This window comes from Nocardia sp. NPDC058705 (assembly GCF_042749305.1).
GTDB lineage: Bacteria > Actinomycetota > Actinomycetes > Mycobacteriales > Mycobacteriaceae > Nocardia.
This window is the reverse complement of the sequence record NZ_JBHYRN010000038.1, coordinates 1-50,168: the sequence shown is the minus strand read 5'-3', so window position 1 is coordinate 50,168 and position 50,168 is coordinate 1. Positions and strand designations below refer to the sequence as shown.

38 protein-coding genes, 1 rRNA gene and 2 pseudogenes are annotated in these 50,168 nt (G+C 63.5%); 32 read left to right on the top strand and 9 right to left on the bottom strand.

What is annotated here, in order from left to right; all coding sequences use genetic code 11:
• Window positions 1-93 (top strand): 5S ribosomal RNA (rrf, locus tag ACFW6D_RS29435); the annotation flags it as partial.
• A 55-nt stretch (window positions 94-148) separates the two neighbouring features.
• On the opposite strand, the gene ACFW6D_RS29430 is transcribed toward rrf, so the two are convergent.
• Window positions 149-1,447 carry a dicarboxylate/amino acid:cation symporter gene (locus ACFW6D_RS29430; protein WP_379333470.1) on the bottom strand — a complete coding sequence of 433 codons (1,299 nt, stop codon included), beginning with the start codon at window positions 1,445-1,447 and terminating at the stop codon, window positions 149-151.
• Between the two features lie 246 nt (window positions 1,448-1,693).
• On the opposite strand from ACFW6D_RS29430, the gene ACFW6D_RS29425 reads away from it, so the two are divergent.
• The 4 genes from ACFW6D_RS29425 (at window position 1,694) to ACFW6D_RS29410 (ending at window position 4,846) form a co-directional block, all read left to right on the top strand.
• A complete protein-coding gene (locus ACFW6D_RS29425; RefSeq protein WP_379333468.1) occupies window positions 1,694-2,641 on the top strand; it encodes a thioredoxin family protein in 948 nt (315 codons plus the stop codon).
• Between the two features lie 76 nt (window positions 2,642-2,717).
• Window positions 2,718-3,128 (top strand): hypothetical protein, encoded by a 411-nt coding sequence (locus ACFW6D_RS29420; protein WP_379333466.1) that lies wholly within the window; start codon window positions 2,718-2,720, stop codon window positions 3,126-3,128.
• 122 nt (window positions 3,129-3,250) lie between these two features.
• Entirely contained in the window at window positions 3,251-4,375 is a 1,125-nt protein-coding gene (locus ACFW6D_RS29415; RefSeq protein WP_379333465.1) for a PASTA domain-containing protein, read from the top strand.
• Between the two features lie 63 nt (window positions 4,376-4,438).
• Complete coding sequence (locus ACFW6D_RS29410) at window positions 4,439-4,846, top strand: DUF2399 domain-containing protein (protein ID WP_379333463.1); 408 nt, start codon at window positions 4,439-4,441, stop codon at window positions 4,844-4,846.
• Here ACFW6D_RS29410 and ACFW6D_RS29405 read toward each other — a convergent pair whose 3' ends face one another.
• Genes ACFW6D_RS29405 through ACFW6D_RS29395 form a run of 3 tightly spaced genes read right to left on the bottom strand, consistent with a single transcriptional unit; the run spans window position 4,847 to window position 8,009 of the window.
• The gene (locus tag ACFW6D_RS29405) at window positions 4,847-6,583 is read right to left on the bottom strand and encodes a protein kinase (protein WP_379333461.1); all 1,737 of its coding nucleotides are present in this window, start codon (window positions 6,581-6,583) and stop codon (window positions 4,847-4,849) included.
• A gap of 51 nt (window positions 6,584-6,634) precedes the next feature.
• On the bottom strand, window positions 6,635-6,907 hold the full coding sequence (locus tag ACFW6D_RS29400) for a MoaD/ThiS family protein (RefSeq protein ID WP_379239467.1): 273 nt from the start codon (window positions 6,905-6,907) through the stop codon (window positions 6,635-6,637).
• Between the two features lie 4 nt (window positions 6,908-6,911).
• Window positions 6,912-8,009 carry a WD40/YVTN/BNR-like repeat-containing protein gene (locus ACFW6D_RS29395; RefSeq protein WP_379333459.1) on the bottom strand — a complete coding sequence of 366 codons (1,098 nt, stop codon included), beginning with the start codon at window positions 8,007-8,009 and terminating at the stop codon, window positions 6,912-6,914.
• 183 nt (window positions 8,010-8,192) lie between these two features.
• On the opposite strand from ACFW6D_RS29395, the gene ACFW6D_RS29390 reads away from it, so the two are divergent.
• On the top strand, window positions 8,193-9,527 hold the full coding sequence (locus tag ACFW6D_RS29390) for a hypothetical protein (protein WP_379333457.1): 1,335 nt from the start codon (window positions 8,193-8,195) through the stop codon (window positions 9,525-9,527).
• 68 nt (window positions 9,528-9,595) lie between these two features.
• Complete coding sequence (locus tag ACFW6D_RS29385) at window positions 9,596-10,399, top strand: EamA family transporter (protein ID WP_379333455.1); 804 nt, start codon at window positions 9,596-9,598, stop codon at window positions 10,397-10,399.
• Here the strand turns inward: ACFW6D_RS29385 and ACFW6D_RS29380 are convergent.
• On the bottom strand, window positions 10,389-11,168 hold the full coding sequence (locus tag ACFW6D_RS29380; protein WP_379333453.1) for a phosphoribosylanthranilate isomerase: 780 nt from the start codon (window positions 11,166-11,168) through the stop codon (window positions 10,389-10,391). The two genes, ACFW6D_RS29385 and ACFW6D_RS29380, sit on opposite strands and share 11 nt — an antisense overlap.
• Window positions 11,169-11,300: 132 nt before the next feature.
• Between ACFW6D_RS29380 and ACFW6D_RS29375 the strand changes: the two genes are divergently transcribed.
• The 12 genes from ACFW6D_RS29375 to ACFW6D_RS29320 all read left to right on the top strand — a co-directional run bounded on the left by ACFW6D_RS29375 (window position 11,301) and on the right by ACFW6D_RS29320 (window position 26,740).
• Window positions 11,301-11,933 carry a 4Fe-4S single cluster domain-containing protein gene (locus ACFW6D_RS29375; protein ID WP_379333451.1) on the top strand — a complete coding sequence of 211 codons (633 nt, stop codon included), beginning with the start codon at window positions 11,301-11,303 and terminating at the stop codon, window positions 11,931-11,933.
• Window positions 11,934-12,252: 319 nt separating this feature from the next.
• Entirely contained in the window at window positions 12,253-13,485 is a 1,233-nt protein-coding gene (locus tag ACFW6D_RS29370) for a hypothetical protein (protein ID WP_379333449.1), read from the top strand.
• A 71-nt stretch (window positions 13,486-13,556) separates the two neighbouring features.
• Window positions 13,557-16,097 (top strand): AAA family ATPase, encoded by a 2,541-nt coding sequence (locus ACFW6D_RS29365; protein WP_379333447.1) that lies wholly within the window; start codon window positions 13,557-13,559, stop codon window positions 16,095-16,097.
• Window positions 16,098-16,099: 2 nt separating this feature from the next.
• Window positions 16,100-17,908: a hypothetical protein gene (locus tag ACFW6D_RS29360; protein WP_379333445.1), complete on the top strand. Its 1,809-nt coding sequence runs from the start codon at window positions 16,100-16,102 to the stop codon at window positions 17,906-17,908.
• Between the two features lie 20 nt (window positions 17,909-17,928).
• A complete protein-coding gene (locus ACFW6D_RS29355) occupies window positions 17,929-19,014 on the top strand; it encodes a hypothetical protein (protein WP_379333443.1) in 1,086 nt (361 codons plus the stop codon).
• Complete coding sequence (locus tag ACFW6D_RS29350) at window positions 19,011-21,488, top strand: hypothetical protein (protein WP_379333441.1); 2,478 nt, start codon at window positions 19,011-19,013, stop codon at window positions 21,486-21,488. Before ACFW6D_RS29355 ends, ACFW6D_RS29350 begins: the two co-directional genes overlap by 4 nt.
• Window positions 21,475-22,716 carry a hypothetical protein gene (locus tag ACFW6D_RS29345; RefSeq protein ID WP_379333439.1) on the top strand — a complete coding sequence of 414 codons (1,242 nt, stop codon included), beginning with the start codon at window positions 21,475-21,477 and terminating at the stop codon, window positions 22,714-22,716. The genes ACFW6D_RS29350 and ACFW6D_RS29345 overlap by 14 nt, the downstream gene beginning before the upstream one ends.
• Window positions 22,713-23,594 carry a hypothetical protein gene (locus ACFW6D_RS29340; RefSeq protein WP_379333437.1) on the top strand — a complete coding sequence of 294 codons (882 nt, stop codon included), beginning with the start codon at window positions 22,713-22,715 and terminating at the stop codon, window positions 23,592-23,594. Before ACFW6D_RS29345 ends, ACFW6D_RS29340 begins: the two co-directional genes overlap by 4 nt.
• Before the next feature lie 28 nt (window positions 23,595-23,622).
• The gene (locus ACFW6D_RS29335; RefSeq protein WP_379333435.1) at window positions 23,623-24,999 is read left to right on the top strand and encodes a DUF4407 domain-containing protein; all 1,377 of its coding nucleotides are present in this window, start codon (window positions 23,623-23,625) and stop codon (window positions 24,997-24,999) included.
• A 78-nt stretch (window positions 25,000-25,077) separates the two neighbouring features.
• Entirely contained in the window at window positions 25,078-25,395 is a 318-nt protein-coding gene (locus ACFW6D_RS29330; RefSeq protein WP_379333433.1) for a hypothetical protein, read from the top strand.
• Window position 25,396: 1 nt separating this feature from the next.
• Window positions 25,397-25,918: a hypothetical protein gene (locus ACFW6D_RS29325; RefSeq protein ID WP_379333431.1), complete on the top strand. Its 522-nt coding sequence runs from the start codon at window positions 25,397-25,399 to the stop codon at window positions 25,916-25,918.
• 252 nt (window positions 25,919-26,170) lie between these two features.
• Window positions 26,171-26,740, top strand: coding sequence for a hypothetical protein (locus ACFW6D_RS29320; RefSeq protein WP_379333429.1), 570 nt, complete (start codon window positions 26,171-26,173; stop codon window positions 26,738-26,740).
• A 164-nt stretch (window positions 26,741-26,904) separates the two neighbouring features.
• Here the strand turns inward: ACFW6D_RS29320 and ACFW6D_RS29315 are convergent, their stop codons facing one another.
• From ACFW6D_RS29315 to ACFW6D_RS29305, 3 genes are all read right to left on the bottom strand, one after another.
• Window positions 26,905-27,297, bottom strand: coding sequence for a hypothetical protein (locus ACFW6D_RS29315; RefSeq protein WP_379333427.1), 393 nt, complete (start codon window positions 27,295-27,297; stop codon window positions 26,905-26,907).
• 124 nt (window positions 27,298-27,421) lie between these two features.
• Entirely contained in the window at window positions 27,422-27,997 is a 576-nt protein-coding gene (locus tag ACFW6D_RS29310) for a Uma2 family endonuclease (RefSeq protein ID WP_379333426.1), read from the bottom strand.
• 74 nt (window positions 27,998-28,071) lie between these two features.
• A complete protein-coding gene (locus tag ACFW6D_RS29305; protein ID WP_379333473.1) occupies window positions 28,072-28,434 on the bottom strand; it encodes a macro domain-containing protein in 363 nt (120 codons plus the stop codon).
• A 457-nt stretch (window positions 28,435-28,891) separates the two neighbouring features.
• Here ACFW6D_RS29305 and ACFW6D_RS29300 point away from each other — a divergent pair.
• The 13 genes and pseudogenes from ACFW6D_RS29300 to ACFW6D_RS29240 all read left to right on the top strand — a co-directional run.
• Window positions 28,892-29,062 (top strand): annotated as a pseudogene (locus tag ACFW6D_RS29300) (helix-turn-helix domain-containing protein); the annotation flags it as partial.
• Between the two features lie 402 nt (window positions 29,063-29,464).
• Window positions 29,465-30,322 carry a hypothetical protein gene (locus tag ACFW6D_RS29295; RefSeq protein WP_379333478.1) on the top strand — a complete coding sequence of 286 codons (858 nt, stop codon included), beginning with the start codon at window positions 29,465-29,467 and terminating at the stop codon, window positions 30,320-30,322.
• A gap of 16 nt (window positions 30,323-30,338) precedes the next feature.
• Window positions 30,339-31,448 carry a hypothetical protein gene (locus tag ACFW6D_RS29290; RefSeq protein ID WP_379333424.1) on the top strand — a complete coding sequence of 370 codons (1,110 nt, stop codon included), beginning with the start codon at window positions 30,339-30,341 and terminating at the stop codon, window positions 31,446-31,448.
• Window positions 31,449-31,520: 72 nt separating this feature from the next.
• Window positions 31,521-33,014: a pyridoxal phosphate-dependent decarboxylase family protein gene (locus ACFW6D_RS29285; RefSeq protein WP_379333422.1), complete on the top strand. Its 1,494-nt coding sequence runs from the start codon at window positions 31,521-31,523 to the stop codon at window positions 33,012-33,014.
• Window positions 33,011-33,376: pseudogene (locus ACFW6D_RS29280) on the top strand (methyltransferase); the annotation flags it as partial. The gene ACFW6D_RS29285 and the pseudogene ACFW6D_RS29280, both read left to right, overlap by 4 nt.
• A gap of 356 nt (window positions 33,377-33,732) precedes the next feature.
• Complete coding sequence (locus ACFW6D_RS29275; RefSeq protein WP_379333477.1) at window positions 33,733-33,918, top strand: hypothetical protein; 186 nt, start codon at window positions 33,733-33,735, stop codon at window positions 33,916-33,918.
• On the top strand, window positions 33,915-34,640 hold the full coding sequence (locus ACFW6D_RS29270; RefSeq protein ID WP_379333475.1) for a hypothetical protein: 726 nt from the start codon (window positions 33,915-33,917) through the stop codon (window positions 34,638-34,640). Before ACFW6D_RS29275 ends, ACFW6D_RS29270 begins: the two co-directional genes overlap by 4 nt.
• 47 nt (window positions 34,641-34,687) lie before the next feature.
• Window positions 34,688-36,454, top strand: a complete 1,767-nt coding sequence (argS, locus tag ACFW6D_RS29265; RefSeq protein WP_379333420.1) for an arginine--tRNA ligase — start codon at window positions 34,688-34,690, stop codon at window positions 36,452-36,454.
• Window positions 36,455-36,732: 278 nt separating this feature from the next.
• Window positions 36,733-40,143, top strand: a complete 3,411-nt coding sequence (locus ACFW6D_RS29260; RefSeq protein ID WP_379333471.1) for a helicase-related protein — start codon at window positions 36,733-36,735, stop codon at window positions 40,141-40,143.
• Window positions 40,144-40,271: 128 nt separating this feature from the next.
• On the top strand, window positions 40,272-43,019 hold the full coding sequence (locus ACFW6D_RS29255; protein ID WP_379333418.1) for a DUF1156 domain-containing protein: 2,748 nt from the start codon (window positions 40,272-40,274) through the stop codon (window positions 43,017-43,019).
• Window positions 43,019-43,438: an HNH endonuclease family protein gene (locus tag ACFW6D_RS29250; protein WP_379333416.1), complete on the top strand. Its 420-nt coding sequence runs from the start codon at window positions 43,019-43,021 to the stop codon at window positions 43,436-43,438. Before ACFW6D_RS29255 ends, ACFW6D_RS29250 begins: the two co-directional genes overlap by 1 nt.
• A 1-nt stretch (window position 43,439) precedes the next feature.
• On the top strand, window positions 43,440-46,811 hold the full coding sequence (locus tag ACFW6D_RS29245) for a DUF499 domain-containing protein (protein ID WP_379333414.1): 3,372 nt from the start codon (window positions 43,440-43,442) through the stop codon (window positions 46,809-46,811).
• Between the two features lie 296 nt (window positions 46,812-47,107).
• Window positions 47,108-49,771 (top strand): DEAD/DEAH box helicase, encoded by a 2,664-nt coding sequence (locus tag ACFW6D_RS29240; RefSeq protein WP_379333412.1) that lies wholly within the window; start codon window positions 47,108-47,110, stop codon window positions 49,769-49,771.
• A gap of 136 nt (window positions 49,772-49,907) precedes the next feature.
• On the opposite strand, the gene ACFW6D_RS29235 is transcribed toward ACFW6D_RS29240, so the two are convergent.
• The coding region (locus ACFW6D_RS29235; protein WP_379333410.1) for a hypothetical protein at window positions 49,908-50,168 on the bottom strand (261 nt) is incomplete at its 5' end.

Here is a 50,168-nt window from a genome sequence, read left to right as displayed (position 1 = left end):
ACGCCCGGTCCCATTCCGAACCCGGAAGCTAAGGCCACCTGCGCCGATGGTACTGCACTCGACAGGGTGTGGGAGAGTAGGACACTGCCGGAACAGCATTGCGAAAGGCCCTCCAACTTCGGTTGGAGGGCCTTTTTGCGTTCTGCGATCAATCCGCCTGATCAGCCCGCGCCATCATGTCGGTGTATTCCTCGAGGTCGATCTCCTCGGCCGTGACGGTCTTGGTCCCGTTGTAGACGTCCCGGTCGATCTCGTCATCGGCATTGGCCACCAGCATCGCGACGAACGTATCGCCGTTCACATTCAGGAACGTGCGGAAGATGCCCGCGAACCAGTCGACGGCGATCAGCAGACCGACAGCCTCGAACGGCAGGTCGAGCGAGGTGGCGAGGAACATGGCCACGACCGGGAACCCGCCGGGAACGGTGATCGTGCCCATGTTCAGCAGAATCGCCAACCCGATGCCGAGCACGATCTGCCCGATACTCAGGTCGACGCCGCCCGCCTGCGCCAGGAACATCACGACGATCATGTAGTTGAGTACGGCCCCGTACGAGCCCATCGTCAACCCGATCGAGAGGGTGAAGTTCGCGATCTTCTGGCTGACGCCGACCTTCTCGACGGTGTTCTTCAGCACCGCCGGAAACGTCACCGCCGAGCTCGTCGTGGTGACCGCGATCGTCGTCTGCTCGGCGAGCTTCTCGGGCAGCTTCAGCGGATCCAGGCGGGTGCGCGCCGTCACCACCGCGACGAACAGTGCGAACAGCAGAACCACGCCCAGCAGCGTTGTACCCAGGTACTTCAGCGTGGTGGTGACCACCGCGAACCCCACGTCACCGGCGAGCGCGGCGAGCAGGCAGAAGACACCGATCGGCGCGAGTGTCATGACCAGCCGGATCATGGTGAGCACGATCTGCTGGACCTGGTCGATGAAGGTGAGCACCGAGGTGTCGCCGGTCTTGTTGATCTGCTTGCGCAGCGCTATGCCGAACAACAGCGAGAAGATGATGATCGGCACCATCGTCGCCGTCGACATCGCGTTGAACACGTTGGTGGACACGAAGTTCAGCAACGTCTCCTGCCACCCCAGCGCCTTGTCCGCGGACGCCTTCAACGAGGAATCCAGCTCCCCGGCGAACACCATCCCCGCCCCCGGCCGGATCACCACGCTCAGCCCCCACGCCAACACCGCCGCGACGAACGAGAACCCGAGCATCCACTTGAACGTCCGGAACGCCACCTTCCCGGTGCCGGCCCCCGCCATCGACCCGGTGGCCACGATCACCGACGCCATCACCAACGGCACGATCGACATCTGGATCAACCGAATGAAGATGTCCCCGATGAACTTCAGATTCGCGGCCCACTCACCGACTACGAGCCCGAACACGAGCCCCCCGACGGCTCCCACTCCGATCTGGAGCGCGGGATTGGACAGAGTTTTCATCGGATCCTCCTGACCTGCCACCGGCAGCGTGGATGCCGACCTACCCGCCGACACCGCTATCTCGCCAGTGTGTGCCGGGTGAGCTGCGCGGCGATGGCACAGGGGTTTCCGGTGCGTATCGTCGGCGGTATATCGATTCGCCCAGATCGTGAATCAGCCATCGGTGCAGTGAAACTGCGTTCAGCTTCCGGGAGGTCGTCGAGCTGGTATTTTTGCGCTATCGCTCGAGAGCACTTGGAGGGGGCCATGGAGCGTGGTTACGAGTTCGCTGTCGTCCTGCCCGGTCACGGCACCTATCGCGTCACGTTGCTCGAAGGTGTCGAGATCGACGATCAGGCGGGCGAGACTGTCGGTCGCTGGTCGGCATTCGACCTGCACGCGCGAGGTGACAGCGAGGGGGCTGTCTATCAGGAGCTACTCGGTGGGCTGCAGCAGCGGATCGCCGCTGGTCCCGGCTCACCTGAGTTCGAGGCGTTCGCGGTCTACGTTCGTGAGCGTGGTTCCCGACTGTCCGACGAGGAAATAGCCGCTCGGGAGCTGACACAGGTCCACGAGACGAGTGTGCGGTGGCGAATCACCGACGATGAGCAGTACGTCGTAAACCTCTGGCGCGACGCCGAATTGCGACGAGACGGCGACACCGTCACCGTGCGCGCGTTCGAGCTCGAGGCCAGCGGCGAACACCTCGGCCAGGCCTTGCAGACACTGAACGAAGCTGTCTCGCAGGCGGCCGGCAAGCACGACGCGCCAGGACCCCGCTTCGACGAATTCACGACCTGGGTCCGCGCCAACGGCGACCGCATCTCTGCGGAAGCTCTCGCACAAGAAGCGAAAGACCTGCGGGACTACCTCGCCGCCCGCGATCAACTGGCCCCCATCACCCCCGACGACATCGACGTGCAGAGTTCGACAGGAATCCCGCTGCTGGTCGACTTCTGGGCCGCCTGGTGCGGACCTTGCCGTCAAGTGACGCCCGTCCTGGCGAGCTTGGCCGAACAGTGGGCCGGGCGCGTCCTGGTCCGAAAGATCGACGTCGACCAGTTCGAGGGCATCTGGGAGAAGTTCGAGTTCCGCGGTATCCCGGCCATGCTGATGTTCAAGGACGGCGAGGAGATTCACCGCGTCATCGGCTTCGGCGGCAAGGAGAGCTTGATCGCCGAGTTCGAACCACACCTTGCCCCGGTCGATCGATAGTCAGGTGGCGACGCAACACGGATTCGGCAGGGGGGACATGAGAGCGCGCGAATTCGCTTGTGCAGCAGTCTTGTTCGTGGCAGCCACCCTGACAGGCTGTGCGGATACGTCGGTCGGCACCGCTGTCGCCGCCGACCGACCCGGCCTTCTCGACGACCTGCGATCACTCGCGGGAACGTGGATCGGCTCCTACCAGTGCGCCCAGGGCGCGACCGGCCTCACCCTTACCGTGCAACCGAAGACCAAGGCGGAGTTCGCATTCTACCCACTACCGGAGAATCCCACAGTCGCCTCGGGCACCTTCACGATGAACTGGCAAGCCGAATCGGACCGGATCGTCTTCCGCAAGTCTTCCTGGATCGACCGACCGGGCTCCTATGTCATGGTCGATCTCATCGCCGACCACACGGGGAGCACCACGACACTGACCGGCACGGTGGTCGGCGCCGGTTGCACGACATTCTGGCTGCAGCGGGACGTGACCTGACCGGCGATTGTGTGCTCGGGGTTCATGCGGAACGACGGACACGATGTGGGCACCCGATGTGACCTGATCGCGCATCTCAGCGATCCCGGCGGAAATCAGTTGGTTGGGCGTATTGTCCACCGATGATCAGGTCTCTGTTCGTCCGACTCCAGACAGTCGCCGGCGTCCTGCCGACGTGGAAGTTCATTCTGGCGGTCGGGTTCTTCTGCTTCGCGCTGTTCTGCGTTGTCGTCCTACCGTTCTCGGATATCGGCTTTCCCGCCGCGGTCACCTATTCCGGGTTGGCGCTCGTGCCGGTGCTGTACCTGGCCGGTGTCGAACGCAAGCACAACAGGAGGGCCGCAGGGGGCTTCGCGAAGCTCGGCTTCAACTGGATTCCGGTCGGGATCGTTGTGTCGGTCGTCCTCATCTTCGGCGGCGCGGCGCTGTCGGAGAGTTCGAAGCCAGGACGTGACCCGAGCGCAGCGATGCCCCAGCTCGTCGGAATGACATTGGCTGACGCGAAGGACGCCTTGAAGGGCCTCGAGCTGGAAGCCAGGACGCACGACGACACCGCTGACGATCGTCAGGTATTGGTCGCGAGCAACTGGACAGTGACCAGTCAGCACCCGCCTGCTGGAACAGTGCTCGGCGACCTCGCCGAAGTGGGTCTCGGCGTCGTGAAACACGGTGAAATGGCCGAGTCGGCCGCGCCGTCGGAAGGTCCCGCCCCCGTGTCCAGCTCGACGGCCGCCCCCGACCCGACTTCCACTGACCGGCGTGAACCCGAGCCGCACAACGCGTGCCTGCTGATCGACCCCGGCGCACTCGGATCGGCGCGGATGTCACCGACACTCCAGGCGCCCCTGCACAGTGCGGCCACCTCGGACAGCGAAGCGATCTTCGCCTGCGCCAACGACCTCGGTGAGGTCACGCTGGAAGTTACGGCACACGCGTCCGACAGTGCCGCGCGGACGGCCGCGGACTACGCCACCCGTTCGGAAATCCTCACCAGTCCCTTCACACCGTTTCCGAACGCGCTCCGGGTCCCGTTCGATCCCGACACCGCGGGCGCGAAGGTGATCGCCACACAAACCGGTGTTTCCCGGATCAGCTGGTCACTGGGCTCGTACTCCCTTCTCCTCGAGATCAATTCGGACCCTGTCGTGCAAGGACTCACACCGCGCCACCCGGTCGCCACACTCGACCGCCTCATCGACGACATCGTCGACCGATCACGTGTGGTGATCGCCAATGGATCGTGGTGACTGCGCCACACCAATATTCGGCTGGTGCGCTCGGCTTGTCGTGGGGCGAGAAGGGCGCGGACAGTGAGCGGCATCGAGGGGCAGCTGTTCGTCTGTGAGCACCCGACGGTCGTGGAAGCGGCCGCAGACGAACTCGGTACCCGGTGTCCGCCCCTGGTCTGCACCGATGGCGTTCCAGCCCTCGCCGCACTCGACCTCATCGCAGGAGTCGACGAGTCCAGGACCGCGGTTCGGGTTCGTGCCGATTTCGATCCGACAGGGTTCATGATCGTGTCAATGGTCAAATCGGCCGCCCCGTACGCCGAGGCATGGCGATTCGATACCTCCACCTACACAACATATTTCGGCATTGACGTCGAACCCGGAGCGAGCGCCGTCGAAGTCAGGAAGTCCTTCGGTAAAGACCTCCACGAAGAGGTTCTACTGCCGCTGCTGCTGGCTGACCTGTGTGATGCGGCCGATCAGCAATGATCAGCGGGGAATTTTGTCGACAACCGTGCCGTCGGCGTCGGCGGCGAGATAGCCACCGCCGTAGTCATCGCTGACGTAGACCAGCAGGGTCGGGCGCCCCTCGTTGAACGTCCAGGCCGGGTCGATGATCAGGTAGCGGGAGGTCGGTTGGGGTACGCCGAGATCACGTTCGGCGACGCGGAACAGTTCAGGGACGGCATCCCAGTTGAAGATGCTGAGCGCCACGGTGGGTTCGGACAGGTCGCCGCCGGGGCCGGTGCGGGTTGCCCGGCCGTCGCGGAAGGTGAACTCGTCGTAGACGCTCGGGCGGGTGGGCACGGGCGCGCCGGTGGAGATGAAGGTCGGATAGATCGTGGTTCTGGTGAATTCGGTGCCGCCTGCGGCTGATTCGAGTGCGGTGAGCGCGGCCCGCAGATTCTCGGGATCGTGCAGATTCGCATTCGGTGCCGCCGAAGGTCCCGAACCGGGGGTCGTGCCGAGTTGGATCGTTGGCACGATGGTCAGGGTGGGGGAGGTCCCGATCGCTGACGCCGCGCTGTCCGGGCGCTGAAGCAGTACCACGGTCAGTGTGATGACCGCGGCGATCGAACCCGCCGCGGCGAGGATGCCCCATCGGCGGGCGGGAGGTGCGTGTTTGCGGGGCATCGCCCCACCTGTCGAGGCAGGCAGGGGTGAGGCGGGTTGCCGCCACCCCGTCGCCGGTTGCGGCGAGAACGCATTCGCGGCAGATTCCGGCCAAGCCGTGGGATGGCTCGAGCCCGGCCAGGATGTAGCGAATGCCGGTGTCGGGGTGGGGAATTGGGGATCGAAATGTGTCGGTGGGGGTACGGCGAGCTGCGGTCCGGACTGAGTTGAGGGCGGCGCAGTGGGCTGTTGTCCCGAGGCAGGAGGATGCGCCGCGAAGTACGGCCCGAGCGCGGTCCGCCCGGCGGCCTCGGACAGCATGAAGTCGAGGTGTGCGGGGTCGGGTCGTCGGGCCGGATCCGTGACGAGCAACGCGCCCAACACACCCGACAGAGCACCGGCCCGTTGAGGCGCGGGCACGTGACCGCCGATCACGGCGGCCAGTGTCGCGACCGAGGACTCCCGGCGCATCGGCTGATGCCCCTCCACCGCGAAATACAGCACCAGCCCGAGCGACCAGAGATCCGACGCCGGATCGCCCTCGACTCCCTGAAGCCGTTCCGGTGCGACATAGTCCAGCGACCCGACCACACTGCCCGTGGAGGTGAGCGCGGTCATCCCGTGGATGGCGGCGATCCCGAAGTCGGTGAGGACCGGCGAGCCGTCGTCGCGCACGATCACATTGGCCGGCTTCACGTCGCGATGCAGCACGCCGACCGCGTGCGCGGCCCGCAGCGCTCCCAGAATTCCCCGTCCCAGCTCAGCGACCTGCGCCGGGGGCAACGACCCGGCCGCCAGCACGTCCGACAGCGCGCGGCCCCGCACCAGCTCCATCACGATCCACGGATGGTCGTACTGGTCGGAGTCGACGATATGGTGCACGGCAACCACATTCGGATGTGCGATCCGCGCCAAGGCCCGCGCCTCCCGCAACACCCGCTCGCGGTGAACGCCGGGGTCGGTGCCCGACTCGTCGAGGTCGCGAACTTCCTTGAGCGCCACCTCGCGATGCAACGCGACGTCATAGGCCCGCCACACGGTGCCCATCCCGCCCTTACCCAGCGGTTCGATCAATTCGAAACGCTGGTCGATCACTACTCGACCCGAACTCACCGGCTGAGTCTATGGGCCCGACGGCGCTCGCGTTGTCTCGCTATCGGTGGCTCATCCGCCGGCGACCGACGGAATGATCATCACCTCGGTGCCTGCGTCGACTGCTGTCTCGAGGCCGTCGAGTAGACGGCACTCGTCACCGTCGATATAGAAGTTCACGTACCGCCGCAGAACGCCACGCTCATCCCGGAGTCGACGTTCCAACCCGGGCGACCGTTCGCGCAACGCATCGAGCACCTGCCGCAGGGTCGCACCGTCGACGTCGAGCTCCTTGGCGCCGTCGACGTAGATGCGCAGCATCGAGGGCAGGCAGACACGAGCCATCGCGCTACCCGATGACCGCGGCGCGCACGCACAGCACGTCCGGCAGCTTGTCGGCCACGAGCTGCCAATGGTCGCCTTCGTCGGCGCTGCAATACACTTCGCCGTTGCGGGTGCCGAAGTAGATGCCGGTCGGGTCGGCGTCGTCGGCGTACATCGCATCGCGCATGACCGCGGCCCAGAACGGGACCTTCGGGAGTCCGTCGGTGAGTTGTGACCAGGTCTCGCCACCGTCCTCGCTGCGATACACCGCGCAGGTCGCGTCGGGCGGAAAGCGGAAGCGGTCCATGTCCGCTACCAGCGGGAACGTGTAGATCACGCCTGGCTTGCGCGGATGCGCGACGATTGGGAAGCCGAAGTTCGACGGCGGCAACCCACCGTCGATCGACTGCCAGGTCTCACCAGCGTCGGTACTTCGGAACACCCCACCGTGGTTCTGCAGATACATGGTGCTCGGCGATTCGGCATCAAGAGCGACTTTGTGCACGCACTGACCCCATTCCGGCAACTCACCAGGCATGAAATCCGCGGTGACACCCTTGTTCGTCGGCGTCCACGATTCCCCACCGTCCGCAGTCTGATACACCCCGCCCGTCGACATGGCCACCGCCATCCGCTGCGTGTCGACCGGATGCGGCAGCACAGTATGCAGCGCCAACCCGCCTCCGCCTGGCGCCCACTGCGGGCGATGCGGATGCTCCCACAGTCCCCTGACCAGCTCGAAAGTTCGCCCCCGATCTTCCGACCGGAACAGCGCCGACGGTTCGACGCCCGCATAGACCACATCCGGCTCCGCCTCGGTAGCCGGCGCGATCTGCCAAACCCCTTGTAGCGCAGCCTCGGTGTCGTCGGGAAACGCGAGCGGCGCATCATCCGGCTCGCTCCACGTCTGCCCGAGATCATCACTGACCACCAACGTCGGCCCGAAATGACTGTTCAACACCCCCGCGAGCACCCGCGGCGTCCCCCGCCGAGTTTCGATCGCCAACGCCTTCACATCAGCCACCGGAAAGTGCGGCGGCGACACCGTCCAACTCGCCCGCCCATCCCGACTACGAGCCAAGAACAAACCCTTACGAGTCCCGATCCCGAGCAGCACGTCCATCGCGAACCTCCGGTTGGTCCCCCCAACGCCGACCCGCGTGACACTACGCCGCAGCACCGACAGCCTCTGGGGGTCACTGTGAATTCGTTACCGAACCAGTGAACTCCTCGGCGGTGCGGGAGCATCTAGGTAAGTGTAAGAACCTGGGCGGGAACAGGTTCGACACAGAACGGTAGGTGGGACATGTCGAATCTCGATGAGCGAATGAGGTTGGCGGTCGAGTGGTTCGAGCGTTACCAGTTCTCTGATGGTGCGGGTGGAGCAGGCTGGGGCTGGGTCCACGATGTACCACCGAATCCCCAGAACACCGCGGAGGTCGTGTGCGCGCTGACCGCGGCGGGGATCCCTATTCCTCGGGCAGAGGAGGTGTTGCACCTGGTGCGTCGGCAGATGATCGTGCCGCCGACCGCGGGTGCGGGGGAGTTCACCGGGCCGATCGACATCGCGTGGCAACTGCGCGCAATGCATTGTCTAGGCGTGGCGAACGACGATCCTGACGTCCGAGAATGCATCAGAACGCTGATCCGGGAACAAGACAGCGAGTCGGGTGGGTACCGAATGTCGGGGCCGGTCGGCCCGGTGTCGTTGACCGCGACTTCCGCTGCGATGCACGCACTCGCGCCCTACGCGGCCGATGACGTGGAGGTGGCGCGGGCGACGCTGCGCGGCGTGACGTTCCTGGCGCTGACGATGCTGTCCGATGACGTGCGCGCCGAACCGCTGTACTCGGCCGCCCACATCGTCACGGTGCTGGCCCGTCCCGAGTACGCGTCGGTGGGTGGCAGGAGGGCGCGCCGCGCATCCGAGCTGGCGATCGAAAGGATGCTCGACGGCCTCGCTGAAGGCGCCAACTGTAATGGGGACGAACACTTTCTGCGCGGCGATGTCGCCCACATCTGGACGCACCTCGGACTGCACGCGGCCGTCGGCGCCGTGCTGGTCGCCGACGGCAGCTTGATCTTTCATCCGGCGGTCCGAGCGTCGTTGACCGCGTTGTTCGACCTGCAGGTGATGACCCAGCAGTTGCCGAGTCGTGGTGGTTTCCGGACGTCGCGCGAGGGGTTCATCACCGCGTACTCGACCGCGTTGGCTGTCGAGACGATGGTGCATGCTCGAACCGCTGTCACCGAAACTGTCAATCCCGGACGGGTTTTCGACCTGATCTGTCAGGTTGACGGTGCGCACCACAGCGATGGGCGGGTGGTGTCGGAATGGGGATCCCGTCGGCTGGTGATGAACAGCCACACAGGCTTCGCGATGTTCGTGTTGGCGTTGGCCGCCGGGCTGACGATCGTGGGGTTCGGAGCCTGGTTGAAGGCGGACTTGGGCGACGCGGCCTCGCTCCCCAAGCGCGCTGCCGCGGGTGGCTTGATCGTGTGGGGAACCTTCGTCCTCGCGTTCGGCACCCTTGCCTGGCTGACCAGTCGGTTCCCCAATTTCTCCTCGCGGGCTATTGCGGCGGGCGTCTTCGGCGGGTTCACTGCTGTTGTGCTGCCTATCGTGACCTACATTTTTTGACCGCTGTCCGGTCAACACTCACGCGATCGTCGCCGTGGATCATGCTCGCGGCGACTTTTGTCTGGGGCATGTCCAGCGCCGCGTTGGCTGCGCTCGACGGCGCCCTGGCTTCTTCCGCGCTGGTCGCTGCCGGCGGTGGGGTGACGCTGTTGCTCATCGCGAGTGCCCGGGGCCAAGGGCCGATCCGAACGTTGCGGGAATCGCCGGGCCTGTATATCCGGTTGGGCGCACTAGAGGCGGCCAATCTGTTGCTGTTTGTCGCGGCGTTGAAATGTGGGCCGCTGCCCGTGGTGGTGGCGCTGCACCTGATCGCGCCGTTGCTGTTGCTCGCCGCCGAAATCGTTCGCGGCCGCCGACAACCGACGTTGATCGTCGGCATCGAGTTCGTGCTCGTCGGTGCCGCGGTGGCAGTCGCCGTTCCGGGCAGCTCGGCCGAAATTGGAATGGGCAGAGCACTATTGGGCTGTGCTCTGGCAGTCGGTAGTGCTGTATGCGTCGCGCTGTTGGTGAGTCTCATCGCCCGCGAGTCGGCCCAACGACCGACAATCGCGTCGGCCGGCTGGCAGTTGGTGGTCGCCAGTGTGCTCGGCGGCGGGTTGATCCTGACCGATCCACCGGACGCTCGGACGGCCGGGTCACTCGTGCTGGTAGGGGCGCTGCTGCTCGGTCCGGGTTTCTGTCTCTACTGGTTGGGTCTGCGGGGCCTTGACGCCACGACCGCGAGCATCATCGGGCTCAACGAGGCAGTCTTCGCGGCGGTGGTGAGCGCGATTTTCACTCACACGCCGATCACGACAGGGGCGGTAATCGGCGGCGCGTTGGTGCTGAGTGCTGTTGTGCTGGACGACAAGTCGAGGCGGACTAGGGATTGACGGGCTCGCCGGGGTTGGCGGCTTCGACGAATGCGGCACACAATGTGGCGGATTTGTTGCCGTTCTCGTCGTCGACGCCGGTGTTCACATCCACTCCGTACGGCTGCACCAGCGTGATCGCTTTGTCGATATTGGTGTGTGCGAGCCCGCCGGCCAAGGTCACCTTTTTGCCCCGGGTCGCCTGCGTTTCGACAATCTTCTTGCTGATGTCCCAGTTGTGGGTTCGCCCGGTCCCACCGAGTCGGCGGGGTGTTCGCGAGTCCAACAGGATCACGTCACAGTAGTCGACGACATCCTCGACATCAGCGAAAACACTCTCATCGGTGACATGGACAGCTCGTAGAACTTCACGATTGTCCTTGCCCGCGTATACCTTTCGGAGATTGTCCCGGTCGACCAAGCCATGGACCTGGATTGCGTCGACTTCAACGAACGCCGCGAGCTTCAAGATCGCCTCAGCGTCCTCGAGATGAGTCACCAGTACTCGCGTGACAGCGCGGGTCGTCAGCAGCGCGACCTTTGCGGAGAGGTCCTTCGCTGCCGCCGGTGTGAGTGCGTCCTCGCTGAGGTGGGTGATGCCGCAGATGAACCCCACGGCATCAGGGCCGGCATCCACTGCGACCCTGAGGTCGCGTTCAGACCTGATACCACAGATCTTCACCTGGACGCGTTTTTCCATACGGCCGAGCCTAGTATCACCGCACTCCGTGGGTGCGACAGGGACGCGCAGGTCACAGCGGTCGCGGTCTTGCCGACGTACGGCAGGCATAAGTCTCCTTCGGGTACGAGCGTCTCGTAGCGACGGTATGTTGTTCGATATCTACGGGTGATGCGGGCGGGACGGACGGCGCAGGATGGGCAGCGAGAATCTCCTCGATGAAGGGTCATCGTATTGACGGGCGTGGATGTTCCAGTCTTGAACATCGCCGCGACCTCGACGGCCACCGAGTCGCTCGGACCGGGCTTTCGGGCAGTGGTCTGGGTTCAGGGATGTCCGTTGAACTGCCGTGGTTGTGTAGCCCCGGAATGGATTCCGATCCAGCCCCGGCGGCTGGTGCCGCCTGCTGAGCTGGCCGCAGACCTGTTGGCGGGCCCGGCATTCGACGGGCTGACCCTCAGTGGTGGTGAACCGATGCTGCAGGCCCAGGCATTGGCCGAGCTCGTACGTCGGATTCGAGCTGAGAACGAGATCACGGTCATCTGTTTCACGGGCTTCACCCTGGCCCGGCTGCGCGCCACGCCACCGGGGCCGGGCGTGGCCGAATTGCTATCTCAGATAGACATTTTGGTCGACGGTCCGTATGTGGCGGCACGTGATGACGGCCGAGGACTGCGCGGTAGCACGAACCAGGTCGTGCATCATCTGACCGACCGGCTTCGAGACTGTGGTTACGACTTCGAGCATCGAGTTCGGACGGCTGAACTGCATGTCGACGAGCGCTCGGTGACGTTGGTGGGGATTCCACCACACGGACTGTTGGCGACCCTGGATTCGGTGCTGGCCGACGGTCCGGTGGTGCGTGGCGATAGTTAGCAGAAGTGAATCACTTTGCCACGCAGTATAATTCGGTCAATCGACCGACTTTGTTTGTCGAGACAACGTGGCGTCGATCCGTATACTTGCCTACGCAGTTGGCGTCCAGCAGGGCGTCGATGATCGCACGGGGTGGGTCGACGATCGTGAACGGGGCTCTGCGGTGAGTGGTAGAAAACAGATCTATGTCGATGAAGCGGCATGGAATCGGTTGCAGGCCGACGCAGGCAAGCTCGCTCAGGTAAACCGCGACCTCCCTCGCTTGCTACAGCAGGTTCGTGATCAGACCGAGCGCAGTATCGCCAGTTCGGTCGCGACGATGAACGCCAGGCATGCGGGTTTCGAAGCGGCGCTGGCGAATCTGAGCGAGGGCGCGAGGCAGGCTGAGGCGCGAGCGGAGGAACGCCTTCACACGACGTCGCAGCAGATCATGGGTGAATTGCATGCCCAGCAGACTCGCCTGCGATCGGAGAGTGCCAAAGCCCTACAGGCGCAGCGCGAACAGATGGAGCGCGCGCTTGATGCCGAGCGCGCCGAGCGCATGTCCCAGTACGCGGATCTCGACGGCAGGGTCGGGCGACTGCAGGACGATCACGTCAGGGCTGCGGAGCTGGTGAAGGCGCATCTTTCGGATGCGGCGGTGCTGCGGACCGAGGTACTGAAGTTTCCGCATGAACGCTACTGCCCTGGCCGGTTGGCGGTGCTCGACAGCGAAACCGCTACGTTCCAGGCAGAGCTGCGTGCCGGCGCCCCCGCGGCGTTCTACTTGGACTCCGCGCGTCGGGCCAGCCGCGAGATGAGCTCGCTGCGAACGCAGCTGGTCGCGCTCGACGCACAGTGGCGAGCCTGCCGTTACGTGGCCGAACGCGGTCTCGTGCAGCTGCAACAGGTGATCGGCGCGAACAAGTCCATCGATGTGGGGGAGTCGTTCGGCGCCGTGGCGCCGGGCGAGGCTCCCGATGTCGATTTCTGGTCCGCAGGTGCGCTCGCCCAGCTCAGCGCCGAGGTAGACGCGCTGCTCGTCCGGGTGCGGGACAGCGACGACCCGCTCGGCACCGATGAGCTGGAATTGATTGTGTCGCAGAAGATCCCTGAGCTGGACGGACAGTTGGACGATACTGTCGCGCGTGCCGTGTCTGCTTTGCGCGGCTCCCAGTTGCGGGCGAATCTGGCAAGCCTGATCTCCCAGGCCCTCGAAGACCAATTCCAGTACCAGGTCATCGACGATTCGAGCGTGGGTTACGTCGCGGGCGACCAGCGCGGGACGTTCATGGCCAAGACGGTCAACGGCGTCGGTTCCAGCGAGATCGTCATCGAGATCGCCCCGGGCCCGCTGCCTGATTCGGCGCCGACGGTGGAATTGCACACCTTCGATGGTGACCTGGCGGTGGAGGAGCATCGAGCCCGCATCGAATTGATCAACAGCAGCGTGAACGACATGACGGGCATCGACATGCACTCGGAAACCATCGCGGCTGAACCGAATTCGGGCAGGCGAGACGTCGCGGAGCTGGTGAAGCGTCAGCGACGCGCCGAAGCAGGACCGGCCTGAGTCGCCGGCGCGTGTCCACGAGCAAGCGAGCTTCCGCGGCAGACAGGAACGGGCAGGGCCTTCCTACGCCCATGGCTGTGTCCGAACGCATGACCGGTGCACAACGACCGCTACCGGGCGAACCGTTCTGGATCGTGCACGGTCCCGGTGTCGATGACTTTGTCGTCGGCGCCGACCTGTGCCCGCGTCAGATCGAGGAAATGCTGTGGGAAATCCTGTCGGCCGCCGGGTTCGAACAAATCGTCTTCAGCGACTTTCGCAAAACCGTCTATTTTCGAGATGCGGTGTCACGGGCGCTCACACGCAAGGAGCCGATCGAGACCGCGATGCCGAGACCGCGGGCGACCAGCGGATTCGCGGGACCCCTCGGTAACACGATGTTGTTGGAGCGCCCGGCCACGACCCCACAGCGGCCGACCGGCTCCGCCCGGCAGCGAACTGTCGCCGACGACGCTCACCAACTGATGATGTTGGACGGGCTGATGAAGGAATCGACACCGCGCACCGCAGTGGTGATCCCAGGTGCGGGGACCTGGCTGCCGAATATCGCGCCGAATACGCAGCGGGCGGCAGCGGAGACATTTCGTCGCTGGAGCAGTGCGAACCATCCCGCGCACGGAAATGTCTGTGTCCTGTTGTTCGCCCAAAGTGACTTCACCACGATCGTCGACATGGTCCGTCGCACCGGATACCTGGACCAGTTGGCACATCGGTTCGAAGAGTCGTACGCGCACCGCCGAGCGTCGGTGATCAGCACCATCGGATTCGCGGACGAGCGCGAACTGGGGCGTCTTGTCCAGTATCTGAGATTGACCGCGGGCCTGGAGATCGCGGATTGGACCACTCTCGGACAGACCCTGCGGGTGATGGCCGCCCAGCGCCACACCGTTCGAACCTGGCAGGTGAAGCTGAGTCAATTGGCGCAGGAGGGGACCGAATTGACCAGCGAGGCACTCGATGTGGACGCGAGTCGAGTTCCGGCTGCGCGCGATATCTGGCAGACCCTCGACGGCATGGTGGGAATGCGTTCGGTCAAGAACTACTTGGAGGGGCATCGCGCAGCCCTCGACAGCGGAGTCGTCCTCAGAGACGCGGGTCGCGGTGACGGTGATGAACCCATGGTGCTGCACCTGGTCTTCAGCGGGGGACCAGGCACCGGAAAGACAGTGGTCGCCCGCTTGATCGGTGAGTTGTATCGCGACATGGGACTGCTCAGTCGCGGCCATATCGTGGAAGTCGCTGTCGAGGAATTGGTTTCGCCCTACATCAACGACTCGGCTGAGCGTACGGGGGCCGCAGTGCGCAGAGCTCTCGGCGGAGTGCTGTTCATCGATGAGGCATATCAGCTGCGCGGCGAGCACGGCACCCAGGCCATCGACCGGTTGGTCGCCGAGTTGGAGAACCATCGCGACGACCTGGCCGTGATCATCGCGGGATACCCGGACCGCATGACCGAGCTCCTCGCGACCAATCTCGGCCTGGCCAGCCGGTTCCCGGACGACAACCGCATCGCTTTCCCCGACTTCGCGCCCGAGGAATTGCACACGATTCTCCTACAGCGGTTGGAGACCGGGATCGGTCTGACCTGTACACCGGAATTGGTCGACGCGCTGGAGACCCTGACCTTCAACCTCCACCGCACACGGAGCGAGTCCTTCGGCAACGCCCGCGATATGCGTGAACTCGCCGCGTCGATCCGCCGAAACTGGGCGCAACGAAACAATCCGATCGATCCAGCGGACATCCCACCGGCCACGATCGAGGACATCCCCGCCGACAAGCACCGGTACCTGGCCGCAGCCGCTCCGCTCGAGCAGGTGCTCGCTGAATTGACGCCGATGATCGGGTTGGCGAGCGTCAAAACCGCCCTCCGAGAACTGGCTTCGGTGCTGCAGTTGCGTCGGGACCAACCGCATCGCACATCGCCTGTCATTGCGCCACACATGCTGTTCCTCGGGTCACCTGGCACCGGCAAGACGACGGTGGCCACCCTGGTCGGCCGGGCTCTGGTCGCGCTCGGGTTGCTGGTCAAGGGCGATGTGGTGTCGGTGACCGCGACCGATCTGATCGCCGGGTATGTCGGACAGACCGGGACGAAAACCCGCGAAGTCATCGAGTCGGCACTGGACGGAGTGCTGTTCATCGATGAGGCGTACGCACTCGTCGGGCATGGTTCGAATGATTTCGGCCGACAGTCGGTGGCCGAATTGATCAAATGGATGGAGGCCTACCGTGGCAGGCTGGTCGTGATCGCCGCGGGCTATCAAGGGCCGATGGAGGAGTTCCTCAGCACGAATCCCGGATTGCGCTCACGGTTCAGCGAGCGTCTCGAGTTCGCTGACTACTCGCGCTCGGAGCTGGAACAGATCTTCGAATCGATCGTGCGCGACGAGGGCTACGACATCGCCGACGGTGTGCTGTCGCGGGCGGGCGACTGGCTCGAAGTTCGTCGCATCACCGAAGGGGCGCATTTCGGCAATGGTCGAACGGTGCGGAATCTGTTCGACAAGGTCGAACGCCGAGTGGCGAGTCGGGTCGCGGCATTGCCGACCGAACAGCGTGCCGCGCACAGCACCTTGATCCTGCCCGTCGACCTCGCGGAACTGCGGTAGCGGTGACGAATACGATGAAGTCCGCGATGGCGGCTTGTCCGGTGTGTCAGGTGCCGGTCGCGGAAAGTCCTACCTGTCAGGAGTGTGGCTGGCTGCTCTCGGCAGGCCCGTGGTTGGGCGGTATCACCGAGGATCGACGACGTCGGTTCGACGACGATCTGGCAACGGCCGCTCGCCGTTTCGATCTGGCTGCCGCCGCACGTGCGGCCGGGTTCCCGATCGACGGTAACGACGTGTTGCTGGCCGAGCTGGCCGGCTTCGTCCGTGGTGGTACGCCGACGAGCGACGAAATGTATGCCGCGCGAACACGTCCGAGGCCCGCTGCGACGACGCCGATCTGGGATGTCCTCGCCTCCGCGCTCGAATGGCTCGCCGAGACACCGAGCCATTCGCGCACCCTCACCGTGGTCGACGTGTCTGCCGCCGGTATTCACGTTGTCGCAGTGCGGACCGACCGAGTCGGCGCGCTCGTCCGCGCGGAGCCATCGCGCCAGATCCCCTGGGCCACCTTCTTTCCGACGCTTCCGTCATCGTCTGCTGAGGCCTTGTTCCTGTTGGCCGGCGGTATCGGCAGCGGGCCGATCTCGTTGGACCTCGATCGCGGCGCGGCGCGTCGGTTGCTGCCGCAGGCGAGCGGTAGCGCGACACGAGTTGTGGTGCTGCAACACCTGTTCGAGTGGCCGGCCGTGGACGTCGTGACCGCACTGCTGCCGACCGCCTACCTGGTTCACGGCCATCCGATCGGCGATGATTTCCTCCGTCGAGCATCGGCGCATGTGCCACTGCCGATCGCCTATCGACTGTTTCTCGTTGAGGTCGATGGTGCGGGCGACACGGGCTATTTCCTGCGTCGAGTGTTTTCCGCGGGGGCGGTTGCCGCGACGGCACGTCCGGTCACGCAGTCGTTCAGCATTCCTGTCGGTGCGAGCGACGTGGTCGTCGCCGTTGTCACCGACGAACTCGAAGCACCGCTCGGGCAACCCGGATTGATCAGTATCAGTCGCTGCAGATTCCAGCGGACCACCGAGTTGACAGTCGAGTTCACGCTCGAGGGGCCTGGTGTTGTAACGCTGAACGTCCCTCCGACGGTGAGCCGGGAAGACGTTGCGGCGAGCGAGTGGCCGGCGTTGCTCGCGGCGATTCCGGCGAAGTATCAACCGTCGACGGTATCGGCCGACATCGCGTTCGCGGTCGAATTGGCGGGTAGTGAATCGACCGTCGATCGCCGCTGTGCGCTGATCGAGGAGGTTATCGCGGAAACCGTGGAACGGCACCCGAATCCGGCGGGGGTCAGGGTCGCGGTGATCGGCTATTCGGAGCATCGAAGTCGCCGACCGGAGAAGGTCGTTCATCGGCGAGGTTTTACCGCACTGCACGATGCGGCGGACATCGCGAAGGGGCTGCCGAGGTCGAAGGTGATCGAGCCGGATGTCGCGCCGTTGGAGGATGCGTTGGCGTCGGCAACCAAGCTCGAGTGGGCGCCGAACACCGATCGAGCGTTGCTCGTCATCGGGAGTCGGGCGCCCTACGTCGACCCGCTGGGCCGCTGTCCGAACGGCCTCGAGTGGGACGACTGTTTCAGGGCGTTGGGGAAAACCGCCGTGCGGGTGCACGCCGTGTGGGACCCACCCGGTTCGCTCGCGCTCAACAGTCGATTCGGAATCATGGTCGAACGGGTGTGGAAGAAGCTCGGTCGACCGCGGGGGCCCCGCAGGCTCGACGCGGTGACGGGGCGCGACATCGTCGGCGACTTCTTCCCACGAATCTCTGAAAATGTTGTCCCACTGAACTTTCCGATCAAGGCTACGTAGAAGATGCAGGAGATCGACCGATGACAGGTCCCGACCCGTATACGCCGCCGCCGCCTTCACAGATGCGACTCGGTCTCTGGGGTCCGCCCGGTAGCGGCAAGACGACCTATCTGGCCGCGCTGAAGCTGGCCGCGTTGCGGAGCACGCTGCCTGGAAACTGGACGATGAACGGTGCTGACCCGGCGGCGATCGAGTTCATCACCGAGTCGATGAAGCAGCTGGCAGAGCTGAAGTCCTTCCCAGCGGCGACCGAACGGCACCGCAGCATGATGTTCAAGTTCACCGGTGAGCGGTCGGTCGCCGCGCCGCCACCGCAGAAACTGGGGTGGCGGTTTCGGGGTGGTCCACCGCAAGCTCCAGCCCCGTCGATCGAGCGCGATCAGTTCTACCTCGATGTTCTCGACGTACCCGGAGCCGACTACGAGCACGAATCACGGACCGACCGGCTCGACAGCGACTTGCTCGACCTGGAGTTCCCCGACGACGAACCGACGAACTCGACCGACGTCGCCGATGATTTCGACGGGCCGGGCGGAAACCGGGAGAAGTTGCTCGATCATCTCCAGCAATGTCAGGGCATCGTCTACCTCTTCGACCCCGATCGCGATGCACGACAGGGTGATTCGTTCTCCTACTTCCACCCGGTGCTCGAGCAGTTGACAGCGAGGGTGATGGAGAGCACCCACACCGGATCGCGACTGCCCCATCGGATCGCGGTCTGCGTCACCAAGTTCGACAACCCGACCGTGTACAAGGCGGCCTACGTCGGTGGGTATGCCGCCCGCGACGCGAACCCGCCGTTCGCACCGGTAATTCGCAATGGTCAAGCGCGGGAATTCTTTCATCGGCTGTGCCGCAGCGACCAGACCAACTCCGACCTCATCTACGAAGGACTGACGCAGTACTTCCACCCGGAGAACATCGAGTTCTTCGTGACATCGGCGGTCGGGTTCCATTCCCCCGATGGTTTGTTCCGCGCGCAGGACCCCTTCAACGTGCAACGTGACCCGGTTGAAGGGGGTGTGCGAATCAGGGGCAAGATTCATCCGATCAACGTCCTGGAGCCGCTGCTCTGGCTGCATGAGGGTTTGCGAGCCCCGCGATGACGACGATCCTGTCTGCGGGCTGGGCGGTGGTGAGTAAGCAGCCGGGTGCGCACAGCGACTATGCGATTCTCGAGTCGAGTCGCGGACCGTGTCCGCCTGCCCATGTGAAGCAGCACGTCCTGGCACGCAGCCCTGGCAACTCCCCGCTGGCAGGCGAAGGCGGGGCCGCAGGGCTGCCCTGGGTGTGGTTCATGCCGGTGAAGGGCGACGACGGCGGCCGATACCTCGGGGCGGTGATCCGGACGTGGACCCAAGAGGTGGATGCGACCAACCGGCCCATAGCGACCAACCGTTTCGTCTGTGTTCCGGTCGAGGAGATGCTCGCCGGCGGCTGCGGGTTGGCCGACTTGTACAACGCAGTTCGTGAAGCGTCACTACCGACCGACGCCGCTGACCCGTGTGCGAGCAGTCGACTCGAACTCCGAGTGCGACCATCGCACGCAACCAGCCCCGATTACGAGCCGGCGGCCCTGCTCGCCGCAGCTGCCGCAGTTCTCGACGGTCCGGTGAAGTTGCGCGGCGGCCCATCGGACCTGCTCGCGAGACTGGCGGTGTTGGACTCCGTCGCACAGTTGTTGCCCGCGGGGGCCCGGGTCTGGCTGTCGGCTGCGGCGTGGTCGGACGCCACTGCCGACCCCACGCCGCGGCTGGCGTTCGCCAAGGGCGGCAGGTCCGGCGACGCAGTGATCGACCTGCGCACCGGCACGCTGGAGGGGCGTGCGTTGAGTGAAACCGCGTCGGACTATCGCAGGATTCTGATCGGCTTGCGCGACTCGCGTGGTGCCGACGCGGTGGCACTGCATCTGAGCAAGCAGACAGCGGCCAGAGAACGATCCGCGAACGCCGCGCTGGTCGCGTTGAACGACATGGATCTCAAGCGCATTGTGCTCGACAGTTCGCGAGCGGGCACCGTGCGCGTCACCGACATCCGCAGGTTCGGTTCCGTCGGCTTGAACGAATACAACCATGACGAACTGGCGGCCGTGGTCGGCGCTTACGCGCGCATCGCGACGCTTGCTGATCTGGCCGCCGATACGCCGATGCTCGGCGAAGTGTGGACCTTCGCCGCGGACGAGATCGTCGCGGCGATGACGCGGGGGTTGCGCGCAATGCCGACCGCCGAGTCGGTTCGGCAGCTGGCAGCCCTGGCTATGCACTGCGAATGCCCGCGACTACTCGGCGACGCTCTTTCGGCGACCGAGAGAACTGATTCCGTTGTGTTCACCCACGCCGACGTGGTGACCGAGATTGTCGAATTGTCCGGCGAACCGGCGTGGACGCCGGCACTCGCGCCGTTCATCGCCGAGTCGACCTTGCCTGCGATCGAGGTCGCGCGGTCGGTGTTCGTCGTTGCCGGCGGTCATGCCTCCGCTCTGTCGACGCAGCTGGATTCACTCGCGGCGGCGGAATCTGTCTGGATCCGCGTCAGCAACGCCCTGCGTCGAATGTTGTTCGGCGAGGAGGCGACGCCTGCCGACGTCGACACGTTGTGGCACTATCGCCGAGACCTGGTCGGTGAGGTCCTCGACATCGTGAGTCGAACATATCCGGCGCGACTGCCGCGAGTATTGGACATGGTCTTGCCTGCGCTGCGCCGGGGCGCGACGGCAGAGCTGCCGTCGAAACTGTTTGCGGTGCTGCGGGATCTGGAGATCTCGGACCCGGGACAACAAGCTGCGGTGGACTTCGTCGTCTATCTGCAAGGTCAATCACCACCGCGTGCGCTGTCCACGGGCAAGGACTACCGGCACGCGTTGGTCGACCTCTCCGATCGCGCCCAGATGACAGAGAACCAGCGGGAGAATTTCCTCTACTGGGTGACCGCCCGGCTCGATCCCGGGTGGACCGTCGCGGGCCCGGCGCCGGTGCTGGAGACGCTGTGGATGCTCACTCATCCGGCGGGGGCGCCGACGCCGGTGGGCGTCGACCGCGTCGCACGGGCCATCGTCGACGATATCCATCGCAATGGCTACCACGTGCTCGCAGACCCCGCGATCAAACCATGGTCCGACATTCTGGAGCAGGACAAAGAGATCGGCGGCCAGGTACTGATGCAGAAGATACGGGCGAAGAACTCGGTGACAGAGTCAGCGCGAGCGCTCGCGGAACTCGCCCGCCGGGGAACGCGTATCCAAGAGTTGATGTCGAGTGTGCGGACCTCGGGCTGGTTTCAACAGCCGCCTGCGGTGATACTCGACTTGGCGACCCAGGTGACCGCGGAATTGGCGGGCCGGGTGGATGATCCGCACTCCGTGGGAGCGGCGCTCATCGGCGAATGGATCGGTCCGAATGGCCGACCGGTGGACCGCGACAGCATGGCGGAAATGGTGGTCAGGGCACAGGCGCAACTGGAGCTGGCCAAGCAGGTGGCGAAGCTGATCGAACCGCATACGAAAGGCCCGTCCTGGTTCTCTCGGGGCTCCGGCGCGATTTTCTCGATACGGAGCGACAAGGACGAGCGTGGCCGACGCTGAACTCGTCGCGCCGGTCGGCGTCGATATCGGAACGGTGCGCACGAAAGTCGCGGTCGGCAACAGCATGGCTCGGGATGTTCCGACGCCGCCGGCGCTGTGGCACAACGATCGCATCGACGGCTCTGCGCTACGCGCTCTTGTCACTGCGGCTCGATCAGCGGTGGCACACCGATCCGGGCGATCCGAGCTCGTAGTCGCGGTGCCGGACCAGTGGATGGTCGGTCCGGACGCGGAGCCGCTCGCCGCTGTCGAAGCCTCGCCGCAGGCCGAGCGGTTGGTCGCTGCTCTCCGGACTGAATTCGATGTGGTGCAGCCGGTCTCGCGATCTGCTTGTCTCGCCGCGTTCGTCGAGGACTTCGCCGATGGTGTCGGGTTGGTGTGCGATGTCGGGGCACGAACGGTCGCCGCTGCCGCTTTTGTTCGTGACGGCGACACTGTTCGGGTATTCGACGTCGAGTCGACGGTGATCGGCGATGTCGAGCCGACGGCCTTGATGCTGACCGTGCCGAGTAGTCGACAAGTCACCGCGCTCCATGCCGAGCGGGTCGAAAGACATTGGCGTGCAACGCGAGTGCTCGCTCGAGCTGTCGCGTCGCCGGCCTATCGGAGCACCCCGATCTATCTGGCGGGTGCGCACGGCGGTTCCATCGATGCGGCAACGGTCGCCGCCGCTTTACAGCCGGTCGCGGCGGCGGCGGCCGACGTGGTTGCTCGTCTGCTCGACCGGATTTCGGTACCGCGATCGGTCGAGTTGATCTTGACCGGTGGAAACGCTCTCGGCCCGGTCGTTGCCGCGGTGCGCTCGGTGGTTGCCGATGTCCGGCAGGTGGTTCCGGGGGCGGTCGCACTCGGTGCCGCGCGGATCGCGTCGGGTGCCGTGCGCGTCATCGGCGCGTACCCACACGCGGTCGGCGTGGTGACCCATCGTGTCACCCACGGATTGCTCGAACAGCTGGTTCTCACCGCGCCGGTTTCCGAGCGAACCGCGATCGCCTTGGAATGCATCGAGGCATATGAGGTGTCGTCTGTGGTTCGGGTGCGACCCGGGCAACAGGGGCCGTGGCTCGAATCCGCGACCGAGACCCCGATCTCGGTGGCGCCCGGCCGTTATGCGGTGTTCGTCGAGACGCGCTGTTCACCGTATGGCGCATTACGATTGCGCGACAACGATTCTGGAGACGTGATGACCGTGCTGGTCGACCCGACGCGAAGGCTGCAACCACGATGACCGACTACGCAGCCTTGCGGGCGTTGGGGGAGGCGATCGCGGGGTCAGTGGCAACGGTGGCCGCCGCAGCCGTTCCCTCGATGCCGGGAAGTGACCCATCGACACTCGAACTCTTGATCGCGCTCGACGACGCGCTGTCGCGAGTGGACGAACTCGTCGCGCAGGTCCCGGTAGTGGTCGATGCGGCATTGGCGGGCCCCGCGGTGGCACGCACGCTCGACCGGAAGTCCGCGGCGCTGGCGGTGGCTGCCGAACAGGTTGCCTGCGCTCGGCGAACATACGACAACCTGCGCGCGACCGAGGAGGAGTTGGTGGCGCTGGGTGCCGAGCACGAGCAGATCACCCGCAGGCTCGCCGAGCTGGACCGATTGCGTGCGTTGTCGGCCGAGCTGCCCGCGCTACGCGAACAGCAGCGAGAACTGCTCGGCAGGAACGCGGCGTTGATCGCCGCCACCGAGCAGGCGGAACAGGCGATGTTCGAGGCCGCCGAGAGTGTCGTGGTGCTCAGCACACAGTGCCAAGAGCTGCTCGCCGAAAAGACCTGTGCGGCAGTCGATGAGCTGCGCGTGCTCGAGGCACGGTGGTCGGATCTGAATCGCGACTACCTCGAAGCGGAGAAGAAGGTCGACGTCCTGCGTGACGAACACCGGGTGCGCACCGCCGCCTTGGCCGCGCACTGCGAAGTCGACCAGGATCTGCTCGCCCGACTCTCGCGCGTCGCACTGTCCGGTAGCGCCGATAGCGGCGTGCTGTCCGGGGTCGGCGAGACATTGGCCGACGCGCAGTCTCTCCTCGAGTCCGTCGACCAGGGTCTGGGCCGGGCTCTGGTCCGCTACGACGAGATCCGCACCAGTGCTCGAGCCGAGTTGGCATGGTAAACAATAACTTTCATCGAAGGGTGTCATAGTGTTCAGCCGTTGGCTGCTAGCGCTGGTCGGTGTACGCGAGGACCTCCTCGCGCGCGCGCCGTCGGATCGATTCCGGTATCTGTCGATGGCCGGGGTCCTCCTGACCACCGCGGCCGTCGCAGCTGTGTCGGCGGCCTTCGCGCTGCAGATGGCAGTGCACGCACCGTTGTGGGCCGCGATTCTGCTCGGCATCGGTTGGGGCGTGGTCATCCTCAACCTCGACCGCCTGCTCGTCGTCGGGATGCACCGGCACAAGTCGTTTCGGCACAACCTCTACGCGGCGATACCCCGGGTGTTGCTCGCCTTGTTGCTCGGGGCGGTGATCTCGACACCCTTGGTGCTTCGCATCTTCGAGTCGGAGATTCTCACCGAGGTCAAAGTTCAGCAACAGCAGAAGGAAAAGGACTACAAGGTATCCATCGACGACCAGTATTCGAAGATCCAGCTGCTCCAGACGCAGTTGGACGGGCTGAATACGAAGGCGCGGGTAGATCTGGGGGTGATCGCCAACAACCCTGCGGTGCAGAAGGCACAGCAGCGACTCGATGCCGCATCGGCTGAGGTCAAGGTCAAATTGGACGAAGAGACCTGCGAGATCGCGGGCACCTGCGGAAGCATGGTCGAAGGCGCGAACGGTCCCGCCGCGGTTGCTGCGACGGCCAGACGGGTCGCGGCCCAGCAGGAATACGCTGCCGCCGATGCGGCCTTGAAGTCCGCACAGGAGCAGGCGACGGCTACCGCGGGCATTGACGCGACAGCCGCACAGGCCGAAATCAGGCGTCTTCAGCCAGAACTCGACCTGCTCGTCGCCAATCGCGAGGCCGACATGGCCAACTATCGTAAAGTGTCGTCGAACAGTGACGGACTGCTCGCCAGGATCGAAGCACTCGACTCGCTCAGCGAATCCAGGCCCAGTCTCGGCCGAGCCCAGCTCATGCTGTTCCTGCTCTTCCTCGCGCTGGAAGTGCTTCCGGTGCTGGTGAAACTGATGCAGCTGAACGGCCCGCCGACGCTGTACGAGAAGCTGAGCGCCGAAGCCGACGCGGACGCCGAAGCCGAGGCTCGCCGCGAGTTCGCCCAAGCCTCCAATACCAAGGGACTCGCCGCGGAACGTGCCGCGGCAGCCGAATTGGAAGGGGCCCTGACGGGAAGGGCGTCGCCGATGCCACCGTGGACCGCGCCCGGTCCCCCTGCATCGCCGAATCGCGTTCCGCCGCACGCCTCCGTGCCCAGCGGCGACCAAGATACCGGGCATCGACCCGACCCGCGGGTTTCGAGGCAGATGTATCGGCAACCGGAGCCGGCGGCCGATTACGCGGACAACACCATGACTCAGCCGATTCCGCGTCCGCCCAGGATTCGCAAAGACGACTGAATCTTCCTCGATACCACCAGGTTTCGAGAGACGCATCAATGCCCACCAGCTCGGGCATCATGGATTTCGGAGGTCGAAATGGCAGCATTCGGGCGACGACTGGTCGGTGCCGCCGCGACGGTCGCGGTGGCGGCGGTGGTCAACATCGCCGCGTCGATTCTCACCGACAACCGAACGGCGGGGTGGGCTGCCTTCGGTGTAGTTCTCCTGGTGCTCGGGATCATCGTGCAGATCTGGCTCACTGCTCCGCCCAGCGAACCCACTCGAAGTGAGCAACACCTGCGAAACGCCGACATCGGCGGCTCCGCCGAGATCGGCAGTAGCCACGCGGTTTCGCAGGTCGTCACGGATGTGAAGATCACGGGCGATCTCAACATGAATCAGGGTGGCAATTGACATGACGTACCCGCACGAACCTCGTCTGCCGGGTATGGAAGTCTCGCACACCCATATCGGTGGTGATTTCAACGCGCGGCTGGAAAACCACCACTACTACCCGACCGCGCAACCTGCCCGGCGAAACCGCGGTCGCACATTCTCGTGGTGGCTGCTGATCACTTCCGCAGTATCGAGCGGGCTGCATATCTGGCTGGCTCCTCAGCTGGACCCCACCTCCTCGTATTACATGATCACCCACTTTCCCGACCCGCTCGCGCAACAGATCCTGCTCGTCGTCTGCGCGCTGGCACTCATCGTCGACGCGGTCATCACCAGGGGATTCCATCGGTTCGACCAGGTGCCGGTGATCCTTCATCGGATCATCCTCGGCGTTTCGCTGATCGCCATCGCACCCGTCGTCGCAGCCGCGTCGATCCTGGTGCTGACGCTGGCTCTGATGGTGTTCATGATCTACTTCAGTTTTCGAATCATGGGCATGGGTAACTCGCCGACGAATCGAAGAGGGTCTTTCTTCAGGTAGCCGATCATCCACCGCCAACCGCCTCGCCGGGCGTTCGTCAGCGCTGCGCTGCCGTGGACACGCCTGTCTCAGCAAGTTGGATCAACTGCAAATGAGTCTGATGCCTTGTGTGCGGTCTCGCCGGACTCATCGTGATGTCGAGGTGGAAGCAGGTTAGTGAAGGCTAACATAGTTACTCGAACCGTAAACTGGTTGACGATGTTTTCACTGACGACTAGGGTGGTGAAGCTATCGAGGCGAAAGGAGTGACTGATGAACTTCCGGATCGGGCGCGTGTCCGCCGCTCTCGGTTTCGGTGCGGTTCTCTGGTTGGCCGGATGTGCCACTCCAGCTGAGCAGCCTGCCGTCGAAACCTCTCGTACCTCGCTGTCGGCATCTTCGACGGTTCCGCTGGAAACTCCCGAAATATCCTCTGCGCCTGCACCTTCCGTACCGTCGCCCGAGAAACCTGCCCCGGTGACACCGGCGGCACCGGCCACACAACCCGCTCCGACGACTGCGCCCGAGGCCTACCTTGTCGAGTGCTTGGAAGGAACCCCAGGGCCGGCGATCTGGAGCGACGGCACCACCCGCTACTCCCAGTGGTGCTTCGACACCCGGGGCGGTCAGCAATATCTCGAGGAGGAATCCCAGTCCGGCGCACCTTCGAACAACCGGGGATACGAATGCGGCGCAAACGGCTGCTTCTGGCCGGACGGAACCCCGGTAATCGGCGCCGATCGCTGCGGCCGCCTTTGCGGCGAACCTCCGACTTCCGGTGATATTCAGGGTGAATGGGCGCAATTGTGTCGCGGTGAAAACTACCGAGCAGTGTCGAGCTGAGCTGAATGGCGGTTGACGTTCAGGGGCAGGGCCAGAAGCGGCCCGATTCTCCGTGGCCGGTACGCAGGGGAAGTTCGCGCTCGCTGATATCGGTGGCGAGTGGTATTGGGTCGAACACCACGGTGCCGTCGACGCACAACGTCAAGCCGGTGCGGGTCCCTGTGTCATCGGAAGTCCAGAATCGGGACTGATCCGCCGGACAAGAGTCGAATGCGCGACATCAGATCGAGCACGAACTCATCCTCGTTGAACGGTGTGTATCCGCCACTGTGTCTGTGCGACCTGACCTCGTAGAACAGGCAGCGGCGCAGCATCAGCACGTCATCGGGCAGTGTGCCTGCCTCTTCCCATTCGCTACGAATCGCCCGTACCGATTCGTCGAGACCCTCCGGCCCGCCGAACTCCCCATAACCCGAGCACGTATGCGCGAAGTCGATGTGCGCCTGCTCGTCGGAGTTCTCTGGCGGCACCGCACAGTGCTCAGGCATACCGTACTTCTCCTTCGGCTCCTGACCGCCACTGCTGGTGGCTGCGCAGTCGACGAGCGGCGCCCTCATCGATTGACACTATCGACCTGCGGCATTCCTGAATTCTGGTGCGGCACAGACTGATCAACGTGCCGCAGGCGCAGGTCTGACTGATCTCAGCGGGCAGTCGTGCCGCGTCGGCGGCGTGCCGAGCTCAGGGCAGGAGGGTCGAAGGCGTGATAGTGACCGGGAACGGCGTCCGGAGGTCGGCGGTATCGCCCGCGGCCACCCGGTGGGTTTGTTCGTATCCGCCGTCGGGACCGAGCCGGTAGGCGAACAGGACCGGGAGATCTTCACCGGGGAACTGACCCGCGAAAGGGTTGATCTCGAATCGCCAGTAGGAGGCGATGCCGGCTGTGCTGTACATGATCGGCTTCACGACCCGGTCGGTCATAGTCGTCGATTTCGAAACGACTTCGACGACCAGGTCGACCTGTGCGACCGGAACGCCCCGGGCGTCCAAGTCGACTGCTCCAGTGGCGACCATGGCATCCGGGATCGGCTCGTCGTCTCCGATGATCACGCCGACTCCGTCGAGCACCAGCGAGTCAACGGGTGCCGCATCGACCAAAACGCGAACCAAACGCTGGATAAGCAATTGGTGGCGTGGTTTCGGGGCGGCATTCACAACGAGCTGGCCATTCAGCACCTCGTATCGCAGTCCATCTTCGGGCAGAGCATCGAGATCGGCGGCGGTCCAATAGTCGTGGTGAGGCACCGGCATCGCCATGTGGGCCACCTCCTCCCTCGGTCTCGGGCCCGAGCAGTTGAACCAATACTAGCGGGTTCCTGCTGGGTAGCGCCTCATGCCGGTGGTGGATAGAGTCGAACATCGACCACCGCGGACAACGGCCCCAGCGTCTGGCGGATCAGCGGCTCCACGCTTGCCCAGTCGAGGCCGCCATGCCCGCAGCCGAGGGCCGGGATAGCCACGGACCGGATCTGGTTGTCTTCGATGGTCTCTGCGAGGGCAGGTAGGCCTGCGGCTACGTCGGTCAGGCGGCTGGGGGAGCGCCAGTGCCGTTTGGTCGGGTAGTTGATGATGAACCGCGGACCGCTCGTGGCGCCGGTGGCCCACACGTGCATCGCGCCGATCTGAATCCCGCCTGCCCGTGCGGCGCGGGCGTAGGCCCGAAACATCTCCGGGTACGTCTGCTTGAACTGCAGCGCATCCCTTTGCCCATCACGCCGACAGTGTTGACGGCGTTGACGAGCACTTCGACGTCGGCGTTGAGCAGGTCGTCGGCTTGCTCACGGATCATGTCGTCACCGTGAGATTCCATACCGAAGCATGTTCTTGCACAGGGCCTCTCAGGATCGAAGATGACGGGTATCGCGGCTTACTGCTTGGCTGGCATGGTCATCGCCTCGCCCCGCAGTTCTAGAAGTTGCGTTGCCTCGCTCACGACAGTCCTCTCCGCGTTGGTGCTGGCTGATGAGCAAGCTACAGATCGGCACCGACAAGAAACGGAATCGGTACGAACGGAACTGCGCTGCCCTGCAGAACGAACGAGTACTCAGCATCGAAAAGCGGTGACAGGAAACCTTTTATCTGCTCGAATGGTCACCGACCGCGAATCTCAACGGTTACGAACTGGCTGGGTAGGAGCCGATCGTGGATGGGATGCAAACGTCCGGGTGGTTGCGGCGCGACGGGGACGGCGTTGCCGCGCCGACGATCGGCCAGGTTGTTCGTGAGTACCGGCTTGCGGGCGGGGCCAATCAGGCTGCGGTTGCTGATGCGTTGGGGATCACGCAGCAGTTCCTGAGCCAGGTCGAGAAGGGAACGCGCAAGGCCACGCTGGAGCAACGGCAGCGATTCGCTCGGGTTCTGGGGATCCCTCCCGAGGAACTTGGGATCGCGGGCCGCGCTCACCGCCGCGCGGGCACCGATGGCACTCCGGCGGTAGCTACCAGTCGAGGCCGATGGCGAGTTCAGCGTATCTGGTTGAACCACCACCGCGACGACCTGGCGAGACTGGCGACCGCATGGTATCCGGACAAGTGCCGGGTGCCGAGGACGTCGCTGATTACTCGCGACGGCTGGATACCAACTGCACCCGTAGATTTGGATTCGATTCGTCTTGATCTCGACGAAGGGCCGCAACTCGCCGAGATCAGCGGAGCCGAGTGTGAGACTTTACCCGTGCGCCCGCTGCGCGTTCCTGGGCTGGCCTTCGAGACGTATTCCGCGTCGGTGAAACATCTTGACCCACCGCAACTATTCGAGTCGAGACCGAGTTACCGGTATCTCGGTGGCACCGTCACATCCGGGCTATTGGACTTCGGGCTGGCCAGCTACTTCGACAAACTCGATGTCAGCGAGGCGCTCGCGCACGAGTTGGCCGCGGTTTGTATGGCTCATCCGACCACTGACGTCTCAGACTTGAAGGGCTGCCTACCTTTCCGTGAGATCATCGGAGATCCATTCGATCCCGCACGGCGCGCGATCATCCCCGCCATCACCACATTGACGATCCGGCTGCGGAGGTTCCCCGCACCGCCGTCGTTCCTGCTGCACTGGCGGGATCCTTCTCGGGTCGCGACCGCAGCCGGTGTCTACGACGTGATTCCAGCCGGTGAGTTCCAGCCGTCGAGCATGGGATTGTGGGACCGCCGCAATGATTTCTCCCTGTGGCGCAACATGGTTCGGGAGTACTCCGAGGGGGTGCTCGGCCATCCAGAACACGATGGGACACGAAGTGTCCCGATCGACTACGCGAATTGGTCGTTCTATCAGCAGCTCAGTGCGGCTCGTGCGCAAGGAAAAGTCACCGCTCACCTTCTCGGGTTCGGGCTCGACGCGCTGACACTGGCAGCCACGTTGCTCACGGTGGTCGTCATAGACGACGACGTATTCGACGAAATCTTCGGCACGATGGTGCAGTTCAACGAGGAAGGGGAGGTAGTCGGCATCGGTGATGGGCGAGCCGCTGATGGAGTGCCGTTCACTGAGGAGTCGGTGACGCGGATGCTGGAAGTCGAACCCATGGCCGCGCCGGGAGCAGCGTGCTTGGCGCTGGCATGGCAGCATCGACACAGCTTGATCAGCTGAGGAATCTGGAGATCATATGTCCACGCAATCGCGCACCCTGACCGACAGCGAGCAGGCATGGGCCCGAACCCGCATCTATCTGCGTGAACATCGAACCGAACTGGACCTTGCTGCGGCGGAGGAATACCCAGTCGCACTCCGTGTGGCCCAATCTGCGCTACTTGCACGACGCGAGTGGCTGCCGACCTCGCCAATTCCCTTGAACGACATCAGGTTGGAATGGTCCCCCACGGAAGCCCTGTCGTCTCCGGCACATCCGCCGCGAAGTTCTGTCCTGCCTTCGCGTGCCGACGGTGGCGAGTATGAGACATTTTCCACAGCTGTTGGCGAAATCTCCGCGCCGACTGTCTTCGAGAATCGGCCTACCTACCGGTTGCTCCGTGCGGAGTTGACTGGTCATTCGCCTACCCTGCGATTTGGCGCCGGGCACTACTTCGACAGTGTGGATGTGGGAGAAGCGGCCGCTCACGAGTTCGCGGTTGCCTACCGCGACGGACAGGTCGCACCAGGCGTACGTGCCGCGATCACCGACCCGTGCGACCTCGGGCAGCGTCGTGCGAATCTCGCGATCAGCACGCTCACAATCCGGCGCGACGTCGACACCGACGAGCGGTCGTTCCTGCTGCACTGGCGTGACCCACGCAAGGTCGGCCACGCCGGCGGGATGTATCAGGTGGTCCCGGTCGGCATCTTCCAGCCCTCGGGGTACGCCGAGTGGAACGTGGGAAATGACTTCTCCCTGTGGCGCAACATGATCCGCGAGTTCTCCGAGGAACTGTGTGGTGCCGACGAAGACCATGGCAGCGAGAATGCCCCGATCGGCTACGAGTCATGGGAATTCGCTTCCAAGCTCACGGAAGGGCTCGGCGACGGATCGGTCGAGGCCTACTGCTTGGGCCTTGGCGTTGATCCTCTCAGCTTCGCCACGGATCTGCTGACCGCTGTGATCATCGACGGACCAATCTTCGATGAACTGTTCGGCGAGATCGTGACCGACAACGATGAGGGGCGCGTGCTCAAGTTACAGCCCTTCACTTTAGAGCGGGTCGAGCAGATCATCGCGGAGCATCCGATCCAAGCCGCGGGAGCCGCAGCCCTTCGGTTGGCGATCGCTGACCTGACCTGACCCGACACAACAGGCTGTTGTACAGCAGCCTGTTGTTGGAACCCCAGCCATGGTCGGAGAGACGCTGGGGCGGTGAAGAATTCAGAGAGTACAACGACCGGCCTGTTGCACCGCGCCGTCGATATCGGTTTGCAGTTCAAGGCCCGCCCCGAGATATTCGGTCGGCGAAGCAGCACACGCGAGATCCGGGACCTGCTGGTTACTGAGCTCCCAGTGCAGCCCATGACTGGCGAGGAGGTCCTGGCTGAGTTCGTGGATCACGTGCTGCCCCTGTGCAAGAACGAGGCTTCGCCACGGTTCATGGGTTTCGGTGACACCGGTGATGATCAGCTCGCCCTGATGGGCAGCGCACTGGCAGTGCTGACGCAGCAGAACATGATCAACCAGTCGTTCGACAGCCCGAGCGCCACCTTCGTCGAGATCGCCGTGTTGCGATGGCTGCGAGACCTGCTCGGCTATGTGAATCCACCGGTCGATGCGGTGAACACGGTGTGGGATGTGGGCGGCATGGTCACTCCGGGCGGGACGACCAGCAATACCGTCGCGATGATGCTGGCCAGGGAAGCGAAAGCACCGGGCACGATGCAGACAGGCGTCACCAACCCGGGCCGGATGGCAGTCGTTGTTCCGAAGGGGATCGGGCACTACAGCGTGAAGGCCGCATTGACGTGGATCGGGTGCGGAGCGCAGGTGATCGAAATCCCCACCGACGGATTCCGCTACGACAGAAACGAACTCGCCCGAACGCTGCGGGAAAATGCTGATCGCGTGATGGCGGTGGTTACCTATGCCGGTGACAGCCGAACCCAGACGGTCGAGGATCTGCAGGCCGTGCACGATCTCGTACGAGCAGCCGACCCGAGCATTTGGTTGCACGCGGACGCGTGCTGGGGTCTGCTCGCGGCGTTCAGCCCGAACCTACGGGACAAGATCGACGGCATCGCCGAGTTCGACAGTATCACCGTGGACCCGCACAAGATCATGGCAGTGCCTTACGGGCTGAGCGCCCTGCTTGTTCGTAAACCTGCTGTGCTGCGGACGATCTCGACCTACTCGGATTTGATCATGCAAGAGGACTTCGCCTTCGGACAGGTCACTCCGTTCATCGGCACCAAGGGATGGATGTCGCTGAAGCTGTGGATGATGATGCTCGGCCGCGGCCGAGCGGGACTCGCAGAACTCGCCGACCATCGGCGGAAGCTGGCTCGACGATTCGCTGAGTTGGTCGATGCGCACCCGCGACTGGTTCGGCTCAACGACCCAGACCTGGCGGCGGTTGTCTTTGCCTACCTGCCTGCGGGCATCGTGCTCGGACGTGTCGACGAGTTCGGGCTGGGCCGCATCAATCAGCTGAACATCGCCCTTCATGAGCGGATCCTCGCCGAGGGGCGCTGGCATCTGCACCAGTTCACGTTGCCGGATGACCTGGGACGTCTCCGAAAAGGATCGGTCGTGTATCCGCTGCGGTTCATGGCCAACAACCCTGGCCTAGCCGAATCTCACATGCACGAAGTTCTCGCCTACCTCGACCATCTCGCCTCGGATCTGGAGGAACAAGCAGCATGACGAATTCGAGTTTTCGCGCGGTGTACGAGACGGTCGGCACCTACGACAAGCTGCTGTTGCAGCATTTCTACGGCGGCACCGAAGACATCGACCTGGTCGCGGACTGGCTCACCGAACACCATGCGGCACCGCGTGTAGCGTTGAACGTTGTCGAATTCGGCTGCGGCACCGGCAGAATCACGGACGCGATCGCACCCTATGCCCGAAATCTCGTGCTGGCCGACTACAGCGAAACGATGGTGGCCGCGGTCGCGCAGAAGTTCCCCGACGCTCAAACGATCTGCGCGGACACCAGCGACGCAGTGGCCTCCCTGCTCGCGGCGGACCGAGCGGCGACCTTTGACCTGGTAACGGCATTCTGGTCGTTGAGCTATCCGATCGGCGAGTTCTTCGAGGAGCTATCGTCGGAGGGCGTGCGGCCACGGCGTGACCAGACCGTCGCCGCAGACCAAGCGCGGAAGTTCGTGCTCGACCTGGTTGGGCTGACAGCACCGGGCGGGCACTTGCTGGCCATGTTGTTCGACGCCGAAAGTCCGGAACAGCAGTTGGTGACACAGGCTTGGGAAACAGTCGCGCCATTCCCAGGCAGTGGCCGCGCTTACACCCGGCACATCCTGATCGATGCGCTTCGCGAGGCAGAGAACCGCGGCGACGGCTCGCTGACTCACACACGACTCGGAGGAGTTGCCTGGGCTCCTACACGTGAATCAGCCCGGGAATGGTTCTTCGGCGTCACCATCCCCAGCTGGTCGACGACCTCGAGCTCGAGCGGGCCGTGGAGGAGTTCATCGACCGATACGAAGTGCCGGAAGGTGGTGTCGCGCTGCCGAGTGGGGTCCACTTCATCGACTTCCACGCAGTCGCGCACCCACGTGCATCGCTTCCGGATGGGTTGGCGTCGTGACACCCGAACTGTTTGCCGCCGCGGCTCAGGTATCTCGTACCTGCACCCCGGCCGGTGGCTACGGATTGGCCTACGGTTCGCAGGCCAGGGGCATTGGTCACTCGGACTCGGACCTGGATCTGGTGTTGGTCGGACGGCATCGCCCCGGTTGTCACATCATGAACGACCTGGTCACCGCCGTGTGCAAGATCCACGACGACTTCGGTCTGCACAGCGACACAGAAGTCGATTACGAGACAAAGCTTTTCGCGACCTACGCCGATGTCGACAGTGCAGTCGGATTGCGGTGCTTCTCGAGGATCAGCGGTGTACTCAGCCCGGATCCTGTCGTTGCCGAGCAACGCTGGCTGAATTCGCCAGCATTTGCTCAACGGCTCGTCCTCAATGCCCTGACCAATGAACACGTGTTCCTCGGCGGAAGCGTGGCGCGCTACCGCGCTGACCGGGCGAGGGCGGAGCAAGCGATCGCAGTGCTTGCGATTTCGATACTGGGAGCACCCGAACTGACAGTGCTCGACGCCGTACGGGCACTCACCGATGGGCCCAGAGGAGAGCGTGGCAAAGACTTCCTGGGCTACACCCCGGGTCCGCGCCTGTGCGCCACCGTTCAAGCGGGGCTGGCGTCGCTGGTCGCAAGGAATCTGGTCGAGGTAATCGACGGTGTGCGGTATCGCCGATGCCATGTCCGAAACGTACAGGTCGGTCCTGGTCACGCCCCATGACGCACCTGCGACAATAGGCCCACTATCCCCTTCGAAAGGAATCCAAGGTGAGCTCTGCCGGTATTGTGCCGCTGCTCGGACGTGTTGCTGCCGCTGTGTCGGAGGCGATCGTGCGAGTCCGCCCGGAAATGGCGGACGCGGACCCGGTAGTGCGACGATCCGATCGGGCCGACTTCCAATCCAATGCCGCGTTGTCGTTGGCGAAGAAGGTCGGGATGCCGCCGGCGCAGCTCGGTGGCGAGCTCGCAGGCCAGCTCGACCTCGCTGATGGTGTGATTGCCGATGTGCAGGTATCGGGCCCGGGATTTCTGAACATCTCGCTCGCTGATCGGGCTATCTGGGAAAGCGCCGCCGCGCGGCTGGCTGATGACCGGCTCGGTGTACCGACCACCGAGAGCGGGCATCGTGTGGTCATCGACTACTCCGCGCCGAACGTGGCGAAAGAAATGCATGTCGGGCATCTGCGGACCACGATCATCGGTGACTGCCTTGCCCGGGTTTTCGGGTTCCTCGGTGCTGATGTCGTGCGTGCGAACCACCTGGGCGATTGGGGTACCCAATTCGGCATGCTCATCCAGTATATCGACGAGCACCCTGAATCACCCTGGCACACTGAAGAACTCGATGCTGACACGAGTGCAGTGTCGGCGTTGGACAGCCTGTATAAGGCCGCCCGCGCACTGTTCGACTCCGACCCGTTGTTCGCTGACCGGTCGCGGACGCGGGTGGTTGCCTTGCAAGCTGGCGATCCCGACACGGTCGCGCGGTGGCGGGAGATCGTCGTCGAGTCCGAGAAGGCGTTCGGTGCGATCTATGACCGGCTCGGTGTTCTGCTGACCCCGGACGATTATGTCGGTGAGTCGTTTTACAACGATCAATTGGCTGATACGGTCACCGAACTCATCGACAAGGGCGTAGCCGTCGACAGTGACGGCGCGATCGTCGTGTTGTCGGAGCAGGTCACAGGCCCTGACGATCAGCCTGTTGTGCTGATGGCCCGCAAACGTGACGGCGGCTATGGCTATGACGGCACCGACCTGGCCACCATCCGGTACCGCATCGCCTCGCTGCACGCGGATCGGTTGCTGTATGTCACCGATTCACGGCAGGCATTGCATTTTCAGCTGATCTTCGAAGCGGCGCGGCGGGTGGGCTGGCTCACCGACGCGATCCAGGTCGATCACGTGGCATACGGCACGATCTTGGGACCGGACGGCAAACCGTTCAAAACCCGTGCGGGCGGGACGGTTCGGTTGATGGGACTGCTCGACGAGGCCGCCGCACGTGTTCGTGCTGTTGTCGCGGAGAAGAACCCGGACCTGTCTGCTGTTGAACTCGACACCATCGCCGAGCAAGCGGGCATCGGTGCGGTCAAGTACGCGGACCTGTCGACGTCGCGGGTCAAGGACTACACCTTCGATCTGGACCGGATGACGACGCTGAACGGCAACACCGGTGTTTACCTGCAGTATGCCCATGCTCGAGTGCGTTCGATCCTGCGTAAGGCTGACGCCACGACACTGTCCATGGTTGATACTGCAGTCCCGCTCGAGTCGGCCGAGCGGGAGCTGGTGTTGGTGCTCGACGGTTACGGGACTGTCCTGGCCGAGGTGACCCACGTACTGGAGCCGCATCGGCTGGCTGGCTATCTCTACGAGCTCGCCCGTGCCTACACCTCCTTCTACGACGCGTGCCCGGTTATCGCGGCTGGTGAACCGATCCGATCGAACCGAATCGCGCTGTGTCAGTTGACTGCTCGAACGCTGGAGCTCGGGCTGGGTCAGTTGGGAATGGCTGCACCACAACGGATGTGACCTATCGGCCGGGCGCTTGCCACATCGACGCGGCGCCCGGTCAGCAGCCCGTAGACTCGTAGTCTGATGCTTTGCTCGGTATGTACCGGTGATCACTTGTAATGTCGGGCAGTGCCCGAGGTGCACAAGGTGACAGTCCAAATACGTGGTGTACCGGGATAATCCCCGAGCTGCTCGCTTTACCCGGGCGCTGGACAATTGCTGACGAATCGGCGGGATTGCAAAACTGTCGGTGGTCCCGGGTAGCGTTCTCGAACTGTCAACCAGGAGGTTCATTCGTGCAGCTTGAAGAGCTGAAGCCCGGTCTGCGGATCGACGGGGTCATCCCGGCCGAGGTGATCACAGTCATCGCCGCGCAGTGGCACGGCGTGGATGCACTCGAGCTCACCTACAAAAACGCTGCGGGCGGTCTCGGCCAGCAGGTCGTGTTCCGAAAGGACCAGGACAGCCTCAGCGTCGCCCAGAGCGGCAGTCGCGCGTTCGATGCCGCTGCCAGCGACTTCAAGCTCGTCGCTGAGGCCCAGCGCATCTCCCTGGCCGGACTGTTCGACCCGATGCTCGCGGTCGCCACCAGCGACGTTCAACCGCTGCCGCACCAGATTCGCGCGGTGTACGGCGAGCTCCTGCCGCGGACCCCGCTCCGGTTCCTCCTTGCCGACGACCCCGGCGCAGGCAAGACGATCATGGCCGGTCTCTACGTCAAGGAGCTGCTGCTTCGCGACGACGTCAAGCAGTGCCTGATCATCGCTCCCGGCGGCTTGGTCGAGCAATGGCAGGACGAGCTCTTCTTCAAGTTCGGCCTCCGCTTTGATCTGCTGACCAACCAGCTCATCGACGCTCAGGCGAATTTCAACGTCTTCGAGACCAACCCGCTGCTGATCGCGCGAATGGACCAGCTCTCCCGCAACGAGCAGCTTCAGGCCCAGCTCAAGGAAACCGAGTGGGACCTGATCATCGTCGATGAGGCCCACCGGATGGGGGCGCACTACTTCGGCGGAGAATTGCGGAAGACCAAGCGATTCCTACTCGGCGAGATCCTCGGCCAGATCACCCGCCACCTGCTGCTGATGACCGCAACACCGCATTCGGGCAAGGAGGAAGACTTCCAACTCTTCCTCACCCTGCTCGACCGTGACCGGTTCGAAGGCAAGCAGAAGAAGACTGCCGATGTCAGCGGCATCATGCGCCGCATGGTCAAGGAAGACCTCCTGACCTTCGAGGGCAAGAAGCTCTTCCCGGAACGTATCGCAGAGACGGTCCCGTACGAGCTGACGGCGCTCGAATACGACCTCTATGAGAATGTGACCCACTACGTCCGCGAGGGTATGAACCGCGCCGAGCGTGTCGGTGGCAAGCGCAAGAACACCGTCGGCTTCGCATTGACAGTCCTCCAGCGACGCCTCGCGTCCAGCCCGGAGGCGATCTACAAGAGCCTCGTCAGGCGCTCCGAGCGCCTGGAGCGCAAGAAGCTCGAGATCCAGAACGGCACCTACCGCGACAGCGAACCGACCATCGACGTCAGCGACATCGATGACGACGAATTCAACGCCGAAGAGCTCGAGCAGATGGAGGAGGAGCTCCTCGACACAGCAACCGCAGCCCGTACGGTCGCTGAACTCAACGCTGAGCTCGTCGAACTCGGTGACCTGATCAATACCGCGAGACTCGTACGCGAAGCCGGCACCGACCGTAAATGGACCGAGCTGTCGACCATCCTCCAGGACAACGCGCTCGTCACCGACAAGAACGGTTGGCCGCGGAAGTTCATCATCTTCACCGAGCACCGCGACACCCTCGACTACCTCCAAGGCAGGATCGGCTCGCTCCTCGGCAAGCCCGACGCAGTCCGCGCAATCCACGGCGGAGTACGCCGCGCCGAACGCCGTCAGATCACCGAGGAGTTCACCAAGAACCGCGATTGCCAGATCCTGCTGGCCACGGATGCGGCTGGTGAAGGTCTCAACCTCCAGGCCGCGCACCTGATGGTCAACTATGACCTCCCGTGGAACCCGAACCGCATCGAGCAGCGCTTCGGCCGTGTCCACCGCATCGGCCAGGAGGAGGTCTGCCGCCTCTGGAACCTGGTCGCCTCGAACACTCGCGAGGGCGAGGTCTTCACCCGGCTGCTGGAGAAGCTCGAACAGATGCGGCAGGCATATGGCGGTAAGGTCTTCGACGTCCTAGGCGAGGCCTTCACCGACATCCCACTGCGAGATCTGTTGCTGGAGGCCATCCAGTACGGTGAGCGCTCCGATGTAAAGGCCAAGATGCACGAGGTCATCGACGCCTCCGTAGGGGAGGGGCTCAAGGACCTGCTGGACGAGCGAGCTCTCGCCTCCGAGCACCTCGCCGAAGCCGACCTCCACGCGCTGCGGGCCGCGATGGACGAAGCACGCGCGCGCCGACTGCAGCCGCACTACATCGAGCTCGCCTTCAAAGCCGCGTTCACCAAGCTCGGCGGTCGCATTGTCAAGCGTGAACAGGGGCGCTACGAAGTCGCGAACGTCCCGCAGCACATCCGCGCAGCTGGCACTGGGCCGATCGCGACGAAGTACGACCGGGTCACGTTCGATCTCAGCCACGTCCAGTCCGGGGACCTGACCCGAGCCGATCTCCTGGCGCCCGGCCACCCGTTGCACGACGCTGTCATGGGCGAAGCGATCCGCAACTTCGGTGGCGCACTTAGCCAGGGCACGATCCTCGTCTCGGCGACCCTGGAAGAACCCCATCTCCTCGTCGGTGTCGTCGAAGAGGTCGCAGACGCCACCGGTGGGTCGGTCGCGCGGCGCTTCGCCTACGCCTATGTCGACCAGTTCGGCACCGTCGGTCCCGCTGGCCCTGCGCCCTATCTCGACTGCGTGGCGGCACCTGAAGGTCCTGTCGTTGACGCCGCCCGGAGCCTGGCCTGGCTCGGCGACGCCGAGGACAAGGGCATGAGCTGGATCATCGCCAATCAGCTTCCGGAATACCTCGCCGAAGTCCAGCCGCGACGGCTTGCGGAGCTTGAGAAGGCCCGCGAACTGGTAACAAAGCGGCTCAGTTCCGAGAGCGAGCGCCTCCTGCTCGATGCCGCAGTGGCATCGGAAAAGGAACAGAAGGGCGAGAAGCCCAAGGAATCCTCCGACAGCCTCAACCGAAAGGCCGTCGAGCTCGATGTTCGTCTTCGCAAGCGTCTCGCCCTGCTCGACCAGCAGCAGCTCATGTCGACAAAACCGCCACACATCGTCACGGCGGCACTCGTTTTGCCGGTCAGGATGGTCGAAGGCGAGATCCCGGCCACCGCACCCATCCATGCCAAGGAGACCAAGGAAGTCGAGCGCCGCGGTGTCGACCTTGTCCTGGCTCGCGAGCGCGAGCTGGGTCGCCGACCGGTCGAGCAGGCCTTTAACAACAAGGGCTTTGACATCCTCTCGACCGACGTCAGCGGCGACACCTACCGGATCGAAGTCAAGGCTCGCATCGAGGGCGCGAAGGACTTCTTCGTCACCCACAACGAAGTCATGACGGGCAAGAACGCCGTTCCGCGGTACCGCCTCGCGCTGGTGAAGGTCGACCCTCGTGGACAGCAGTTCGACGAGGTGAGGTACCTCGGCGATCCATTCGCTACCACTGACCTCGGCGACTTCGAAGCCACCGGCATCCGTGGCGACTGGGCCAAGACCTGGGCGAAGGGCACGTCACCGTTTTAACACCCTCGGGCCCATGAATCACTCGCGTTCCGCAACGTCGGGCCCACCGGTAAGTTCATGTCCAAATCACGCGCCGCACCGGCGCCGAGGTTCGCCCGTCATTTCGGGCATGGAGGGTCGAGGAACTAGTGCAGAAACGCAAGCTGATCGAGGTGGCTCTGCCGCTCGAGGCGATCAACCGAGAGTCTGCTCGGGAGAAGTCGATCCGGCACGGACACCCGTCGACTCTGCACGTTTGGTGGGCGCGACGACCTTTGGCTGCCGCGCGTGCCGTGCTGTTCGCTCAACTCGTTGATGACCCAAGTTCAGACCCAAGCCTGTCAGACGAGGAGCAGCGGCTCGAACGTGAGCGGCTCCACAAGCTGATGGAGCGGCTGGTTATCTGGGAAAACTCAAGAGATGAGAGAGTCCTGGACGAAGCACGCTCGGAGATTCTCCGATCGACGGGCGGAGCGCCGCCTGCCATCCTGGATCCCTTCGCCGGTGGTGGTGCCATTCCACTCGAAGCCTCGCGGCTCGGTCTGCAAGCGAGGGCATCGGACTTGAATCCAGTCGCAGTCCTGATCAACAAAGCGCTCGTCGAGTTCCCGCCGCAGTTCGCGAACCGTCCGCCCGTGTTTCCTGGAGCGGCGCAAGCACAGATTCGTTCCTGGAACGGCGCTGAGGGCCTCGCGGCCGACGTTCGCGCATACGGCGAGTTGATCGGAGAGGCCGCTCAAGCGCGGCTCGGGGACCTGTATCCTACGGCCGTCATGTCGGAAGGCATCAAACAGAAGGTGATCGCATGGATTTGGGCACGCTCCGTTGCATGCCCAAACCCGGCTTGTGGGATCGAGACCCCGTTGGTGCGCTCCTGGTGGTTGAGCAAGAAGCACGGGAGGGAGACGTACCTTAAACCAAGCATTGTTAGCGATTCAACTCATTCGTCTGGAGTCAGGGTCCAGTTCGACGTCGTGCAAGGCAATAGTTGCACCGCCGATGTCGGAACGATGGCAGGGCGACAGGGTGCCCGATGTATTTCGTGCGACGCGAGCGTGGGGAAGGACCACATCAAGGCCGAAGGGGTTGCTGGTCGAATGGGGGCGCTCCTGATGGCCACCGTGGTTGAGTCCGGGCGACGGCGACACTATCTGTCTCCGACCGCCGAGCAGGTGGCCGCGGCTGATGTTCCAGCTCCCGATGACGTTCCCAGTGAAGAACTCGCATACGATCCGCGGAACCTATGGACGCCGCAGTACGGCTTGACCAAGTTCTCAGACCTCTTCACACCCCGCCAGTTGACCCTCCTTACGACGCTCGCGGACCTCGTGTTGACGGTTCGCCAGCGGATAGTTGCAGACGGTGCGGACGCAGCGTACGCAGACGCCGTTGCGACCTACCTCGGGCTCTGCGCAAGCAAGATGAGCGTCTTCCATTCCTCCCTATCCCGGTGGCGAGCCGATGCAGACAAGACAGCACCTGCATTCGGGCGCCAAGCCATCGCCATGGTTTGGGACTTCGCGGAGACGATGCCTTTTGCTGGAGCCGGTGGCGACTGGCTGGGCGTTGTTGACGGCGCGGCACGCACATTGGAAGGGCTTCGGCCTGCAGGGCAAGGCAGCGTCGCGCAATCACCTGCCCAGACGGCGGGATTTGCGGACGTTGTCATTTCCACTGATCCGCCGTACTACGACAACATCAACTACTCCGATCTTTCCGACTACTTCTACGTTTGGCTCCGCCGAGTGTTGCGCGACATATACCCCGATCTTTTGTCGACGATGCTTGTTCCGAAGGCCGACGAGCTGGTGGCCAATCCCTATCGCCACGACGGATCGGAAAACGCGAAGGAGTTCTTCGAGTCTGGATTCCGGGACGTATTCGCACGCGCTCGCGAGACTGCAAGCTCCGACTATCCGATCACCGTCTACTACGCCTTCAAACAGAGTGAGACCGACGATGCGGGCGAGGCATCGAGCGGTTGGGAAACGCTTCTTGAAGGCATGATTCGGGCCGGCTGGGAGATCACATCGACTTGGCCTATGCGGACGGAAGGTGGCACCCGGCTCATCGCAGCGGGAACAAATGCCTTGGCGTCATCGATCGTGCTGTCGCTTCGGCCGCGCCCCGAGGGAGCTGCTGTATCCGACCGCCGTGGCTTCATCGCCACGCTGGAGTCTGAGTTGCCGGACGCGCTGCGCAAACTTCAGCAGGGTCAGATTGCCCCGGTTGACCTGCCGCAGGCGGCGATTGGGCCGGGCATGGCTGTCTTCAGTCGGTACAGCGGGGTGCTAGAGCCGGACGGCTCGAAGATGACGGTTCGATCCGCGCTTGCCCGTATCAACGAGATCCTTGATCAGGTCCTGAATGAGCAAGAGGGCGACTTTGACCCGGTCTCTCGGTTCGCGATTCAGTGGTACCGACAGCGCGGCTACACCGTCGGTCCATACGGCGAGGCTCAAAGTCTCGCGAATGCGCGGAACACGCAGGTTGAGACGATGGACCGCGATGAGATCCTGACGAGTCGCGCCGGCGATGTTCAGTTGATCAAGCCGTCCGACCTGTCTTGGGAGTACGACGTCCTTAAGGACTTGCACACCAGCAACTGGGAAGCGATGCACCACCTGATCAAGGTGCTGGAGCGCGACGGCATCGCACCGGCCGGTGAGTTCCTGCAGGCTGCGTTGTCTCGGGCCGACGGAGCGGTGGACGCCGATCTCGTGAAGGAGCTCGCGCACCTGCTCTTCCGCATCGCCGAGGGCAACGGTTGGACGAAGGACGCGCTCAGTTTCAACACGCTGGTCACGAGCTGGTCCGAAATCCTGGAAGTGGCCCGGTCTAAGAAGAAACCCGTGGTTCGGCAGGGCGCCTTCGACTTTGACGAGGAGGATGACTGATGAAGGACTCGACTGTATCTCGTCGCGCTCGTCCGCAAGTTCGTCCTCCTCCGGCTGGAGACCTGCTTGCCAAGCAGCCCGGCGTGAGCTACCAGCACAGGATGATTACCGTCGAGCCGGTCCTACCTCAGAACCCCAAGGGCAGCAACGTTCGGAAGCAGGACTTCACCGACGAAGAACGTCTGCACGGGTCCCACCGCCTCGGGAACCTGGTGTTGCTCAACCGCGCCAAGAACGGTGAGGCGCAGAACTACGACTTCGCCAAGAAGACGGCGAACTACTTCACCAGCGCGAACGGCAGCGCCGTCTTCGCGCTCACGACTCAAGTACTCTCGCGGGGGGAGTGGACCCCGGCTGTGATCGAGGCTCGCCAGGCGGGCCTCCTGGCTGTGCTTCACAAGGAATGGGAACTGAACTGAAATGGCTCTGAGTAACCGCGACCGTATCGACCGTATGTTCCAAGTACTGGCGCCGGCACTCGATGACTTCATCTCAACCGTTGTTGGTCAGGGCGATCCGGCGCTCGGGGCCGTATGGACCAAGCTGGTTCAGACTAAGGACAGCAAGAACGGGGCTCCGTCGACGAAGACGTACGACGCCCTGGACCCGCAGGTTCAGTTCAGGATCTTGACCGAAAGCAACATCACGACCGGGTTCAAGCCGGGGTGGCGCCCGTTCAATCAAGCCATCGGCCGCGCCGGTGAGACCTTTGCCAACGAACTTCGCGAGGTGCGCAACCAGTGGGCGCACAACAGCACATTCACCGATGACGATGCCTATCGTGCCCTCGACACCGGCGAACGACTTCTCAAGCTGATCGGCGCGGGCAAGGACGCCGATGAGGTCCGACGTATTCGCCTGAATCTGCGCCGCGTCACCGCTGACAAGGACGACAAGAAGGTACTGAAGGCCGCCGTTGACAACCCCGAGGCCGCAGGCCTGCGGCCTTGGCGCGAGGTGCTCCAGCCTCACGATGACGTGGCAACAGGCAACTTCCACGCATCGGAGTTCGCAGCCGACCTTTACAAAGTCGCTACGGGTGGCGAGGTCGATTCCGACTACGCCGACCCTGTCGAATTCTTCCGCCGTACCTACCTGACCGAAGGTCTCCGCGACCTTATCGGCCGCGCTGTCCGCCGCCTCGCAGGCGACGACAACGCTTCCCCGGTCATCAATCTGCAGACCAACTTCGGCGGCGGCAAGACTCACTCGATGCTTTCGCTGTGGCACGTGGCCGCCGGTCTGCCGGTTGGCAACTTCCCGCAAGAGACTCAGGAGCTCCTGACCGCCAACGGCTACTCAGCCACCAAGGTCAACCGGGTCGCCATCGTCGGCAACCATTTCAGCCCGTCCGGCGTCACGAAGAACGACGGCACCCACGTGAACACCATCTGGGGCGAGCTCGCCTGGCAGCTCGGCGGGCCGAAAGGCTATGCGGTCGTGGCCAAGGCAGACCGCGACAGGACCCATCCAGGCGAGGCTCTCCACGAGCTTCTAGCAAAATATGCGCCTGCTGTGATCCTGATCGACGAGTGGGTTGCGTACGCCCGTTCGCTGGTGGGGCGCGACGACCTTGCCGGCGGAACGTTCGACGACCAATTCACTTTCGCCCAGTCGCTCACCGAGGCGGCAAAAGGCACCAAAGGCGTTCTGCTCGCAATCTCGATTCCGGCGTCGGAGACTGGGGACGCTAACGACAAGATTGTCGTGGGCAACGCCGAGGAAGTTGGCGGCCAGAACGGCCTGGAGGCAGTCAAACGCCTTCAGAACGTCGTCCGCCGTATCGCGGACCAGTGGCGTCCGGCCTCGTCGGACGAGGCATATCACATCGTCAAGCAGCGGCTCTTCAAGCAGCCGGATGCCGCGGCGCTCGCGGCCATTGGCGCGACAGCTCGCGCCTACGTCGAGATGTATCGCAAGTTTTCCGACGACTTCCCTCGCGAGGCTCGCGATGCCGCGTACGAGAACCGGATCAAGCAGACGTACCCGATCCACCCGGAGCTGTTCGACACCCTCTACGAGGAATGGTCGTCGCTGGAGCGATTCCAACGAACGCGTGGCGTCCTGCGTCTGATGAGCACGGTCATCCACGCCCTCTGGACCGGTGAAGATCAGTCGCCGATGATCATGCCCGCGTCGATCCCACTCGCCACGTCTAACGTGAACTCCGAGCTCACGCAGTACCTGCAAGACTCCTGGAAGGCGATCATCGACGCCGATGTCGATGGATCGAATTCCGAGCCGGGTCGTATCGACAAGGAGAAGCCGCTTTTCGGCCAGCGGGCGTTGACCAAGCGCCTCGCGCGCACGGTCTTCTTCGGTGCGGCTCCGACGATCGCACCCGGGTCGGTCCACAAGGGTATCGGTGCTCAGCGGGTCTTCCTCGGAACCGCTATCCCCGGTGACATCCCGGGCAACTTCCACTCCGCACTGACACAACTCGGTGACCGTGCGACGTACTTCTACTCCGGCTCGGGCAAATATTGGTACGACGTCCAGCCCAACATCTCGCGTGCAGCCAAGGACCAGGCTGAGCGACTCCACAAGGAAGACGTGTGGGCCGAGATCGTCCGACGCCTCCAAGACCAGGGACGCAAGCGCGGCGACTTCGTCGGCGTCCACGTCTGCCCTGAGTCGAACGCGGACATCCCTGACACCGACGAGGCTCGACTGGTTATCTTGCACCCGAAGGTCGCCCACAAGAGGGGTGCGGACACAGCCGCAAAGGCGTTCGCCCACCAGGCCACTGAGCACCGCGGAAGCTCGAACCGGACACATCGCAATACGCTCGTCTACCTCGCAGCGGACGAAGCGCGACTCGAAGAGCTGAACAGCGCCACTCGCGACTACCTGGGCTGGAAGCACATCCTTGCCAATGAGACCGACCTCGATCTGACCCAGAACCAGAAGAACCAGGCCTCGCAGCGGGCCACCCAGGCTGACCAGACAGTTACTGCACGTTTGCTGCAGAGCTTTACCTGGGCCTTGGTGCCTGCCCAGCCTGATCCCGGCGCGCCGTTCCTGATCAAAGAGACCAAAGTCGAGGGTCAGTCCGACGCTCTTGCGGACCGCGTCTCGAAACGGCTGGGGAACGACGGTGACCTTTCGACGCAGCAGGCCGCGGCAACGATCCGCCTCGCGATCGGCAAGATTCCGCAGATCTGGAAGGACGGACACGTCTCGCTGGGCTCCCTGTGGGGCTTGTACGCCCAGTACCCCTATATGCCGCGTCTACGTGACAGGTCCGTTCTCGCCGCTGGAATCCTCGATTTGCCGATGATCTGGCAGACGGACGCGTTCGCCCTCGCAGCTGGCTACGATGCGGCCGCCGACCGATACATCGGCCTCTGGACCCCGGAGGACAAGGAGAAGGCTCCGGTCGCAACCGACTCGCTACTTCTCGTCCGCCCTGATGTCGCGCAGAAGCAGCGCGCGGACGAACCCGGGCCTGCACCGACACCGGAATCTGACCACGAGCAGGGTCCGGGCACAGGCCCGTCACCGGTCCAAAAGCCGAATAGTGGCTCATCGCAGACGCCGACGTTCGACATCGCCTGGCCGTCGCGTTTTTACGGAGTGAAGACCCTGAACTCCGACAAGATCGCGCTGGAGTTCAAGAACATTGCCGACGAGGTGCTCGCGCACCTTCGTTCAGGTGAGAACACCAGCGTCACGGTGCGGATCGAGATCGAGGCGACTGACTCCGAGGGCTTCAATGAGAGCCGGGTTCGAACCGTGTCTGAGAACGCGAGGACGCTCAAGTTCGATCAGTCCGGGTTCGAGGAGGCCTGAGCCAGCAGGCCACGGGGCAGGTTGACCTTCAGGAGGTCATGATGCTGGCGGCCTACACGCTCCCCGGTGCTCGTGCCCTGATGCACCAGTACCGGGGAGGGTGCCGCGGCACGTCGGATGTGCGCCACTTTCGCGCGGGAATGCCACCATACGGCGGAACAACAAGGCGACATCCGACTCCGCTTAGATTGCGGTATCGTTGCCACCTGGGGTCATCGACCTGAACTGCGCCAACCGATCTGGTCGTGTTCGCTTGGTCCGGCACCGGAATGGGACCAGGACGAGTTGGCAGGCAGATGAACAAGGATCAACGGACACAGCTCGCTGGAGTCACCCACGCGGTGGCGGGGTGGGTCATTCAAGCGCGAACCATTGTTGAGCATCATGATCAGGTCGCTCGTCTGGCGGCGGAGGCCGTCGCCGCGCTGCGGCGTGAGTGCTGCGCCATTCGCCTCGAAGGCAAAACGGCGTGGCGGGTCATCCCGCTCACCAGCTCACATACCCACCTTCTTGGCTCGCTCGCGCAATACCACAATCTGCGGAAGCTGACCGAGTTCGAGCAGCATCTTCTACGTCGGCAACTGATTGTCGAGGCTGACCACGCAATTCGTGAGGTGCAGAGTGCATCCGGGTTTCGAAGGTTCTTGCGCAGCAGTGGCAAGCGTGAGGCAAGCCGAAAGTCCGCGGATTTCCTCAACGAGTTCTACGAGTGGGCGGTTCTGAACAATGTCGCGTCTCAGCTCGAATCGCTGACGCCGAAGCTCAACACGGTGGTAACCGTGCCCATAGCCGACGCACTCGCTGACTGGGTCGGCCTGAGCAGTCAACTACAAGACGTCGGAGTCGCGCCACAGCTGTTAGCAGCAAGTTCCGTAGCGGGACTAGCCGCGACCATTTCGACAATTCAGGCCGCTGGTCAAAGGACACAGGCGCTTCGAGGCAACGCGGTCAATGCCGGTAACAACGTTCGCCAGGCAGAAACCAGGCGCCTGGTAGCGGAGATGCCTGTGGATCGGCTACGAGAGGCAACCCGAGAACGCCTCCAAATCGCCCCGCTGGATAAGGCAGGCATCAAGACCGTCCTGCAGGTCCGAGAGCAGGGACGCCTTATCGAACGCATTCCGGGTCTTGGACCGATGAGCGCGACCCGGATCCTCGGCGCAGCCGAAACCCTGTGGAAGACAACTCTCGATGAAACGCCACCGCGGATCGATCTCAAGACGCGGCCGACCGAAGCAACCCAACTGCTTCGTGCTCTCGCAGTTTGGGACGGTATGCGCCGAGGTGCGCCGACGGCCTTAGAGATTGCAGCAGCAAACGCACTGATTCCGCTCGGCCGGACCGTGAATGACCAGACCAGTCATCTACTCGTCTTCCCGGCGAGCCCACACACAGTAGCGGCACTCGGCGACTGGTTCGTCGATCTTGGACGTCGTGCTCGAGGACTGAGCGCCACCGAGGCGCTGGCAGGATCCGGCGCCGGAGGCAGGGCAGTCGGAGACCCATGGGGCGACTTTCAATCTCGTCCCGCAGATTACTTCGCCTTGCTTTCAGAGCTCGGATTTCTAACGGAAGATGAGCGGAAGACGCGAGGTGACCTCCCAGAAGTCATTGTCGAGTCCATTCGAAAATTTGAACTCAACGTCGAATACCTGTTGGCGTCGCTCCGTGGGTACCAAAGCTTCGGCGCACGTTTTGCGCTTGTGCAACGGAAGGTTATTATCGGCGACGAGATGGGCCTCGGAAAGACCATTGAAGCACTTGCGGTTCTTGCACATCTGCGCGCCAAGGGTGATCACCATACAGTCGTCGTCTGCCCTGCGGCGGTTGTGACGAACTGGGTGAGGGAGATCGCGTCGAAGTCGAGGTTGCGACCGCATCGGATTCATGGCACGGGTAGGGAGAGTGCAGCGCGTAGCTGGATAAATTCTGGCGGTGTTGCCGTTACAACCTACGAAACTCTGGCATGGTTTGATAGCCGTTTATCCCAGGTTGGCAAAATCGGATGCGTTGTTGTTGACGAAGCCCACTACATCAAGAACCCGGCGGCGAAAAGATCTCAACGTACATCTAACCTGATTTCTTCGGCTGACCGGGCAATCCTCCTCACGGGAACGCCGCTGGAGAATCGACTCGATGAGTTCCGCCATCTCGTGGGGTACGTCAGGCCAGAGCTCATCGTCGACGCGGATGAGTTCACGCCGGCACGTTTCCGCAAGCAGGTTGCACCCGCCTACTTGCGCCGAAACCAAGAAGACGTACTTGTGGAGCTTCCTGATCTCGTCGAAGTCAACGAGTGGGTTCCGACCTCGGACGACGACCGCTTGACGTATCGGGCGGCGGTCACGGCTGGAAATTTCATGGCCATGCGGCAAGCCGCGATGTCACACCGCGGCTCAGGCAAAGTGCAACGGCTTATCGAAATCGTGAGAGAAGCTGAGGAAAACAACCGTAGAGTGCTCGTATTCTCGCACTTCCGCGCGGTATTGGACCTGGTCGCGGCGGCTCTTCCAGGCAAGGTCTACGGGCCTCTCACCGGTTCAGTGCCCGCGCAGGCTCGGCAGACAATGGTCGATCAGTTCCAGAAGGCCGAGCACGGATCAGTACTAGTAGCGCAAATCGTGGCCGGCGGAGTTGGTCTGAATATCCAGGCGGCGTCGGTTGTAGTGATATGCGAGCCTCAGCTGAAGCCGACGATCGAATGGCAGGCTATCGCGCGTGCGCACCGAATGGGGCAGCTGGAGTCTGTTCAGGTTCACCGGCTGCTCTCGGAAGAAGGCGTCGACCTGCGGATAACCGAGATATTGGCCCACAAACGCGCGATGTTCGAAGAGTTTGCGAAGAGGAGTGAGACTGCAGGAAGCGCACCAGAGGCATACGACGTTTCGGAAGCCGACCTCACTCGGGACGTGATAGCCAGCGAGCGGGAACGGTTGTTCTCGGCGGGCGCGAAAGTCTGAAAACAATCGACTCGTTGCCAAACTTATCAGCTGCAGCCGCATGCACGGCTGAATTCTCCGGCACGACATCGCAGGAAGGGCATCGGTCTGTGGCGACCGCAGCCGGTTACCTTGTTCTTGCCGTGGCATCAGCCACTTACCGATGCAGGCCAGTCCCGACCCCGATCAGACGAAGCGGCTGGTCGGTGTAATCCAGTCGGTCAATGATTCGGTGGTCGCGACCGCCCGCTAGTGCCTCGGTGCCTTCCAGCCACTCAGAACAGTTGATCGAAACAGCGATCATAGGGCGACGCCCGCATTGCCCTAAGGAATGTCCCGTAAGTCGTTGAGCAGCAACAGGTATCGTCTTACCGGTGGTGATCTCGGCGTCTGACCCGGTGATGGTGGAGTTGTTCTC

What these genes read in the sequence shown, in the direction of transcription:
- ACFW6D_RS29430 (WP_379333470.1), bottom strand. Translation starts at nt 1,447, where the DNA reads ATGAAAACTCTGTCCAATCCCGCGCTCCAGATCGGAGTGGGAGCCGTC.
- ACFW6D_RS29425 (WP_379333468.1), top strand. Translation starts at nt 1,694, where the DNA reads ATGGAGCGTGGTTACGAGTTCGCTGTCGTCCTGCCCGGTCACGGCACC.
- ACFW6D_RS29415 (WP_379333465.1), top strand. Translation starts at nt 3,251, where the DNA reads ATGATCAGGTCTCTGTTCGTCCGACTCCAGACAGTCGCCGGCGTCCTG.
- ACFW6D_RS29400 (WP_379239467.1), bottom strand. Translation starts at nt 6,907, where the DNA reads ATGGCTCGTGTCTGCCTGCCCTCGATGCTGCGCATCTACGTCGACGGC.
- ACFW6D_RS29395 (WP_379333459.1), bottom strand. Translation starts at nt 8,009, where the DNA reads ATGGACGTGCTGCTCGGGATCGGGACTCGTAAGGGTTTGTTCTTGGCT.
- ACFW6D_RS29390 (WP_379333457.1), top strand. Translation starts at nt 8,193, where the DNA reads ATGTCGAATCTCGATGAGCGAATGAGGTTGGCGGTCGAGTGGTTCGAG.
- ACFW6D_RS29385 (WP_379333455.1), top strand. Translation starts at nt 9,596, where the DNA reads ATGTCCAGCGCCGCGTTGGCTGCGCTCGACGGCGCCCTGGCTTCTTCC.
- ACFW6D_RS29380 (WP_379333453.1), bottom strand. Translation starts at nt 11,168, where the DNA reads ATGCCTGCCGTACGTCGGCAAGACCGCGACCGCTGTGACCTGCGCGTC.
- ACFW6D_RS29370 (WP_379333449.1), top strand. Translation starts at nt 12,253, where the DNA reads ATGAACGCCAGGCATGCGGGTTTCGAAGCGGCGCTGGCGAATCTGAGC.
- ACFW6D_RS29365 (WP_379333447.1), top strand. Translation starts at nt 13,557, where the DNA reads ATGGCTGTGTCCGAACGCATGACCGGTGCACAACGACCGCTACCGGGC.
- ACFW6D_RS29355 (WP_379333443.1), top strand. Translation starts at nt 17,929, where the DNA reads ATGACAGGTCCCGACCCGTATACGCCGCCGCCGCCTTCACAGATGCGA.
- ACFW6D_RS29350 (WP_379333441.1), top strand. Translation starts at nt 19,011, where the DNA reads ATGACGACGATCCTGTCTGCGGGCTGGGCGGTGGTGAGTAAGCAGCCG.
- ACFW6D_RS29340 (WP_379333437.1), top strand. Translation starts at nt 22,713, where the DNA reads ATGACCGACTACGCAGCCTTGCGGGCGTTGGGGGAGGCGATCGCGGGG.
- ACFW6D_RS29330 (WP_379333433.1), top strand. Translation starts at nt 25,078, where the DNA reads ATGGCAGCATTCGGGCGACGACTGGTCGGTGCCGCCGCGACGGTCGCG.
- ACFW6D_RS29325 (WP_379333431.1), top strand. Translation starts at nt 25,397, where the DNA reads ATGACGTACCCGCACGAACCTCGTCTGCCGGGTATGGAAGTCTCGCAC.
- ACFW6D_RS29320 (WP_379333429.1), top strand. Translation starts at nt 26,171, where the DNA reads ATGAACTTCCGGATCGGGCGCGTGTCCGCCGCTCTCGGTTTCGGTGCG.
- ACFW6D_RS29315 (WP_379333427.1), bottom strand. Translation starts at nt 27,297, where the DNA reads ATGAGGGCGCCGCTCGTCGACTGCGCAGCCACCAGCAGTGGCGGTCAG.
- ACFW6D_RS29310 (WP_379333426.1), bottom strand. Translation starts at nt 27,997, where the DNA reads ATGGCGATGCCGGTGCCTCACCACGACTATTGGACCGCCGCCGATCTC.
- ACFW6D_RS29290 (WP_379333424.1), top strand. Translation starts at nt 30,339, where the DNA reads ATGTCCACGCAATCGCGCACCCTGACCGACAGCGAGCAGGCATGGGCC.
- ACFW6D_RS29275 (WP_379333477.1), top strand. Translation starts at nt 33,733, where the DNA reads ATGGTTCTTCGGCGTCACCATCCCCAGCTGGTCGACGACCTCGAGCTC.
- ACFW6D_RS29250 (WP_379333416.1), top strand. Translation starts at nt 43,019, where the DNA reads ATGAAGGACTCGACTGTATCTCGTCGCGCTCGTCCGCAAGTTCGTCCT.
- ACFW6D_RS29245 (WP_379333414.1), top strand. Translation starts at nt 43,440, where the DNA reads ATGGCTCTGAGTAACCGCGACCGTATCGACCGTATGTTCCAAGTACTG.
- ACFW6D_RS29240 (WP_379333412.1), top strand. Translation starts at nt 47,108, where the DNA reads ATGAACAAGGATCAACGGACACAGCTCGCTGGAGTCACCCACGCGGTG.